Below are 57671 nucleotides of genomic sequence, written 5' to 3'. Positions count from 1 at the left end.
GAGGGCGAGGGCGAGGGCGGCGGCGGACAGGGTGGAGCGGAGCATGGCGGTCCTTCAGTGGGCGGGCGGCGCGGCGGGTGCGGTGTCGAGAAGCTCGATCTCGGCGAGCTGCAGCCGCGCGGGCCCGTCGAAACGGATCCGGAACTCGCGCATCGACGCCGGCGCGTCGATGCGGAACGGCCGGGTCTGCAGCGGCCAGCGGAAGTCCTCGCCATCGCGGCGGTCGAGTACGGTCCAGGCGCCGCTGGCGTCGCGGCCTTCGAGGACCCAGCCCAACCCGTGCAGCGGCCGCTCGCCCGAGGTCAGCGTGTAGAAGCGCGGCGCCGCGGCGCGGTCCAGGCGCAGGGCGACGACCGGCTCGCGGCCGCTCGCGTCGACGATGGTGCGGGCGTCGTCGTCCAGCAGCGTGGACGCGTCCTCGCCGTCGCGGTGCACGACCCGCGCGTCGCCGCCCCCGGCGAGGTCGCGCAGCGGCATCGGCATGCCGCCGGCCGCGGTGAGCGACGGCGGCATGTCCTCAGGCGCGCTGCCCCAGGCGGACGGCTCCGGCCCGAGCACGAAGTCCAGCGTCGCGCCCGCGGCGACGATCTCGTGCGGGATCCACGGCCGGGTCCAGGCCTGCCCATCCACCTGCAGCGACTGCACGTAGACATTGTCGCGGTCGTTGCCGGGCGCGTTGACCACCAGCTCGCGCCCGTTCGGCAGGTGCACCACCGCGCGTTCGAACGGCGGCGAGCCGCTCGCGTACTCCGGGGCGCCCATCCGCAGCGGGTACAGGCCGAGTGCGGCGAACAGGTACCAGGCCGACATCTCGCCGTTGTCCTCGTCGCCGGCGTAACCCTGGCCGATCTCGCTGCCGAGGTAGAGGCGGCCGAGGATCCCGCGCGTGATCGCCTGGGTCTTCCACGGCTGGCCCGCGTGGAGGTACATCCACGGGATGTGGTGCGAGGGCTGGTTGCTGTGCGCGTACATGCCCATGCGTACGTCGCGCGCCTCGGTCATCTCGTGGATGACGCCGCCGTAGCTGCCGACCAGGCGCTCGTCGGCGGTCTCCGGCGTGGCGAAGAAGGCGTCGAGCCTGGCGGCGAGCCCCGCGCGCCCACCGTACAGGGCGGCGAGGCCGGCGCCGTCGTGCGGGGCGGTGAAGGCGAAGGTCCAGCCGTTGGCCTCGGTGTAGTCGTGGCCCCAGACGCGCGGGTCGTAGTCCGCCGGCGACAGCCGCCATCCGCCGTCGGCGTCGCGGCCCTGGAAGAAGCCGACCGCGGGGTCGAAGAGCCTGGCGTAGCCGGCGGCGCGGGCGCGGAAGTAGGCGGCCTCGTCCGCATAGCGGCGGCGACGCTGCGGATCGGTGGCGTCCGCCGCCAGCCGCTCGGCCATGCCGGCGATGCCGAAGTCGTTGAGGGCGCCTTCCAGCGTCCACGACATGCCCTCGTGCACCGAGGTGTCGGCATAGCCGCGGAAGGTCGAGCGGGCCATGCCCTTGCGGCCGACGTGGCGGTCGGGCGCGACCACGGTGGCGTTCTTCAGCGCCGCCGCATAGGCCTCCTCGGGATCGAAGCCGCCCACGCCCTTGGCGAAGGCATCGGCGAATGCGACGTCGGAGCTGGTGCCGACCATCAGGTCGGCGTAGCCCGGCGACGACCAGCGCGCGATCCAGCCGCCGGCGCGGTACTGCTCGACGAAGCCCTGCACCAGCTCGCCGGCGAGCGTGGGCGCGAACAGGGCATAGGCCGGCCAGGTCGTGCGGAAGGTGTCCCAGAAGCCGTTGTTGACCGCCACCCGGCCGTCGCGCACCGGCGCGAAGGTACGCGTGGCGTTGCCTTCGGCGTTGTCGTCGGACCACGAGTTCTGGCTGGCGTAGCGCCAGTCGGGCGCCTCGGCGGTGCCCGCGTTCTCGTGGCCGGAGTTCGGGTACAGGAACAGGCGGTAGAGGTTGGAGTAGAGCGTGGCGAGCTGGTCGTCGCTCGCGCCCTCGACCTCGATCACGCCCAGCCGCGCGTCCCAGGCCGCCTGCGCCCGCGCGGCGACATCGGCGAACGACTCGTCCTCGCCGATCTCCAGCGCGAGGTTGTGCCAGGCCTGCTCGACCGAGATCAGCGAGGTGGCGATGCGCATCTCCACCGCGCGCCCGCGCCCGGCGTCGAACTTCACCCAGCCGGTCGGCCGCCCGGTGCCGTCGATCCGGCCGCTGTCGCGCCAGGGCCGGTCGAAACGGGCGACCACGAACATGCGCGTGGCGCCGGTCGACAGCCCGCTGCGCACGTCGGTCCAGCCGCTCAGGGTCTGCGCGGCGGGATCGAGCGTCAGCCCGGCGCGACCGTCGACGTTGTCGAACAGCAGGTTCGCGTCGCCTCCTTCCGGGAAGGCGAAGCGGAACACGGCGGCATGGTCGGTGGGTGCGATCTCGGCGGTGATGCCGGCATCGAAGGCCACCCGGTAGTGATGGGGCCGGGCCAGTTCGGCGTCATGGGAGAAGGCCAGCGCGCGCGCCTCGCGGTCGGCCTCGGGCGCGCCCGGCGTCGCCGAGGGCATCACCTGGAAGGTCTGGCGGTCGGCCATCCACGGGCTGGTCTGGTGGCTCAGGGCCAGCGCCTGCAGGCGCGGGCGGTTGTCGGCGCCGTTCTGCTCGCTCCAGCGGTAGAGCCAGTTGAGCGTCCCCGCGTCGGTGACCGGGGTCCAGAAGTTGAAGCCGTTCGGTACGGCCGTCGCCGGGAAGTTGTTCCCGCGCGAGAAGCGGCCGTTGGACTGGGTGCCGCGCGTGGTCGAGACCCACTCCGACGGCCGTTCGACCGCGCGCCGCGGCACCGCCCCGAGCGCGATGTCGTCGATCCAGCCGCGCGCCTCGCTTCCCTCCGGCGGCGCGACCTGCAGTTCGAGCGCGACCACCCGGCGCCCGCGCAGCGCCGGCACGTCGCCCAGGCGCACGGCCTTGCGCGCCCACTGCTGCGGATACAGGGTCTTCGAGTCGCCCTGCGCCGCGGCGCCGGGGGCCACGCCGTGCTGGTCGCGGACCGGCAGGTCGGAGATGCGGCGGCCGTCGTCGAGCACCGCATCGAGCGAGACGTAGGTGGAGGCGACGGTATCGCCGTCGACGATCTCCGGCAGCACCAGCCACGACAGCGTGGTATCGGCATCGATCCGCAGGTCGGTTTCGAACAGCCGTCGCGTGCCGGTGCCCCGGTAGCGCAGGGCATGCAGGCCGCTGTAGCCGACGCCGGCCCTGGCCGCGTAGGGATCCGCAGGCCCGCCGCCGACCACGAGCGCGGGACCGGCACCGTCGCCGGCGGGCACGGCTTCCCCGGGCTCGAAGGAGGTGCGGAAGGCCTCGGCGCCTGGGGCGGCCGGGGCGACGAGGAGCAGGGCGAGGGCGAGCCTGTGCCGGATCATCGTTCCGCCTCCGCGACGCTGGGAGCGCGCATGCCGTCGTCGCCGCGCAGCACGTTGAGCACTTCGTGGCAGGCGCCCATGGTGTGGTAGTCGGTCTTGCCGGCCGGGCTCTTCTCGTCGGAGTACCTGCGGTTGCGGCGGTCGAGGATGCGGTACCAGGCGCCGTGCTCGTGGTCGACGAAATGCGTCCAGGCGTAGGCCCAGAGCCGGTCGTACCAGTCGGCATAGGCCTGCTCGCCGGTGCGCGCGTGCAGCAGCATCGCCGCGGCCAGGCTCTCGGCCTGCACCCAGAAGTACTTGTCGTCGTCGCAGACCCGGCCTTCTGGATCGAAGCCGTAGGCGATGCCGCCGTGCCCGGCGTCCCAGGCGCGGGCGAGCGCGGTGTCGAACAGGTGCCGCGCGGTCGGCAGCAGCCAGTCGGCCTCGACGTGGCGGTCGAGGATCAGCAGCAGCTTGGCCCACTCGGTCTGGTGCCCGGGCTGGAAGCCCCAGGGCTTGAACAGGTGCTTCGGGTCGTCGCGGTTGTAGTCCCAGTCGACGTTCCAGTCGCGGTCGTAGTGCTCCCATACCAGGCCGCCGGCCCTCGCCGCCTGGCGGCGGGTCATGCCGTCGGCCAGCAGCAGGGCGCGGTCGAGGTAGCGGCGCTCTGCGGTCGCCTCGAAGGCAGCCAGCATCGCCTCGCACAGGTGCATGTTGGCGTTCTGGCCGCGGTAGCCGGAGAAGGTCCAGTCGGCGCTCGCCTCGTCGCGGTAGAGCCCGTGCCCGGGTTCGAAGAAGCGCGACTCGAGCAGGTCCCAGGTCTCGTCGATCCACGGTCGCGCGTCGTCGATGCCGGCCTTGAGCGCGCTGGCGTAGGCCAGCAGCACGAAGCCGGTGCCGTAGGCCATGTTGGTGCGGTCCTCCGGCACGCCGTCGCGGATCGTCCAGGCGTAGCCGCCGGTGGCGGGATTGCGGTGGACCACGCGCAGGTAGCGCAGGCCGTGGCGGGCGAGGTCGAGATCCTCGGGAGAGCCGAACTCGCGCGCGGCCATCGCGAAGTTGAAGACGAAGCGGGTGCTGCTGACCAGGTGCCGGTGCGAGGCGTCGTAGACGCTGCCGTCGTCGCGGAAGTACTGGCGGTAGCCGCCGTCGGGATCGATCACGTTGGGCCGGTAGAAGCCCATCGTGTCGGCGATGTGCTGGCGCAGGACGCCGGGATCGCGGAAGTCGGGAACGGGCGAGGCGGGCAGGGCGGGTCGGCTCACGGGTTCTGTTCCAGGAAGGCGAGGACGTCGGCGTGGGTGGGCATGGCGGCGAAGGCGCCGTGGCTCTGGGTGGCGCGCGCGCCGCAGGCCGATGCGAAGCGCAGGAGCGAGGTCATCGCCGCGGCGTCGGCGGCGAGCGCGACGAGATCGTCCGCGCCGGCGCCGCGCGCCAGGAGCTGTGCGAGCAGGCCGGCGACGAACGCGTCGCCGGCGCCGGTGGTGTCCACCGCGCGCACCGGCACGACCGGGTAGGCGCCATGGCTGCCGGCGGCATGCCAGGTCACCGGGCCACTGCCGCCGTCGGTGACCACGACCAGGCGCGCACGGTGCTGCAGGAGGCGTTCGAGTACGGCTGCATCGGAGCCTTCGCACTCGGCGAGCCAGTCCATCTCGCTGCGCGAGAGCTTCACCAGCGCGGCTTCCGCCAACGCCGGCCACACCTCGGCGTGGAGGTCGGCGCCGGCCTCCCAGAGGTTGGTGCGCAGGTTGAGGTCCATGCTCACCAGTGCGCCGGCCTCGCGGGCGCGGCGCATGCCGGCGACCGTGGCGCCGCGCGCCGGCTGCGCGGTGAGGCTGTTGGAGCACACGTGGAACACCGCGCAGCCGGCGAAATCGGCGGCGTCGAACTGCGCCGGCTCGAACAGCAGGTCGGCCGCGGGCGGGCGGTAGAAGCTGAAGCTGCGCTCGCCCTCGGCATCGAGGTCGACGAAGGCCAGCGCCGTCTTCGCCTCTGCGGTGCGGCGGACGCCGCGGGTGTCGACGCCGGCGGCGGCGAGTTCCGCGGCGAGGAAGTCGCCGAACAGGTCCGCGCCGAGCATGCCGACGAAGCGCGAGGCCACCCCCAGCCGGGCCAGCGCCACGGCCACGTTCGCGGGCGCGCCGCCGGCATTGCGCAGGTAGGCGCGCGGCGCATCCGGGGCGGACTCGGGCGCGGCGAGGAAGTCGATCAGGGCCTCGCCGAAGCAGACGACGGCGCTCATGCCTGCGCGTCGTCGACGCGCGCGTGGCCGCGGCTGCCGATGAACCCGTAGAACACGATGTAGAGGTAGCCGCAGGCCGGCAGCAGGAACGACCAGCGCAGGCCCACGGTGTCGGCGATCGCGCCCTGCGCCAGCGGGAACAGCGCGCCGCCGACGATGGCCATCACCAGCAGGCTCGACGCGGAACTGGTCGCCGCGCCCATGCCGCGGATGCCCAGCGAGAAGATGGTCGGGAACATCACCGAGTTGAACAGGCCGACCGCCACGATCGCCCACAGCGCGATCTCGCCGCCGGCGACCACCGACAGCAGCACCAGGGCGGCGGCGGCGAGTCCGGCCGCCCCCAGCACGCGGCCGGCATCCAGGGTGCGCAGCAGGGCGAAGCCGACGAAGCGGCCCACCATCGCCGTTCCCCAGTAGTAGGTGACGTAGGTCGCGCCGTCGGCGTGACTCAGGCCCGCGACCTCGGGAAGCGCGAGGTAGTTGATCAGCAGGCTGCCGATGGCGACCTCGGTGCCGACGTAGATGAAGATGCCGAGCACGGCCAGCAGCAGGCCGCGGTGCTGCAGCAGGACGCCGAGCCGAGGGCGGCGCTGGGCCGCGGCGGCGCCGGTGTCGGAGGTGCCGGCGAGGCGGATCCGGAACAGGAACACCGCGAGCCCGAACAGCACCAGGGCGAGGACCAGGTAGGGCATCTGCAGCGCACGCGCCTGCTCGTGCTGGTAGGCGAGCGCCTCGGCCGGCGGCAGCTGGGCCAGCTCGGCCGCGCCGAGCGCCGCTGCCGAGAAGATCAGGACGCCGCCGAGCTTGGGCCCGAGCGTCGCTCCCAGCGAGTTCATCGCCTGCGCCAGGTTGAGTCGGCTCGAGGCCAGCCGCTCCGGCCCGAGCAGGCCCACGTAGGGATTGGCGGCGACCTGCAGCGTGGTGATGCCCGAGGCCAGGACGAACAGCGCGCACAGGAACAGCGGGTAGGACGGCGCCGCGGCCGCGGGCCAGAACAGCAGCGCACCCAGGCCCGACACGACCAGGCCGATGGCCATGCCGCGCTGGTAGCCGACCCGCCCGACCAGCCGCCCGGCCGGCACCGACATCACGAAGTAGGCGCCGAAGAACGCCGACTGCACCAGCAGGGAGATCGTGTAGTTCAGGGCGAACACGGTCTGGAAGTGCGGGATCAGCACGTCGTTGAGGCTGGTCAGCAGCCCCCACATGAAGAACACGGTGGTGGCGACCGCGAGCGCGGTGCCGTGGGTGGAGCGGGGCTCGGTCATCGGAGGGTGGTCCGGTTGGTGGTGGCGTCGGGCGCCGTGAAGGCGGAACTCGCGCGTGCGACGAGCTGCACGGGCGCGATGAGCGTCCGGGGCGGAGTCTCCGGCGCGCGTACCCGCTCGAGCAGCAGCGTCGCGGCCTGGCGCCCGCGCGCCCGCGGTTCGGTTGCGACCGTACTCAGGGTGGGCACGCTGGCAGCGGCCTCGGGGATGTCGTCGAAGCCGGTCACCGCGAAATCGTGGCCGGGCAGGATCCCGCGCGCGGCCAGTCCCAGCATCAGGCCGAGCGCGACCGCGTCGTTGTAGGCCACCGCCGCGGTCGGCGCGGGATCGCGCACGAACAGCGCGCCGGTGCTCGCCGCCGCCTGCAGTCGGGTGGCCGTGCATTCGACCAGCCAGCGCGGCTCGGGCTCGATTCCGGCCTCGCGCAGCGCCTGCAGGTAGCCGCTGCGGCGCTGCCGGCAGGAACTCGATCCGGCATGCCCGCCGAAGAACGCGATCCGGCGATGGCCCTGCGCGAGCAGGTGCGCGGTCGCCTGGCGCGCGCCCTCGGCGTTGTCGGTGCCGAGGAAGTCCCAGTCGCCGCCCTCGACCTCGCGGTTGAACACCAGCACCGGCGTGTGCAGCCCGACCACCGCGCGCACGTCCTGCGCGCGGCTGCCCTCGGCGGGGGAGAGGATGACCCCGGCGGGGCCGTGCTCGACCAGCGAGGCGAGCACCGCCCGCTGGCGCTCCACCGATTCGCCGGTGCTGGCCAGCAGCATGACGTGGCCGACGTCGGCCAGCGCCTCGTCCACGCCCGCGGCGAACTCGGCGAAGAAGGGATTGGAGAGATCGTTGATGACCAGCGCGACGCTGGTCGACGCCTTGCGGCGCAGGTTGGCCGCGCCGCGGTTGTAGACATAGCCCTGGCGCCGGATCTCCGCCTCGACGCGCGCGCGCGTCGCCGCACCGACCAGGGGGCTGCCGCCGAGGACCAGCGAAACCGTGGCCCGGGACACGCCCGCCGCGGAGGCGATGTCGGCGACGGTGACGCGGCGGCGCTGCGGCGGAGAGGGAGGAGTCACGGCGTTGGATCGATCCAAATTGGGCCGCATCCTGAACGGAACTTCAGCATCCGGCAATCCTGCAACGCAGCAGCGACAGGCAAGGCCTGTGTGCTAGCGTCATCTGAATCGAGCCAAATCGAGGGAGCCGATCGTGCCCAAGCCGTCGCAGTGCCTGTCCGCCATCCCGCTCGCCGCCGCGCTGGTCATGGGCGTCGGCCAGGCCGCGCCCGCGGCGTCGTCGAGCGACGCCTACGGTCACGCCGACCCGATGATAGGCACCAGCGGCGACGGCCACACCTTTCCCGGGGCGACCGTGCCGTTCGGCATGATCCAGCTCAGCCCGGACACGCGCACGCGGCACTTCAAGGAAAGCTACGACTGGGCCGCGGGCTACCGCCATGACGACCGCAGCATCGCAGGCTTCTCCCACACCCACTTCTCCGGCAGCGGACATTCCGACCTCGGCGACGTGATGCTGATGCCGATCGCCGGCGACGTGCACCTGCGCCCCGGCGAGGTCGACGACGAGGGCCGCAAGGTCGGCGAAGGCTATCGCAGCGGCTTCCGCCACGACACCGAGACCGCCGAGCCCGGCTACTACGCGGTCACCCTGGACGACTACGGCGTGCGCGCCGAACTCACCGCCAACCGCCGCGTCGGCCTGCACCGCTACACCTTCCCCGCAGGACGCCCCGCGCACGTGCTGCTCGACCTCCGTCACAGCATCTACGACTACGAGGGCAAGGTGCTGTGGTCGCGGGTGCGCATCCGTCCGGACGGCACCGTCACCGGCATGCGCGAGACGCGCGGCTGGGCGCCGGGCCGGCAGCTGTACTTCGCGATGCGCTTCTCGGCGCCGCCGTCCGCGCACCGGCTCGAGAACCGCGAGACGCCCGAGTACAAGGGCTTCGCCACGCCGGCCGCGCGCGATCCGGCGGCGCGCGCGCAGATCGAGGGGCGCGACCTGGCTGCGGTGTTCGACTTCGCCGACCGCGGCGACGAGCCGCTGCTGGTCAAGGTCGCGATCTCGACCGTCAGCGAGGACGGCGCCGTCGGCAACCTCGACGCGGACATGCCCGGCTGGGACTTCGACGCCACCCGTGCCGCCGCCCGCACGGCCTGGAGCGAGGCGCTCGGCGCGGTGGAGATCGACGCTTCGGAGGCGATGAAGACCAACCTCTACACCGCGCTCTACCACACGATGCAGGCGCCGAGCCTGGCGATGGACGCCGACGGCCGCTACCGCGGGCCCGACAACGCGGTGCATCGCGCCGACGGCTTCGAATTCCATTCCACCTTCTCGCTGTGGGACACGTATCGCGCCCTGCATCCGCTGCTGACCCTGGTCCAGCCCGAGGAGCAGAACGCCGACTTCGTCAACTCGCTGATCGCCGCGCGCGAGCACAGCCCCTACGGAATCCTGCCGGTGTGGTCGTTCCACGGTCTGGAGACCTGGTGCATGATCGGCTATCACGCGGTGCCGGTGGTCGCCGACGCGATCATGAAGGGCATCGACGGCATCGACGCCGGGCGCGCGCTCGAGGCGATGACCGCCAGCGCCGAATACGCCCCCTACGGTGGGCTGGGCGACTACATGAAGCTCGGCTGGGTCGCGATCGACCGCGAACCCGAGGCCGCGTCCAAGACGCTGGAATACGCCTTCGACGACTGGACCATCAGCCGCGTCGCCCGCAGGCTGGGCGAGGACGCGATCGCCGCGCGCTACGAGCAGCGCGCGCAGAACTACCGCAACGTCTTCGACACCGCCACCGGCTTCGCCCGGGCGAAGAACAGCGACGGCAGCTTCCGCGAGCCCTTCGACCCGGACAAGGCGGGCTACGGCTCCGACTACACCGAGGGCAACGCCTGGCAGTACTCCTACTACATGCCGCAGGACGTCGCCGGCCTGATCGGGCTCATGGGCGGCGACCGGAAGCTCGTCGACCGGCTCGATGCGATCTTCGACGCCGAGGTCGATCCGGAGAGCTTCGCCCACGTCGAGGACATCTCCGGCCTGATCGGCAACTACGCGCACGGCAACGAGCCGAGCCACCACATGGCTTATCTGTACGTGTACGCCGGCCAGCCGTGGCGCACGCAGGAGCGGCTGAAGCAGATCGTCCAGAGCCAGTACCACCCGGGGCCCGAGGGCCTGGTCGGCAACGACGACCTCGGCCAGATGTCGGCGTGGCTTGTGTTCACCGCCCTGGGCTTCTACCCGGTCGCGCCGGGCAGCAACGAGTACGTGATCGGGCGGCCGTTCGTGGAGCGTGCGGTGCTGAACCTGCCCAACGGGCGGCGCTTCGCCATCGAGACCGAGAACCTCGACGAGGCCAATACCTACGTCGGCGCGGTCACCCTCGACGGCGAGCCGCTGGCGCGCAGCGTGCTGACCCACGCGCAGATCATGGCCGGCGGCACGCTCCGCTTCCGCATGCAGGCGGAGCCGAATACGGAGTGGGGCCGGGCGCCGGAGGCGCGTCCGTTCTCGATGTCGACCTATCCGGCACGCTGATTTTCACGCGGCGTTCGCACTTTCGCTCCTGACGCGCCGCATCATCGGGCGCCGGTCGCGATCGTCGCGACCGACCGCGGCGCAGGGGCGCCGCGTCCCACCCAGGTCGATCCGGCGCCGGCCATCGCGTCGGATCGTCACCCAGGCAAGGAGTGACACCATGCGTGATGCCCTCGATTCCGGGGCGCCCGGAGCCGTGGCCGCAGGCCGGGCCGACGACGCCCTGACCGACGACGAGGCCGCCATCGCGCGCCGCCTCGGCGTCACCGGCCTCAGCCGCCGTGAATTCCTCGCGCTGATGTCGGCCGCCGGCCTCGGCGCCACCGGCGCCGGCGCCCTGCTCGCGGGCGACGCCGCGGCGGCCGCGCCCACCGGCGCCGCGCCGGCCAACGCGGTGCCGGTCACGCTGCGCGTCAACGGCGCCAGCCATGCGCTCCAGCTCGACCCGCGCACGACGCTCCTCGATGCCCTGCGCGAGCACCTCGCGCTCACCGGCACCAAGAAGGGCTGCGACCACGGCCAGTGCGGCGCGTGCACGGTCATCGTCGACGGCGAGCGCAGGCTGTCGTGCCTGACCCTCGCCGCGCAGGTCGACGGCGAGGCGGTCACCACCATCGAAGGTCTCGCCGACGGCGACCGCCTGCATCCGATGCAGGCCGCCTTCGTCGAGCACGACGGTTTCCAGTGCGGCTACTGCACGCCGGGGCAGATCTGCTCGGCGGTGGCGCTGCTGTCGGAGATCGAGCGCGGCGACGCCAGCCACGTCACCGCCGACGTCAGCCGCAAGGTCACCGAACTCACCGACGCGGAAGTGCGCGAGCGCATGAGCGGCAACATCTGCCGCTGCGGCGCCTATCCGAAGATCGTCGCCGCGATCCAGGACGTGCACAGCGGCGGCGCGCCGCGTCCGCTGACCTGGCGCTACGTCGGCCAGGACGAGCTGCTGGCGCTGAACCTGCCGGCGACCGGAGGTGCCGCATGAATCCCTTCACCTATGCCCGCGCCGGCAGCGCCGAGGATGCGGTCCGCCGCGTCGCGGCCGAGCCCGGGGCCCGCTTCCTCGGCGGCGGCACCAACCTGATCGACCTGCTCAAGGAAGGAGTGATGAGCGCCGACGCCATCGTCGACGTGACCCGCCTCGAGCTGCGCGACATCGCCGAGACCGAGGACGGCGGGCTGCGCCTCGGCGCATTGGCGAAGAACACCGCCACCGCCAACCACGAGCTGGTGCGCACCCGCTACCCGCTGCTGAGCCAGGCCATCCTCGCCGGCGCCACCATGCAGCTGCGCAACATGGCCACCAACGGCGGCAACCTGATGCAGCGCACCCGCTGCAACTACTTCTACGACACCGCGCTTCCCTGCAACAAGCGCGAGCCTGGCAGCGGCTGCGGCGCGCTCGAGGGGCTCAACCGCACCCATGCGATATTCGGCCACAGCGAGCACTGCATCGCGGTGCATCCGTCCGACATGTGCATCGCGCTGGCGGCGCTGGACGCGACGGTGCACGTGCGCACGCCACAGGGCGGCATGCGCAGCATCGCCTTCGAGGACTTCCACGTCCTGCCGACCGCGCGCGCCGACATCGACAACCAGCTCGCCCACGGCGAGCTGATCGAGGCGATCACGCTGCCGGCGGCCGGCTTTGCCCGGCACCACCACTACCTCAAGGTGCGCGACCGCGCGAGCTACGCCTTCGCCCTGGTGTCGGTGGCTGCGGCGCTCGACCTCGACGCGGGTGGGCGCATCCGCGAGGCGCGGCTGGCCATGGGCGGCGTGGCGCACAAGCCCTGGCGCGCACGCGCCGCCGAGCGCGCGCTGCGCGGGCAGGCGCCGGGCGAGGCCGCCTTCGCCGCCGCGGCGCAGGCCGAGATGGCCGCCGCGCGCCCGCTGGAACACAACGCCTACAAGGTCGAGCTCGGCCGCCACGCCATCGTCCGCGCGCTGCACCGCGCGGCCGGCACCGCCTGATCAAGGACCACGCCATGAACTACATCGGCAAGGAAATGCGCCGTGTCGACGGCATCGCCAAGGTCACCGGCAGGGCCCGCTACGCGGCGGAGTTCCAGGTGCCCGACGTCGCCTACGGCTACATCGTCACCAGCACCATCGCCAGGGGCCGCATCACGGCGATGGACACCGCCGCGGCCGAGGCCGCCCCCGGCGTGATCAAGGTCCTCACCCACCACAACGCGGTCCAGCCCGCCGCCACCGAACGCGAGGACGCGCAGCCCGACCTCTCGTTCCACGCGCTCACCGGCGACCGCATCAGCTTCAACATGCAGCCGGTGGCGGTGGTCGTCGCCGAGACCTTCGAGCAGGCCCGCCATGCCGCGCGCCTGGTCCGGGTCGAGTACGCGGCGGAGACGCCGCACACCGACGTACTCGCGCTGCTCGACCAGGCCGCCGACCCGAGCCCGGAGGAGTCGCCGCCACCGCGCGGCAATCCGGCCGAGGCGCTGGCCGCCGCGCCCGTGCGGATCGAGGCGCGCTACACGCACCCGATCGAGCACCACAACCCGATGGAGCCGCACGGCGGCATCGGCTACTGGCAGGGCAACCGGCTCACCGTCATCAACAAGAGCCAGAACGTCCACCAGGACCGCGGCCTGCTCGCCGCCTACTTCGGCATCCCGGTCGAGAACGTCAACGTCATCTCGCTGTTCGTCGGCGGCGCGTTCGGTTCGTCGCTGCGCCCGAACTACTACACCTTCCTGCTCGGGATGGCCTCGAAGGCGGTGGGGCGGCCGGTCAAGATCGTCTACACCCGGCGGCAGATGTTCACCGGCCACGGGCACCGCCCGTTCTACCGCTTCGACATCGCGCTGGGCGCCGACGAGCGCGGCCGCCTGCAGGCGATCGACTACCGCCACGTCATCAACTCCTCGACCACCGAGGCCTACAACGAGACCTTCTTCCGCAACGCGCGGACGATGTACGCCTGCCCGAACGTCAACGACAGCTTCCAGGTCGTCGAGACCGACCTGCCGACGCCGCAGGCCATGCGCGCGCCGGGCACGGTCAGCCAGATGTTCGCGATCGAGTCGGCGATGGACGAGCTGGCCTACGCGCTGAAGATGGACCCGCTCGAACTGCGCCTGGTGAACTACGCCGAGACCGACCCCGAGACCGGCAAGCCGTTCTCGAGCAAGGCGCTGCGCGAGTGCTACGCGCTGGCGGCGGAGAAGTTCGGCTGGAAGGACCGCAACCCCGAGCCGCGCTCGATGCGCGACGGCCGGCTGCTGGTCGGCTGGGGCATGGCGACCGGCACCTGGGCCGCGATGCAGCAGGAGGCCACGGCGAGCATCGTGCTCAAGGACGACGGCACCGCGGTGGTCGGCAGCGCGACCTCCGACATCGGTCCCGGCACCTACACCACGATGACCCTGATCGCCGCCGACAGCCTCGGGATGGACGCATCGAAGGTGCGCTTCGAGCTCGGCGACACGCGCCTGCCCAGGGCGCCGTCGCAGGGTGGATCGTGGACCACCGCGAGCGTCGGCAGCGCCGTGCACGGTGCGGCGAAGGCGCTGCGCAAGCAACTGCTGGAACTCGCCCAGACCGACCGTGACTCGCCGTTGCGCGGCCTGGATGTCGAGGCGGTCGAGTTCGCGGGGGGCGCCGTCCGGCCGAAGGGCGGAGGCGAGGGCGTCGACATCGCCGGGCTGCTGCGCCGCCACCGCATGCCGCAGATCGAGACCCGCCATACCTCGACACCGCCGGCCGAGCGCGAGAACTACGCCACCGCCGCGCACGGCGCGCAGTTCATCGAGGTCAAGGTCGACCCCGACAGCGGCATGGTCGCGGTGACCCGCGTGATCGAGGCCACCGCCTGCGGTCGCATCATGAATCCGCTGACCTCGCACAGCCAGGAGATGGGCGCGGTGGTGATGGGCATCGGCATGGCGCTGAGCGAGGCCACCGAGGTCGACCACCGCTTCGGGCGCATGCTCAACCCGACGCTGGCCGACTACCACGTGCCGGTCAACGCCGACATCCAGCACATCGAGACGATGTTCGTCGAGGAGAACGACACCATCGTCAACGAGCTGGGCGTCAAGGGCATGGGCGAGCTCGGCATGGTCGGCATCCCGGCTGCGGTCGCCAACGCGGTGTTCCATGCCACCGGCAAGCGCATCCGCGACCTGCCGATCACGCCGGACAAGCTGATCGGCTGACGCAGGGAGATGCGACGGGCGGCGCCGGCGCGCCGCCCGCTCGTCGGATGCGGCACGGGCACGGTGCCGCGTCGACGTGGAGGCGACGCGCGCGCGGCCAAGGTCGGTGTTCGTCACGCCAACCGGACCCCGCCATGGCCGCCACCGCACCGCGCGCCGAGCCCGTCTCGTCGCACGCCACGCCGCCGCCTCGCTACCCCGTCACCCTGCGCATCAACGGGAAGATCCACGCGCTCGAGCTCGAGGCCTGGGTCTCGCTGCTGGACCTCCTGCGCGACCGCCTCGACCTCACCGGCACCAAGAAGGGCTGCGACCACGGCCAGTGCGGTGCCTGCACGGTCCTGGTCGACGGCCGCCGCATCAATGCCTGCCTGACCCTGGCCGTGATGCAGGACGGGCGCGAGATCACCACCATCGAGGGCCTCGCCGAAGGCGATGCGCTGCATCCGCTGCAGCAGGCCTTCATCCGCCACGACGCCTTCCAGTGCGGCTACTGCACCCCCGGACAGATCTGCTCGGCCGCCGGGCTCATCAACGAGGGCGAGGCCCGCAACGTCGACGACATCCGCGAACTCATGAGCGGCAACCTGTGCCGCTGCGGCGCCTATCCGCAGATCGTCGACGCGGTCAACGAGGTCATGGGCCTGCCGGGGCAGGGCGACGAGGACGACCGCGATGTGGTGATCGGGACGGTGCCGGCATGAACCCCATCACCTACGTCCGCAGCACCGAGGCGAGAGCCGCTGTCGCCGAGATCGGCGTCGCCGAAGGATCGAGCACCGCGGGAGGGCTGCCGAAGTTCATCGCCGGAGGCACCAACCTGGTCGACCTGATGAAGGAGAACGTGATGCGGCCGGGCAAGCTGGTCGACATCAACGGCCTCGGGCTCGACGCGGTGGAAGAGGCCGAGGACGGCGGCCTGCTGCTCGGGGCGCTCGGGCGCAACGCCGACACCGCCTACCACCCGCTGGTGCGCGAACGCTATCCGCTGCTGTCGAGCGCGATCCTCGCCGGGGCCTCGCCGCAGATCCGCAACATGGCCAGCAACGGCGGCAACCTGCTGCAGCGCACGCGCTGCTACTACTTCTACGACGCCGGCATGCCCTGCAACAAGCGCAACCCCGGGGCCGGCTGCTCGGCGATCGGCGGGCTGACCCGGCTGCACGCCATCCTCGGGGCGAGCGAGCACTGCATCGCCACCCATCCCTCCGACATGTGCGTGGCGCTGGCGGCGCTGGATGCGCGCGTGCGGGTCGTTTCGCAACGCGGCGAGCGCACGATCGACTTCGCCGAATTCCACCGCCTGCCCGGCGACCGCCCCGACCAGGACACCACGCTCGCCCACGACGAACTGATCACCCACATCGCGCTGCCGCCGGCGCCGCGGTTTGCGGCGCACTCGGCCTATCTCAAGCTGCGCGATCGCGCGTCCTACGCCTTCGCCCTGGTCTCGGTCGCGGCGGCGCTCGACCTCGGCGACGACGGCCGCATCCGCGAAGCGCGCGTCGCCCTCGGCGGCGTCGCGCACAAGCCGTGGCGCCTGCCCGCCGCCGAGGCGCTGCTGGCCGGCGCGGCGCCGTCGAGCGATGCCTTCGCGCGCGTGGCCGATGCGCTGCTCGAGGGGGCGCAGGGGCAGGGCGGCAACGAGTTCAAGATCCCGATGGCGCAGCGTGCGGTGGTGCGCGCGCTGGAGACCGCGGCGGCCGGCACGGTCCGCAACGACAGCGCGGGCGACCGCGCCGGCAGCACGGAGGACGCGACATGAATGCACTGGTTTCCGGCCTGAACGCGCCCGTTGCCGATCCCGGTACCGGCCGGGTCGAACGCGGCAGCGCAGTGCCGCGCATCGACGGCCGCGACAAGGTCGCCGGCCGGGCGCGCTATGCCGCCGAGCATCCGGTCGACGGCATGCTGTTCGGCGTCGTCGTCAACAGCACGATCGCCCGCGGGCGCATCGCCGGCTTCGACCTCGCCGCCGCGCTGGAGGTGCCGGGCGTGGTCGAGGTGATCACCCACGAGCATCGGCCGAAGATGCGTTCGCTCGGCGCCTTCTACAAGGACATGACCGCGCCCTGGGGTTCGCCGTTCCGGCCGCTGTACGACGACGAGATCCAGTACAACGGGCAGCCGGTGGCGCTGGTGGTGGCCGAGACCTTCGAGGCCGCGCGCTATGCCGCGTCGCTGGTCGGCGTGCGCTACGAGGAAGCCGCGCACGATACCAACCTGATGACCAACCTCGACCGCGGGCACCCGCCGAAGCGGCTCAAGGCCGGCTATTCGCCGCCGCCGGACGAGAAGGGCGATGCCGCGGCCGCCTTCGAGGCCGCGCCCGTGCGGATCGACGCCGAGTACTACAGCGGCGTCGAGCACCACAACCCGATGGAGCTGTTCGCCTCGACCGTGATCCACGGCGACGACGGGCACCTCACGATCTACGACAAGACCCAGGGTTCGCAGAACAGCCGCTGGTACGTCTCCCACGTGTTCGGCCTGGCCAAGGACAAGGTCACCGTGCGCAATCCCTACGTCGGCGGCGCCTTCGGCTCCGGGCTGCGGCCGCAGTACCAGCTGCCGCTGGCGGTGATGGCGAGCCTGATGCTGAAGCGCTCGGTGCGCGTGGTGATGACCCGGCAGCAGATGTTCACCTTCGGCCATCGCCCGGAGACCTGGCAGCGCGTGCGCCTGGCCGCCGAACGCGACGGCACGCTCGTCTCGATTCGCCACGAGGCGGTGGCCGAGACCTCGCGGTTCGAGGACTACTGCGAGGTGGTGGTGAACTGGTCCGGCCAGCTCTACGCCTGCGACAACGTCAAGCTCGACTACCGCGTGGTGCCGCTCGACCAGTACAGCCCGCTAGACATGCGCGCGCCCGGCGCCGCCCACGGCATGCACGCGCTGGAAGTGGCGATGGACGAACTGTCCTATGAACTCGGCATCGACCCGCTCGAGCTGCGCCTGAAGAACTACGCCGAACGCGATCCGATGAAGGACCTGCCGTTCTCGAGCAAGGAGCTGCGCGCCTGCTACGCGCAGGGCGCCGAGCGCTTCGGCTGGTCGAAGCGGCCGCCGGCACCGCGCTCCATGCGCCACGGCAGCGAACTGGTCGGCTGGGGCATGGCCACCGGGACCTGGGACGCGATGCAGATGTTCGCCCGCGCCAGCGCGGTGCTGCATGCCGACGGGCGCCTGGTGGTCAGCAGCGCCGCCACCGACATCGGCACCGGCACCTACACCACGATGGCGATGATCGCCGCCACCGCGCTCGGCCTGCCGCTGGAGAAGGTCACCTTCCAGCTCGGCGACTCGACCCTGCCGGTCGCGCCCATCGAGGGCGGCTCCTCGCACGTGGCCACGGTCGGCTCGGCGGTGGAGGGCGCCTGCGAGAAGCTCGGCCGGCGCCTGTTCAAGCTCGCCCGCGGGCGCGACGGCTCGCCACTGGCGGGCGCCGACTTCGAGGACGTCGAGTTCGTCGACGGCAGCATCCGCCGCCGTGGCGATGCCGCCAGCGCCATCGCCCTCACCGCGCTGCTGGAGGAGGCCGGCGAGGCCTGCATCGAGGAGAAGTACCTGCTCCTGCCCAAGATCCTCAAGCAGAAGAAGTTCGTGCGCGCCACGCACTCGGCGGTGTTCTGCGAGGTGCGCGTGGACGAGGCCTTCGGCACGGTGCGGGTGACGCGCGTGGTCAGCGCGGTCGCCGCCGGCCGCATCATCAACGCGCAGACCGCACGCAGCCAGGTCAGCGGCGCGGTGGTGTGGGGCATCGGCCAGGCGCTGCACGAGGAGACCCATGCCGACCACCGCTTCGGCCGCTTCATGAACCACAACATCGCCGAGTACCACGTCTCGGTGAACGCTGACATCCACGACATCGACGTGATCTTCGTCGACGAGGACGACCGCATCGTCAGCCGCCTCGGCGCCAAGGGCGTGGGCGAGATCGGCATCGTCGGCGTGGCCGCCGCAGTGTGCAACGCGATCTACCACGCCACCGGTCGCCGCGTACGCAGCACGCCGATGACGCCGGAGAAGGTGATGGCGCCCGATCCGGCGGCGTGAGGCGGTGCCGCGACGCCACGCGCCGCGTGGCCTAGACTGCGCGGACGCACCAGGAGCCTTTCCCCCGACATGTGATCGAGCGATTCCTTCCGTAGACCCGCCGCGGACCGGAGAGGCCGTGCGCCGCGATGGCGCGCCGGCACCGGCCGCGGCGCCTTCGCCGCCGGCATGCGTCCGGCGGCATCGACGGAGCATCCTCGCATGTCCGATCCGCGCATCCGCGTGTCGCATCTTCGTTTCGCCTGGGCCGACGGCACGCCGGTCTTCGAGGGCCTCAGCTTCGCCCTGGGCGCGCAGCGCACCGGCTTGGTCGCGCCCAACGGCGCCGGCAAGAGCACCCTGCTGCGTCTGATCGCCGGCGAGCTGGCGCCGCTCGCGGGGCAGGTCGAGGTCGCCGGGCGGCTCGCCTACCTGCCGCAGCATCGCCGCCTGGCCGGCCAGGCGAGCGTGGCCGAGGTGCTCGGCATCGCGCCGACGCTGGCCGCGCTCGCGGCGATCGCCGCCGGCGATGCGCGGCAGGCGCTGTTCAATGCGGTGGGCGAGGACTGGGACATCGCCGAGCGCAGCCGGTCCGCGCTCGCGCGCCTCGGCCTCGGCGACGTCGACCTGCACCGCCGCATGGCCACCTTCAGCGGCGGTGAGGCGATGGCACTGGAACTGGCCGCGCAGCTGCTGCGCAGGCCCGGGGTGCTGGTGCTCGACGAGCCTTCCAACGATCTCGACCGGAACGCGCGGCAGCGCCTGTACCGCGTGCTCGAGGCGTGGGAGGGCTGCCTGCTGGTGGCCAGCCACGACCGCGCGCTGCTCGCGCGGATGACGCAGATCGCCGAACTCGACGACGGTGCCCTGCGCATCCACGGCGGCGACTTCGACGCCTGGCAGCGCAGCGTCCGCGCGGAGCAGGCCGCCACCGAGCAGGACGTCCGCGGGCTCCGGCAGGCGCTGCGCCGCGAGCAGCGCCAGAAGCAGGAGGCGCGCGAGCGTGCGGAGCGTCGGGCCGGTGTCGCCCGGCGCCGGCTGCCCGACGCCGGCCTGCCGCGCATCGTCGCCGGCGGCCGCGCCCGCAGTGCGCAGGTGTCGGTGGCGAAGTCGGACGAGCGTCACGGCGCGAGCGTGGCCCAGGTCCGCGCGCGCCTGGACGCGGCGGTGCGCACCCTGCGCGAGACGCCCGACCTGGATTTCGCGTTGCCGGAGACGCGGGTGCCTGCCGGGCAGCTGCTGTTCGCCGGCGAGGGCCTGCGCGTGCAGCGCGGCGGGCGTGCGCTGTACGCGGCGCCGGGCCTGACGCTGGCAATCCGCGGACCGGAACGCATCGCCCTCGGTGGCCGCAACGGCGCCGGCAAGAGCACCCTGCTGCGCCTGCTCGCCGGCGAGCTCGCGCCGGACGCCGGCACGATCCGGCGCGGTGCGGGCCGCATCGCCTTCCTCCCGCAGCACCTGGACGTGCTCGACCCGGCGCGGAGCGTGCTCGCGAACCTCGGCCTGTCCGCGCCGCAGATGCCCGCGGCCGGGCGCAGCAACCTGCTGGCGCGGCTGCGCTTCCGCGGCGAGCGCATGCATCTGCCGGTCGCCGCGCTTTCGGGCGGCGAGCGCCTGCGCGCGGTGCTGGCCTGCGTGCTGCATGCCGAACCGCCGCCGCGCCTGCTGCTGCTCGACGAGCCGAGCAACAACCTCGACCTGGCGAGCGTGGCGGAGCTCGAGGCGGCGCTGCGCGCCTACGGGGGCGCGCTGGTGGTGGTCAGCCACGACCCGGCCTTCGTCGACGCCCTCGCCCCGACCCGGCGCCTGGTGCTCGAGGACGGCCGGCTCGTGGAGCGCGTCTGAGGCCGGGCCCGGCCATCGGCATCGCCTGCACGCGCGCCACCGGAGCATCGTCCGCGCACACGGCACCAGGAGACGACATGGGCGCATCGATCCACCGCACGGGCTCCGACCCCTGGCGTATGCAGCGCCTGGTGGTGGCGGCCGCGCTGGCACTCGGGCTGGCCGCCTGTTCGAGGGAGCCGGAATCGGTGGCGCCGGCCGCCGCGTCCATGGACACAGCGGACCGCGGCTCGGCATCGGCCGCAGGCGAGGGCCCCGGAGCCGCAGCGACACGACACGCACCGGCGGAGCCCGAACCTGCCGCGGGCGCGACCACCGGCGGCGACGGTTCCGGGATCCGCCTGGACCCGCTGCAGGCCGACGACATCCGCGCGGCCGCGCTGCCCGGCGAACTCGGCTGCAGCTTTGCCGACGAGGACGGCGCGGTGCTCCTGATCGCGATGGGCGACGCGGCCTCCGACGCCGCGGCCCGCGGCGCGATCAAGCCCGGGGGCGAAATCGCGCCGATCGCCGCTCCCGGCGGCTTCGACGCGCTGGTCGACGGCGGCTCGTTCGAGGGGCAGGGCAGCAACGTCCGCATCGAGCCCACCGGCCCGGCCACCGGAGGCGGCGAATCCCCGCCGCGGCCGGCGACGCTGACCTACGACCGGGCCGACGGCGCCCGTCGCACCATCGCCGGGCGCTGGACCTGCGGCCCCTGAGCCGACCTGTCCGTCCGCGCGCGCGCCCGGCTGCGGGATCGCGCGGACACGGCCGGCCCGCTGTGGGCGGAAGCCCCGGTTCCCGGCGGGCCTGGCGCGGGTTCATTCCCGGGATGCGGGGTGCGCCGGTCCGTCCGACAACAACTGGCGGATCCTCGCCTCGGTCTCCGCGTAGCCGCCTTCGCCGACACGGCGGTAGACGATGTGCCCGTCCTGGTCGATGAGGTAGAGCGCCGGCCAGAAGCGGTTGCCATAGGCGTGCCAGGTCCGGTAGTCGTTGTCCTGCGCGACGGGGTAGGCAACGCCGAAGCGCTCGACCGCCGCCTGCAGCGCGCTGGCGCTCCTCTCGGAGTCGTACTCGGGCGTGTGCACGCCGACGACGACCAGGCCATGCCCGGCATAGGTCTCGTGCCAGCGGGCGACGTGCGGCAGGACGTGGATGCAGTTGATGCAGGAGGAGGTCCAGAACTCGACCAGCACGACCCTGCCGCGCAGCCCGCGCAGGGTGAGCGGCGCGCTGTTGATCCACCGCTCGATCCCGACGAACTCCGGCGCGACCGGCGCGGACGAGGCAGGTGTCGGTTCGGCGGGGTCGGCCTGCGCGGCGGGCGAGCAGGCGGCTGCGCAGAGGCAGGCCGCCAGCAGGGTGACGATCGCTCGGATCATGGTCGTTGCATCCTGGGATGGGCGAAGGCCGGCCTCGCGTGGCGCCCGTACGGCGGCCGCATCCAGGGGCGATGGCCCGGGGCGTGGCGCGTGCCGGTCGCACGGGGAGGGCGCGCGCCGCCGGGTCACGGCGCCAGCCGGGTGAATACGTAGTCGCGGTCGGCGACGCGTGCCGCATGGCAGGCATGGCAAGTGCGGTGCTGCGCCTCGTCGACCGGACGACCGGCGACGAAGCGGCCATAGCCCCAGCCGCCGGTGTCGCCATAGCGCCGGGAGTCCTTGACCATGACCTGCACGGTGGTCGCCGCACCCGGGACGGAGGCGGGTTCGAAGTCCGGCGATGGCACATGCGTCCAGGCCAGCTTCACCAGCACCGTGCCGTCGGGGAACGGGCGGGTGCCGTCGCCATAGGCGCGGAGCGCGACCGGGTTGCCGAGCACCACGCGCAGTTCGTCCAGGGGCGCGGCTTCCTGCGCCGGTGCGACCAGCGGCCACTGGCGGTAGCCCTCGGGCAGTTCGACGCCATAGACGGGCGCGGCGCGCCCGCGCCCGGCGTCCGCGCGCACGGCGGCGGCGCCGGCGACCAGGCAGGGCACCAACGCCGCCAGCGAAAGGGCGGCAAGGATCGGCTTCATGGCCCGTGCTCCCGTGTGGGTCCGGCCAGCCGGCTGGCATCGACGACCGCCTCGACGAATGCCGCGGGATCCTCCTGCGGCGGATTGTGTCCGACGCCGCCGGAAAACAGCCGGTGCTCGTACCTGCCGGTGAACTTGCCGGCGTAGCTCTCCGGCAGCGGGTGCGGCGCGCCGTTGGCGTCGCCTTCGATGGTGATCGTCGGCACGTGGATCGTCGGCGCCTGGGCCAGCCGCGCCTCCAGCGCCGCGTACTTCGCCTCGCCGTCGGCGAGGCCGAGGCGCCAGCGGTAGTTGTGGACGACGACCGCGACATGGTCGGGGTTCTCCAGTGCCGCGGCGCTGCGCGCGAAGGTGGCGTCGTCGAAGGCCCACCGCGGCGAGGCGAGCTGCCAGATCTGGCGGGCGAAGTCGTGGGTGTAGCGCGCATAGCCGTCGCGGCCGCGGTCGGTCGCGAAGTAGTACTGGTACCACCACTGCAGCTCGGCCGCGGGCGGCAGCGGCCTGCGTCCGGCCGCCTGGCTGCCGATCAGGTAGCCGCTGACCGAGACCAGGGCATCGACCCGCTCCGGCCACAGTGCCGCGACGATGTCCGCCGAACGTGCGCCCCAGTCGTAGCCGGCGAGGGTGGCATGCTCGATCCCCAGGGCGTCCATCAGCGCGACCAGGTCCGTGGCCAGCGCCGCCTGCTCGCCGTTGCGCGGCGTGTCCGGCGAGAGGAAGCGCGTGGAGCCGTGGCCGCGGAGGTAGGGCACGATCACCCGGTAGCCGCGCGCAGCCAGGGCGGGCGCGACCTCCGCATAGCTGTCGATGTCGTACGGCCAGCTTTGCAGCAGGATCACGACCCGGCCCTCGGCCGGGCCGAGGTCCGCATAGCCGACGCTGAGGTCGCCGGCCTCGACCCGCCTGTCCGCAATCAGCGGGCCATGCGGCGCGGCCGTTGCGGGCGCGACGGCGGCCGCGCAGGCGATGAGCAGGGGGGCGGCGAGCAGCCAGGGCGCGGAGCGCCGGGCGTGGGGCGGGCCGCTGCGGTTCGAGGCGGGGGGCGTGCGCATGATCGGTCTCCTGGAATCGGCCGGGGTGGCATGAGGGAAGGGTGCGCGGGCGCGAGGACGGGCTGGAGGGCAAGGCGGCCGGCCGCGCTGCGGCGCTAGATCGAGAAGCCGCCGTCGAGGGTGAGGCTGACGCCGGTCATGTAGGCGGCGTCGTCGCTGGCGAGGTAGGCCGCCAGCGCGGCCACCTCGTCCGGCCGGCCGACCCGCTGCAACGGGCTGCGGGCGGCCAGCATCTCCAGCCTGCCGGCAGTGATGTCGGTCTCGACCGGGCCGGGCTGGATGTTGTTGATGGTGATCCCGCGCGGGGCCAGTTCCGGGGCCAGCTCGCGGACGAGGGTGGCGACCGCGGCCTTGGTCATCGCATACACGCTGCTGCCGGAGCCGCCGCCGCGCACCGCCACGTTGCTGCCGATGGTGATGATCCGGCCTCCGTCGCGCAGCCGGCGCGAGGCGGCCTGCACCGCCACGAACACGCCGCGCACGTTGACCGCCAGCATCCGGTCGAGCGTCTCCAGCCGGACATCCTGCAGTGGCGCGGCGTGATAGATGCCGGCGTTGACCACCGCGACCTGCAACGGGCCGATGCCCGCCACCGTCGCGTCGACGGCGCCCTCGATGGCGCCGGCGTCGGCGCTGTCGGCGCGGATCGTCATGGCATGGCCACCGCCGGCGCGGATGGCGGCGGCGACCGCCTCCGCCTGGTCGGGTCTCGACACATAGGTGAGCGCGACGCCGAGGCCGTCGCGCGCCAGGCGCGTGGCGATGGCGGCACCGATGCCGCGGGAGCCGCCGAGGACGAGTGCGGCGGGTGATGTGGGGGAACCGTGCATCGCGTGGACTCCGTGGACGGCAGGGGCCGGCGACGGCGCTGCCGGACCGGGCCATTCCGCCTCCGCCAGGTATCCGGGAGATGTCCCGGCAGGCCCGGATTCGTCATCTAAATCGCGCTGGCCGGCGCCGGACACGTTGGGATACGCGGCCGGCCGATTGGTAACGAAACGTCGTCATCGCACCGCGGCAGCACGCGCCGATACAGCGCGGGCGGCCTGCGGACATGCCGGCGATACGCGGCGCGGCTGCAATGGCGCTCCCGAACCCGAGGAACTTTCCCATGCTGCGCACCACCACCCTGGCCCTGCTGCTGGCCGTCTCGCCGCTCCCCTCCATCGCCCACGCCCGCAGCCATCCGGTCGACCCCGACGCTCCGACCGTGGTTCTGGTCCACGGCGCCTTCGCCGACGCCTCCAGCTGGGACCAGATCGTCCCGCGCCTGCAGGCCTGGGGCGTGCCCACCGTCGCCGTGCACAATCCGCTGACCGCGCTCGCCGACGATGTCCAGGCCACGCGCGAGGCGATCGCCGCCGCGCCCGGCAAGGTGGTGCTGGTCGGCCACTCCTGGGGCGGCACCGTGATCACCCAGGCGGGCGACGACCCGAAGGTGAGCGCGCTGGTCTACGTGGCCGCGTTCGCCCCGGACGTCGGCCAGACCTCGGCGCAGCAGGGAGCGGGATTCCCCACGGCGCCGGGCCTGCTGGCGCTGCAGGATCACGATGGCTTCCTGTCGCTGTCGCCGGCGACCGTGGCCGAGGACTTCGCCCAGGACCAGACGCCCGCCGTCGCGCGCGACCTGTACGAGATGCAGGTGCCGCTCGCGGCATCGGCGCTGGACGAGCCGGTCACCGCGGCGGCCTGGCGGACGCATCCCAGCTGGTACGTGATCTCGCGCCACGACCGCATGCTGGCGCCGCAGCTGCAGGCCGCGACCGCGCGACGCATCGGTGCCCGCGTGACGTCGCTGCCGTCCAGCCACGTCTCGCCCCTGTCCGCGCCGCGCGAGGTCGCCGAGGCGATCCTGGAGGCGGCGGGGCTGGACGCGCCCGCCGCCTCGCCAGCGGACCTGGGCGGCTGAGGGATCCGAAACGGCACCCCGGTGCAGGCCGCACCGCACCGGGGCGACTACCATCGCCCCGGCAACGCGGGCTGCGGCCCTTCGACGGAGCCAGGCAAGATGTCCCATATCGACCACGTCCTCGTCGTGGACGACGACCGCGACATCCGCCAGATGGTCGGCGCCTACCTGCAGCGCAACGGGCTGCGGACGACGCTGGCCGCGGACGGACGCGAGATGCGCGCGGCGCTGGAGACCAGCGACGTCGACCTGGTCGTGCTCGACGTGATGATGCCGGGCGAGGACGGCCTGTCGCTGTGCCGCAACCTGCGCGCCGGCAGGCACCGCAGCGTGCCGGTTGTGATGCTGACCGCGCGCGACGACGAGACCGACCGCATCATCGGCCTGGAGATGGGCGCCGACGACTACGTGGTCAAGCCGTTCTCGTCGCGCGAGCTGCTGGCCCGCATCAACGCGGTGATCCGGCGCACGCGGATGCTGCCGCCCAACCTCCAGGTCAGCGAGGCGGCACGCCTGATCGGCTTCGGCCGCTGGCGCCTGGACACCACCGCGCGGCACCTGGTCGATGCCCAGGACACCGTGCATCCGCTGAGCGGCGCCGAGTTCCGGCTGCTGCGCGTGTTCGTCGACCATCCGCAGCGGGTCCTGAGCCGCGACCAGCTGCTCAACCTGACGCAGGGCCGCGACGCCGCGCTGTTCGACCGCTCCATCGACCTGCTGGTGAGCCGCCTCCGCCAGCGCCTGGGCGACGACGCCCGCGAGCAGGCCTACATCAGGACCGTCCGCAGCGAGGGCTACGTGTTCTGCCAGCCGGTGGTGCTGCTCGGCGAGACGCCATGAACGCGGCGACAAGCGCGGCGCGCCTGCGCATCCTGCCCCGTACCCTGGCGGTGCGCCTGGGGCTGATCCTGCTGGCGGGGCTGCTGCTGGCGCAGGCGCTGAGCGTCGCGCTGCTGTTCCACGAGCGCAGGGTGACGACCAGCGCCATGATGCTGACCAACCTCGAGGAGGACGCGGCGGTGAGCGTCGCGCTGCTGGAGCGCCTGTCGCCGTCCGAGCGTGCGCAGTGGCTGCCGCGGCTCCAGCGCAGGACCTACCGCTACCTCCTGCGATCCGCGCAGCCGGGCCGACCGCTGGACAACGAACGCGCGCGCCGGGTCACCGCGCTCATCGGCGATGCGCTGGGCCGGCGCTATGCGCTGCGCCCGCGCGCCGTGTCCGCGTCGCCGGAGCGGTACGAGGTGGAACTCACGCTCGCCGACGGCCAGCCGCTGACCATGGAGGTGACCCCCGCGCCGCTGCCCCTGGCGCAGTGGCTGCCGTGGATGCTGCTCGCGCAGGCGACGCTGCTGCTGGGGTGTGCCTGGCTTGCGGTGCGGCTCGCCACCCGCCCGCTGGCCCGGCTTGCGGATGCGGCCGAACGGCTGGACCTCGGCGGCACGCGCAGCGTCCCGGTGCCCCACGCGCCGCGCGAGGTCGCGGCCGCGGCGCGCGCGCTGAACGCGCTGCAGGCGCGCATCGCGGCCCACGTCGCCGAGCGCACGCGGATCCTCGCCGCCATCTCGCACGACCTGCAGACGCCGATCACCCGCATGCGGCTGCGCCTGGAAGCGCTGGACGCCAGCGATGCGCAGGCGCGGCTGCTCGAGGACGTGACCCGGCTCGGGCAACTGGTGAAGGAGGGCGTCGACTACGCGCGCAGCGGCAGCGCGACGAACTCGCCGATGCTGCGCGTGGACCTGCAGGCTTTCCTCGCCAGCGTGGCCGGCGACTATCAGGACGGGGGCAGGGCGGTGCACACGGGCGAGCGCCTGGATGCCCGTGTGCGAACCCGGCCGCAGGTGTTGCGCCGAATCGTGCAGAACCTCGTCGACAATGCACTGCTCTACGGCGGCGGCAGCGCGAGCCTGCATCTCCGGCAGGCCCGCGACGGCGCGATCCGCATCGATGTCGAGGACCGCGGGCCGGGCATCCCCGAGGATGCGCTGGAGGACGTGTTGCAACCATTCCACCGGCTCGAGACATCCCGCGGCCGCACCACCGGCGGCACCGGACTCGGTCTGGCCATCGCCCAGCAGCTCGCCGGCACCCTCGGCGCGACCCTCGCCCTGACAAACCGAAGCGGCGGCGGCCTGCGGGCGACGCTGATCCTGCTGCCGCGGGACGACTCGGAGGTGTGATCCCTGGCAGCGCCGACGGATCCGCATCGGCGGGCTCGACGCCGGGAGCGGCGTCCGCTCCCGCGGCGGACCGGATGAGGGAATCGACGGGATGCGTTGCGAAGTGAAGGACAGGTGATAGTATGAGTTACGTTATAACCTAACTATCACTTATGACGCTGCAGCAAACGCTCACCCTTCCCCCTGGAATCCTCGCAGCCGCTCTTTCCGCCGTCTTCACTGCACCCGCCACGGCGGTCGCCGACGAGAGCGCCGTCGTCCTCCCGCAGACCGTCGTCACCGCCACGGCGACGCCGCGTGCGCTCGCCAACGTTCCGGCTTCGGTGACGGTGATCGACCGCGAGGAACTCGAACGTCGGCCCGTCGCCGACCTGGCCGACGCGCTCCGCGGTACGCCTGGGGTGACGCTGACCGGCGTCGGCTTCGGTCGACGTGGCATCCGCATCCGCGGGATGTCGTCCGACTACACGCTCACGCTGATCGACGGGCGCCGCATCACGCCGTCGGCGGGCGCAGTCGCACATTCGGATTTCGACCTCGGCTGGGTGCCGGTCGAAGCGATCGAGCGGATCGAGGTCGTGCGCGGGCCGATGTCGTCGCTTTACGGCTCCGAGGCCCTCGGCGGCGTGGTGAACATCGTCACCCGCAGCTCGACCGACGCCTGGAAGGGCAGCGTTCTGCTCAACGGCGGCGTGCGCGACGACGGCCGTGGCGGCGAGAACCACCAGGCGGCGTTCTACGCCGGTGGCCCACTGCTGCCGGGCGTACTCGGGATCAGCGTGTACGGCGAGGAGCGGCGCCGCGAGGACATGCCGTCGGCCGCCAATTCCGCGGTTTCCGACCAGGAAGGCCGCGACGGCCGCAGCGGCCGGGTGACGCTGTCCTGGACTCCGGACGAGGCCCAGCGCATCGATCTCGACGTGCTGCGCGGGCGGGAGTCGCGCTGGCGCGGGGCGGAGCAGGCGGGTGCGAGGCCGTACACCTACCTGTGGGGCGACGACATCCAGCGGCGCCAGGACTCGCTCACGCACCGCGGCACCTGGGGCTGGGGCGACACCCAGGTCCGCGCCTACCGGACCGTGCTGGACCGCCAGAACCGCCGCTCGCAGGGCACGGTCTCTGCGCCGCAGACGCTGCGCGAGGACACCTTCGATGCGCGCGCCACTGCCGACCTCGGTGCCCGCCACCGTGTCAGCGTCGGCGGCGAATGGCGCGACGAGCGCCTCACCGACCAGAGTGTCGACGCTGACGGCTTCGCGCGCATGCAGCACCGCGCGGTCTTCGCCCAGGACGAGGTGACGCTCGGGCGCGCGTGGTCGCTGGTGGTCGGCGACCGCCTCGACGACCACGAGGTGTTCGGCACCCACCACAGCCCCCGCGCCTACGTCGTCGCCACGCCCTCGGCGGACTGGACGATCAAGGGTGGCGTCGGCCGCGGCTTCAAGGCGCCGACCCTGAAGCAGCTCTCGCCGGAGTACAGCGCGGTCGCCGGCGGCGGCATGTTCACCATCCTGGGCAATCCGGATCTCCAGCCCGAGGTCGGCACCACGTTCGAACTGGGCACGGAACACACGCAAGGCCCGTGGACGCTGCAGGCCACGGCGTTCCACAACGATCTTCGCGACCTCATCCAGACGATCTGCATCGCGGCCTGCGGGATCCGCGGCAGCGACACGCGCACCTACGTCAACGTGGAGGAGGCGGAGATCCGCGGTGTCGAGCTGACCGCCGGGCTGGACCTGTCCGCGCAGTGGCGCTTCGACGCCAACTACACCTGGCTCGACGGCCGCGACGTCAGCAACGACCGCGAGCTGGCCGAGCGCGCGCGCCACAGCGGCTACGCGGCGCTCGAATGGCGCCCGGTCGACGCCTTCGATGCGCGGGTGCGCGGCGAGTACGTCGGCAGCCAGGTGCAGTACAGCGGCGACACCGCCGTCGGCCTCGACCCCTACCTGCTGTGGTCGCTCGACCTGCGCTACCGGGCGACCGATGCGCTGACGCTGCGCGGCGGGGTCGAGAACCTGACCGACGAGCTGCGCGAGGACACCGCCGCGCTCTACCCGTACCCCGAAACCGGGCGGGCCTACAGCGTCGGCCTGATCTACAGCTTCTAGAACCGTGCGGCGAACTCTGTCCAGGGGCATCGCGATCCTGTGGCTGCTGCTCGCCTGCCTGCTGCCGCAGGTGGGCGCGGCCGCCGACGGGGCGCGCATGGCAATCGTCGCCACCGACTTCGTCCTGCCGGAAAAGAGCGAACGACTCGCCGCGTGGGGCGAACCGCTCGGCGTCGAGGTGCTGCGCTGGTCGCCCGCCGACGCGGCGGCGGCCGACTGGGACACGATCGACCTGCTGCTGCTGGACGTACCGCGTCCGTCGGACGCACGCCGCGTGGATGCGGCGATCGGCGACAGGTTGCGGGCCGGCGGCACGCCCTGGTTCCGCGTCGGCGGCGGCCCGCCGGCCGCGGGCGGTCTGCCGGCGCCGGTCTGGCGGCGCTTCGCCGGCTATTACGCCGGCGGCGGGCGCGACAACTACACGCACCTGCTCCAGGCGGTGGCGCGCTGGCGCCGCCGCGAGGCGATCCTCGACCTCCCGCCGCCGCGCGCGATGCCCCGGACCGGTTACTACCATCCCGCCGCCGGCGCTCCGTTCGGCGAAGCCGGCGCCTATCGTGCATGGATGCAGGCGCACGGAGGCGGCACGCGCCCGCGCATCGGCCTCATCGTCTCCGCCGGAAGCGTCGCCGGCATGCAGACCGCGGCGGTGGATGCCGTGGCCGCGGCGCTCGAGGCGCGCGGCCTGGCGCCGGTGCCGTTCTGGTTCGAGGCCGGCGATCCACGCGGACTGCAGGCGGCACTCGACGGCTTCGAGATCGAGGCGCTGGTCAACATGACCCACCTCCAGGGCGGCCGCGCCCGCGCCGACGAGCTGCGCGCGCTCGACGTGCCGGTGCTGCAGACCATGGGTACGCGCATGGCACCGGAGGACTTCGCCAGCGCCGAGTCGGGCATCGCCCAGGCGATGGTGGCGCCGTTCCTGACCCAGCCCGAGTCGTGGGGGCTGGTCGATCCCATCGTGATCTCGGCGGTCGAGGAGGGGCGCGAGGTGCCGATGCCCGCCCAGGTCGGCGCGCTGGCCGACAAGCTCGCCGCGCTGCTCCGCCTGCGCCACGCCGCGCCCGCGGAGCGGCGCCTCGCGCTGATGGTCTGGAACTACCCCGGCGGCGAACGCAATTTCTCCGCGTCCAACCTCAACGTGCCGCGCAGCATCCTGCGTGTGGCCGCGGGTCTCGCCGGCGCCGGCTACGACGTGCCGCCGCTCGAGGAGCACGCGTTGATTGCCGACGCCCAGGCGATGCTGGCGCCCTTCCATCGGCCGGAGACGCTCGATGCGCTGCTCGCCGGGGGCCGCGCCGCGCTGCTGCCGGTGGCGCGCTACCGCGCCTGGCTCGATGCGCTGCCGGCGGCGCGGCGCGAGGCGCTGCTGGCGGAGTGGGGTACGCCGGAGGACGCGCCGGAGGTGCGAATGGTCGAGGGCGAGCCGCAGTTCGTCGTCCCGCGCGTCGCCTACGGCAACCTGCTGCTGCTGCCGCAGCCGCCGCGCAGCCGGGTGGTCGGCGCCGACACCCACGACACCGCGCGCATGCCCGACCACGCTTACCTGGCGACCTACCTGTGGCTGCGCGAGGAAGGCATCCACGCGTTGCTGCACTTCGGCACGCACGGCACCCAGGAATGGACGCCGGGCAAGGACCGCGGGCTCGCCGCGGACGACGTGCCCTGGCTCGCGGTCGGCGACCTGCCGGTGTTCTATCCCTACATCCAGGACAACGTCGGCGAGGCGATGCAGGCGCGCCGTCGCGGCCGCGCGACCGTCATCAGCCACCAGACGCCGGCGTTCGCACCGTCCGGGCTCTACGACGAGCTCCGCGACCTGCATGCGCTGGTGCACGAGTGGATGCAGGCCGAGCCCGGGCCCGCGCGCGGGCGCACGGCGCAGGCGATCGTCGACGCCGCGCAGGCCGCCCACCTCGACGCCGACATCGGCTGGGATGCGCCCGGCATCGAGGGCGACTTCGACGGCTTCATGGCCGCGCTGCACGACCACCTGCACGTGCTCGCGCGGTCGGTGGTGCCACTCGGGCTGCACGAGTTCGGCAGTCCGGCCACGCCCGAACATCGCCTGGTCACGGTGATGCAGCAGCTCGGGAACGACTTCTACACCGCCGCCGGCGCCGATCCGGAGGAAGTGCTGGCAACCGAATCCGAACGGCTGGTCGACAGTGCGCCGTATCGACTGCTGGAGCGCCACCTGCGCGACGGCGCACCGCTGCCCGGCGACCCCGGCCTGCGTGGCTTCCTCGAGCGGGCGCGCGAGCTGGACCGGCACCTGGCCGAGCCGGGCGAGATGGAGGCGCTGCTGGCGGCCTTGGATGGCCGCTTCGTGCCGCCAGGCTCCGGCGGCGACCCGGTCCGCAACCCGGATGTGCCCAGCGGCCGCAACCTCTACGCCTTCGAAGCCGACAAGCTGCCGACCCGCGCCGCCTACGAGGCCGGCGGAGCCGCGCTCGAGGACCTCCTCGCGACCTATCGTGCGGAACACGGCGGCACGCAACCGCGCAAGCTCGCGGTGAGCCTGTGGTCGTCGGAGGCGATGCGTCACCTGGGCGTGCTGGAAAGCCAGGTGCTGCACGCGATGGGCCTGCGTCCACGCTGGGACGAGGGCGGCCGGGTCGTCGGCCTGGACATCGTCCCGCAGGCGGAGCTCGGCCGGCCACGCATCGACGTCGTGGTGCAGGTGACGAGCGTCTACCGCGACCAGTTCGACGCCTTCATGCGGATGCTGGCCGCGGCGGTCGACGAGCTCGCGGCACTGGACGAGGCCGGGAACCCGATCCATCGCAACGTCCTTGCGGTGGCGCAGACGCTGGAGGCCGGAGGCATGGACCGCAGGGCCGCGCACCGGCTGGCGCGCCTGCGCCTGTTCGGCAGCGCCCCGGGCAGCTACGGCAGCGGCCTGTCGGCGGCGGTGAAGGATTCGACCGCGTGGGACGAGGAGTCGGCGCTGGCCGAGGGCTTCCTCGACAGTCAGCAGTACGCCTTCGGCACCGAGGACTGGGGCGTGACGCCGGCGGACGCCGGCGGCAGCGGCAACCTGCTCGCTCAGCAGCTGCGCGGCGTGGAGGCGGCGCTGCTGTCGCGCTCGTCGAACACGCACGGACTGCTCTCCACCGACCATCCCTTCGAGTACCTCGGCGGCCTGTCGCTGGCGGTGCGCAGCCTCGACGGCGCCAGCCCCGCGCTGTACGTGGCCGACCTGCGCAGCAGCACGCCGCGCACCCTGGGCACGGCGCGCTTCCTCGGCGAGGAACTGCGCACGCGTGCGCTCAATCCGCAGTGGATCCGGGCGATGCAGGCCGAAGGCTACGCCGGCACGCTGCAGGTGGTGGACGCGGTGGACAACCTGTTCGGCTGGCAGGTGACCGATCCCGCCAGCGTCCGTGCCGACCAGTGGCAGGCGATGCACGACACCTTCGTGCGCGACACGCGCGGGCTCGACATCGACGCCTGGTTCGAGGAGAGCAATCCGGCGGCGCAGGCGCAGGTGGTCGACCGCCTGCTGGAAGCGGTCCGCAAGGAGTACTGGACTGCCGACGCGCAGACCCTGCGCGAACTCGTGGCGCGGCGCCAGGCGCTGGATCGGATGCCCGGCGTGCCCGCCGCCGCGGATGCGACCCGGGCCTTCGCCGAGGCGGCCGCCCGCGGCTTCGGCCTGGATGCGGCAGCGTCGCCTCCGCCGCCCGCGGCAGCCGGCGCCGCCACGGACGCCGTTCGCGGCCAGGTGCTCGAGGAGGTCGGTGCCGCGCCCGCAGCACCCGCGCCGTGGCCGCTGGCCTTGGTCGCCTTGCTGGCGCTGCTCGCCGGCGGCGGCGTGGCGCAGCACCGCACCAACGCCCGCTCCCCCCCACCAACTTCGCTGGAACGCTCCGCATGAATGGCCTGGAAGCATTGCTCTATCAGCTCGCGCACGTCTTCCTCGTGCCCGTGCTGATCCTGATCCTGGCCGCCCTGGCCTACGCCTTCGTCGTCCTCGGCGCCTTCCTCGTCGAAGCCTGGCAGCGTCACCGCGGCACCCACCGCTCGCGGCTCGCGGCGTTCGCGGAGGAGGGCGCGTGGGCCAGCGACGACCTGGAGCTGTGGATCATGCGCAGGCTCGAATGGCTGCGCGTGGTGTCGCGCTCGGCGCCGATGCTGGGCCTGGTCGCGACCATGATCCCGATGGGCCCGGCGCTGCTGGCGCTGACCCGGAGCGATGCCGCCGGCGTCGGCGAGAACCTCGTCGTCGCCTTCTCGTCCGTGATCCTGGCGCTGATCGCGGCGAGCATCACCTTCGTCGTGCAGACGGTGCGGCGGCGCTGGCTGCTGCAGGAGCTGCGTGCGGTCGAGCACAAGCGCGGAGCGCTCTGATGCGCTTCCTGGACAACGACGAGAGCGACGACCCGATCCTGTCGGTGGTGAACCTGATCGACCTGTTCCTGGTGGTGATCGGGATCCTGATGATCGTCATCGTGCGCAACCCGCTGAATCCGTTCACCAGCGACCAGGTGACGGTGATCGAGAACCCGGGCGAGGCCGACATGCGCATCACCATCAAGGACGGCGAGACGCTGACCCGCTACGAAGCCAACAGCCAGATCGGCGAAGGGCAGGGCGCGCGCATGGGCGTGACCTACCGCCTCGCCGACGGACGCATGGTCTACGTGCCGGAAGAAGGCGACGAGCAGCCGTCGCCGCAGTAGCGCCCTTGGAAGCACCGGCGTGTGCGGATGCCGCCAGCGCCGCCACCTGGCGCAGCCTCCGCTCACCGGCTCAGTGCCGATGCCGCCTCGACCAGTTCCACACGTGGGCGCTGGCGAGCATCAGGCTGCCGGCGACGGTCAGGGGCGTCTCCCACTCGTGCGCAGGCCAGCCGAGCGCACCGAGCACCAGTCCCAGCAGCCCGGCCGCGGCCAGCGCGCGCAGTGCGGCCGGCAGCCGATGCTGCCGGTGCGAGCGCCAGAGGGCGGAGCTGGTCAACGGCACCGCGATGGCGACGAACAGGATGTGCACCCACTCCGCCTCCGCCCAGGCTCCGAACAGCGGCAGCGCCGCCGCGAGCAGGGGCAGCGCCAGGCAGTGCACCAGGCACAGGCCCGACAGGGCGACGGCGGAAGCGTCGAAGAGGGCGATGCGATGACGTGTCATTTTCGGTTCCGGAAGCGGGCCCTGCGCCGGCCGCGCGCTGTGCGGCCGGCGCGGACGGTGGATCGGATCAGGAGCGGGCTTCGTCGAAGCGACGGTTGACCTCGTTCCAGTTGACGACCTCCCACCACGCACCGACGTAGTCCGGGCGGCGGTTCTGGTACTGCAGGTAGTAGGCGTGCTCCCAGACGTCGAGCCCGAGCAGCGGCTGGCCCCGCTGCGCGGCCACGTCCATCAGCGGGTTGTCCTGGTTGGCGGTGGTGGTCACCGCGAGCGTCCCGTCCGGCTGCAGGATCAGCCATGCCCAGCCCGAGCCGAACACGCTGCCGGCAGCCTTGTCGAAGGCCTCGACGAAGGCCTGGTGCGGGCCGAAGTCGCGCTCGATGCGTGCCTGCAGCTCGGCCGACGGCTCGCCGCCCTCACCGGCCGGGGCGAGGTTCCGCCAGAACAGGCTGTGGTTGTAGTGGCCGCCGGCGTTGTTGCGGATGGTCGCGTCGTGCTTCGACACGTTCGCCAGCAGCGTGTGCAGCTCGACGCCGGCGAGATCCGGCAGGTCGACGATGCGCGCGTTGAGCTTGTCGACGTAGCCCTGGTGATGGCGACCGTGGTGCAGGCGCATGGTGTCGGCGTCGATGGCCGGGGCGAGTGCGTCCTCGGCGTAGGGCAGCGGGGGCAGGGCGAACGGCGCGGTCTCCGCCGGATCGGCGGCGTGGGCGAGCGGCAGGGACGCGAGCAGCGCGAGGGCAAGGGGGCGGGCAGTGTGGAACAGGGTGCGCAACATGGGATGGCCTCTCTTGGGTCAGGGGCGTGCGGCGGATTCGGCCAGCGCGCGCCGGAACCAGCCGACGACGCGCTGCCGATGCGGATCTCCCCACCGCTGCACGAGCTGCTGGGTGTGGAAGTCGCGCGGGTCCTCCAGCGCCGCAATGCGTCGCTGGACGTAGTCGCCGTCCAGGCGAAGCCCGCAGTCGACCTGGACGCAGTGGCGCCAGGCTTCGTAGCTGTCGGGGACGATGCTGTCTCTCATCGACGCGTCTCCTGGAGTGGGACTGGGAGTGGGGGTGAGGGCGGGGATGCGACATCCGGCGCGGACGTCCCGAGCGCATCGATCCAGGTCCGCAGCACAGGTTCGAGCCCGAGATAGCGACGGCCCTGCCAGCCGCTGGCGAGGACCCGGCCGTCGCGATCGAGCACGACGAGGTTCGGCGGCGCCGGTCCCGCCAGCCTGGTCACCGCAGGCAGGACGCGCAGCCTGCGGAAGTCGACCGCCGGCCAGGGCATGCGCTGCAGGCGCATGTAACGGCGCATCTCCGGCTCCGATTCGTCCAGGCTCACGTACACCACCTCGGTGTCGGCGCCGGCGTCGCGCAGCGCCGCGCGGATCCGCCGGAGCTCGGGCACGAAGGCATGGCAGGGCCCGCACCAGTCGGCCCCGAAGTACAGCGCCACGATCTCCGGCTCCTGCTCCCAGGCGAACGCTTCGAACCCGTGCTCGGTGGGGACCACCAGAGCGTTCGCGATCGCGTCGCGGAGGCCGGGCTGCTGCGCATGGATCGCCGCGCAGGGCAGCGCCAGCACGAATGCCAGCCCGCGGGCCAGGCGCCGGCGCGCACGGTGCGGGCGCTCAGAAGCTGTAGCGCAGGCTGGCATAGAACGAGCGCGCGAAGCGCGGCCCATAGACGTAGTCGCTGTCGCGGCCGGCGCCGCGTTCGAGGTCCTCCTGGCGCTCGTCGAACAGGTTGCGCACGCCCATCGACAGGTCGAGGCCGGCGCCGTCGTCGTCGTGGAAATGCCGGGTCGCGCCGAGGTCGGTGACCCAGAACTCGGGCGTGCGGTTGAGCGTGCCGGTGTTGTTGTTCAAGGCGAGCATCGTCCCCGTGTACTTGAGGCCGAGATAGGCGTCCCAGTCGGCATTCGGCGACCACGTCGCCTGCGCCACGCCGCTCCAGCGGGGCGTCTTGAGGTAGTCGCGGGTCGCGATGACGACGCCGCCATCCCCGCCTTCGTCGTAGATCACCTGGGGTGCATCGAAGCGCGAGCGGTACCACGCCGCACCCGCGGTCAGGCGCAGCGTGGGGCTGGCCTGCCAGCCGAGGTTGGTCTCGACGCCGGCGACCTGCGAACCGGACGCGTTGCTGCGCACCTGGTACAGCGAACCGTCCGCGCCGGTCTGGACTTCGCCGAGCACGAAGGCGTCGCGCAGCTCGGTCAGCGACACCGTGGCGTCCCACATCCAGCGCGGATCCGCGGGGTCCGAGCGCCAGTCCAGGCTGAGCATGCCGGTCACCGCACGCTCCTCGGAGAGGTCGTCCGCATTGCGGATGCGGATGGGCTCCGCACCGAGCGTGTCGACGTGCAGGTCCTCGCTGAACACCTCGGGCGCGCGGAAGCCGGTGGAGATGCCTGCCCGCAGCTTGAGGTTGGGGTTGGCCTGGAAGGCCAGGGCGACGCGTGGCGAGACCACCGGATCGTCCAGGGTCGAGCTGCGGTCGCCGCGCAGGCCGAGGACCAGGTCCACCGCCTCCGACACCGTCCATTCGTCCTGCACGTAGAGGCCGAGGTTGGAGAAGCTGTCGTCGGTGGCGACGCGCAGGGTGATTCCGGTCGCGTCGCGGTTCTCGTCCTCGACCGCCTCGTGCCTGTACTGCAGGCCGAAGGCGAGCGCGTGTGCGCCGCGGCGCCAGTTGAACTGGCTGTCGACGTAGTGCAGCGGGTTCTCCGTGTACCCGTACTGGTCGAAGGCGGTCGCCGCGGCGCTGCCGGGGACCGCCGGGTCGAGCTGGGACGGGTCGTAGCCCGCTTCGTCCGGATCGGTCACGACCTCGCCCAGGCCGCCATAGAAGCTGTCGCGCTCGATGTAGGCGAAGGCATAGCCCAAGCTGAAGTCGAAGTCGTCGCTGACGATCTGGTCCCACCGCAGTCCGCCGCGGTGGTAGCGGGTCTCGATCGCCTCGGCGATGTTGGCCAGCCACTCCGGCTGGTCGAGGCGATTGCCGCCGCGCCGGTCCTCGTGGGTGAACTGGTAGTTGACGCGCAGCGTGCCGGTGTCGGTCGGGCTGTACCAGCTCTGGAACCCGAGCACCTGCTGCTCCTTCTCGGCGATCTCGCTGTAGCCGTCGCCGTTGAAGTCGATCGCGTCGTTGCTGGAGGCCTGTCCCACCACCGCCAGGCCGAAGCGCCCGTCCCCGGAGACGAGGTCGGCGCGGCCGTCCAGGTTGTGCTGGGCCACGTCCTTCTGGGACTCGATGCCGTAGCGCACGAACCCGCCATTCTCCCGCGGCTGCTGCGGCACCAGGTTGATGACGCCCGCCACCGCGCCCGGCCCGTAGAGCGAGGAGCCGCCGCCCTTGACCACCTCGACGGTGTTGATGAAGGCCGCCGGGATCTGCTCGAGGCCATAGACGCTCCCCAGCGTCGACAGCAGCGGCGTACCGTCGAAGAGAAGCTGGTTGTAGGCACCCGGCAGGCCGAGCAGCTGCGCCTCGGAGGTGTTGCAGTTCTGGCAGTTGCTCTCCACGCGCAGGCCGTTGATCAGGTCGGCGGCCTTGGAGAAATCGAGCGCCGCGCGCAGCTCGATGTCCTGCGCACGCAGGACTTCCGTGCGCACGGGGACGTCCGAGAGCAGCCGCTCGGTGCGGGTGGCCGTGGTGACGCTGACTTCCACCGCATCGAGACGCGCCGGCGGATCGTCCGCGGCGTAGGCAGGAACGCCCAGCAGCGATGCCGCCGCGGCGGTCATGGAGACGGCGACGCTGCGATGGAGGACGGGTGGGGTGGGGACATGCGCATGCGGTGGTGCGGGTTCCGGATGAGAACTGAAGAACTGCTATGTTATATCAATAACTATTCAGGCGGCACCACCTTCCATGCGGTGCCGCCACGCCCGCCAGCCCGTCAAGGAGTTCCCATGCTGCAGTCCGCATCCGCGCCGGCCCCCGGGCCGCTCCCGGTCACCGTCCTCTCCGGATTCCTGGGGGCGGGCAAGACGACGCTGCTCAACCACGTCCTGCGCAACCGCGAGGGGCGCAAGGTCGCGGTGATCGTCAACGACATGAGCGAGATCAACATCGACGCGGCGTTGCTGCGCGAGGGCGGGGCGGCGCTGAGCCGTACGGAGGAGGCGCTGGTCGAGTTCAGCAACGGCTGCATCTGCTGCACGCTGCGCGACGACCTCATGACCGAGGTCCGCCGGCTGGCGGGGGAGGGCCGGTTCGACTATCTGCTGATCGAATCCACCGGCATCTCCGAGCCCATGCCGGTGGCGGCCACCTTCGCGGTGCGCGACGAGCACGGCTTCAGCCTCTCCGACATCGCGCGCCTGGACACCATGGTGACGGTGGTCGACGGCGTCCGCTTCGTCGACGACTTCTGCTCGGCCGAGCGCCTGGCCGACCGCGGGCAGCAGGCCGGGCCCGAGGACGCGCGCGCGATCGTCGACCTGCTCGGCGACCAGGTCGAGTTCGCCGACGTCATCGTCGTGAGCAAGTGCGACCTGCTCGCGCCGGAGAAGCTCGCGCTGACCAAAGCCATGCTGCGCGGCCTCAACCGCGACGCGCGGATCGTCGAGGCGCGCAACGGCGACGTCCCGCTCGGCGAGATCCTCGACACCCGCCGCTTCGACTTCGTCCGCGCGCAGTTGGCGCCGGGCTGGATGAAGGAGCTGCGCGGCGAGCACACCCCGGAGACGGAGGAGTACGGTATTTCGAGCTTCGTCTTCCGCGCGCGGCGGCCGTTCCACCCGCAGCGGTTCGGCGAGCTGCTGCAACGCGGGTTCGAGAGCGTGATCCGCAGCAAGGGCTTCTTCTGGCTGGCCTCGCGCATGGACTGGGTCGGCGAGCTCGCCATCGTCGGTGGTTCCATCCAGACCCAGGCCGCGGGCTTCTGGTTCGCGGCCCGTCACCGCGTCGATGCCGGCGACCTCGACGAAGCTCCCGAACCGCTGCCGCGCACGCTCGCGCCGCTCACGGAGCTGGGCTGGCGCCGCCGCGACGCCGCCCGCTGGACCGCGCCGCCGCCCGGCCCGGACGACGTCCGCGACGCCGGTGAGTACGCCGCGATCCGCAGCCTCTGGCACCCGCTGTGAGGCGACCGCCGGCAGGAGTTCGCGGTCATCGGCATCGGCCTGGACGAGACGTCCGTCCGCGCCCACTTGCAGGACTGCCTGCTCACCGATGACGAGATGCTGGCCGGCCCCGACGCCTGGCGCGAACTGCCCGACCCGTTCCCGGCGTGGCGGCGGTGAGGCGCGGGCAGGGCGCTCAGGGCCTCCTGAGGAGGGGGCGTTCGGGAGGGGACGCGCCGCAAGGACGGCGCCACGGCTCATCGACCCTGCCGGAGCCCCGGTGGCAGCGGCGGGTCCGCCCATCGCGTCATTCCGCCACCGGCAACACCACGGCGCTGGCCCTGTCGCCTCCGAACCAGATGCTCTGCGTCGCCGCGCGGTAGTCGCCCGGCTTCGCATACATGATGTTCTCGACATAGGACTGCGGGTTGCGGTCGTACAGCGGGAACAGCGTCGACTGCACCTGCACCATGATCCGGTGGCCGGGCAGGAACACGTGGTCGACGTTGGGCAGCGTCCAGCTGTAGCGCTCGACCTTGCCGGGCTCCAGCGGCGCAGGCTGCGCGAAGCTCTGGCGGTAGCGTCCGCGGAAGATCTCGATGCCGATGGGCAGCTCGAATCCCGCCATCGAGGGCTTCGCCCCCTGCGAGGCATCCTCGGGAACGTCGTTGGGGTAGACGTCGATGAGCTTGACCACCCAGTCGCTGTCGGTCCCCGTGGTGGCCGCGAACAGCTGCACCTCGGGCGCGCCCATGATGTGCACGGCCTCGTCGAGCGGCGCACTCGTCCACACGGCCACGTCGGGGCGTCCGCTCGCGAACCGCTGGTCGTGCACCAGCCACGGCTTCCATTGCGTCGGGTCGCCCATGTCGATCGGCCGCGGCAGGAACGGGACCGGCTTTGCCGGGTCGCTGATGTAGTCCTCGTGTCCGCGGGTCTGCGGCTTCGCGAACGTGGCCACGCCCCCGTCGGCCAGGTAGAGCGGCCTCGGCGATCCGACCGGCCAGCGCTGCGAGATGTTCCACCGGTTGGCGCCGGTGGCGTAGGTGAGCACCGGCGGCGTCTCCGGATCAGGACCGCTCCTGAGCCAGTGATCGAAGAACGGCTTGGCGTACTTCACCCGCCATTCGTGCGCGGTGTCGCCGGTGAAGGTGAGCGCACCGAGATCGTAGCCGTAGTGGTTGAAGCCGGAATGGCGCCATGGGCCGATCACCAGGGACACGCGGTCGTTGTTGGTGTCCTTCGGCTCCAGCGCGCGATACACCGCCGGCGCGCCGTAGCTGTCTTCCTGGTCCCACTGCCCGACCACCAGCATCGTCGGCACCGTATGCGGCCGCGCCGCCAGCCACCTGTCGACCGCCTGCAGGGACCAGAACTCGGTGTAGGCCGGATTCTCCAGGAACTTGCGGATGCCCGGCACATGCCCGGCGCCGACCTGCGCCACGAAATCGCCGACCGATCCGGCTTCCAGGTAGCGCGTGTAGTCGTCGCCGCCGCCGACCGGGAACTCGCCGCCTCCGTTGCCCTTGTTGAACCCCTGGCTCAGCGGGAAACCGAGCGAGCTGATGCGGAAGGCGCCGTTGTGGAACCAGTCGTCGCCCATCCAGCCATCGACCATCGGGCTCTGCGCGATCACCGCCTTCAGCGCGGGATGCGGATCGATCAGCGTCATCAGGGCGGTGAAGCCGAGGTAGCTCGAGCCGATCACGCCGACGTTGCCGTTGGCTTCCGGCGTGTTCCGCACGAGCCACTCGATGGTGTCGTACGCATCCGTCGACTCGTCGATCCCGGTGTCGTTCAAGGGCCCGGCGAGCGGGCGGTTGAGGATCCACTCGCCCTCCGACCGGTGCATGCCGCGGATGTCCTGGTAGACGCGGATGTAGCCGTCCTCGACGAACTCCGCATCCATGACCTCGAGCACGTCGACCAGGTGCTGGCTGTGCTCGCGTCCGGTCTGGCCGCTCGCGTTGTAGGGCGTGCGCGAGAGCAGGATCGGGGCATCGGCCGTGCCCTTCTTCATCAGCACGACCGTGAACAGCTTCGTGCCGTCGCGCATCGGCACCATGCTCTCGCGCCGGATGTAGTCGGCGGAGGGCAGGATCTGCTCGTAGCTGTCGACCACGTCCGGCGTCATCGGCGTGACGCGGGCGGGCCCCTGCGCCGCAACCGATGCTGCAAGGCCTGCCGCGACGGCAGCGACGACGATCCGAAGACATCTCATTGTGGTGACCCCTGTGGCTGGCGATGCATGGCGGTGGACGAGCGGCTCGTGCGCGGGCCGGGCGCCCGGCAATCCAGCGCGAGGGGTCATGGATCGCCCCAGGAGCCCGTGGTGGCCCCGCCTGCGTCGACAGCCGACACGCCCGGGTAGGGTGCCGGCAGCTACGTTACTATGTAACGTCATTCTTTGCTGGCGACTTTAGATCGCACGCGATGCAGCCAGCTTCCACTAGTTCGCATAATGTATATTATGTAAAGATGCTGGCGACATCCTCCACAATGGCCTAGAAATCAGCGCGTTGGCACGTCGTTGAGAGGTCTCCTAGTGACAGAGACCCGTGATAACACACGCTTATGGTGTTGCCGGGCACGGCAGCGGTCGGCTCCCGGCGCCGCACGACGAGTGCTGGGCACTTCGTCCACGACCTGGTGACGCGGCGCATGTCGGCGGACACGCCCTGGACGGCGTCGACATCAGCGAGCTGAAGGTGCCGCCGACTCGCCGGGCCGTTCGCGCCGGCTGCGGGCGCGCGTCTCCTTTGCGCTGTTTCGTGCCGCAGCGGCCCGCGCGCCTGGGGCACCCGCTCGCCGGCAGACCCGCTGCAGCATTGCCGCGTGGCGCGCCTCTGAAACATCGGTAAATCCACCAAAAATCATCCAACTACGTTCATCGTGCCGGTCCGGATTTGGGTGACAGGCGTCGATTTGCTAGGATGTGCAGCCTCCGGAGCCGACCTGCGACTTCCGCTCCCGCCTCAGAGCAGGTCCTCGGCCCCCAAAAACCAGGCGCGCGATCGAGCCTGCTCTCGCGCCGCACTGCGCTGCTGATCTGCTTCCCCTTTCGCCGATCGTTTGCGTACCGGACTCCTCCGGGCACCGCAGGCCGGTCCGCGTCCGCACGTTCCGTGCGCGCTCGTCTCCGCAACAAAAGGAACCAGTCGATGTCCGCTTCTGCCGTCCCCACCGCGCCCCACCCGTTCCCGGCCCAGACGCTGGCGCCCTGGCGGCGGGCCGTGATCAAGGTGGGCAGCAGCCTGCTGACCGATGGCCGCGGCGCGCTGGGCACGCACAATGCCGCTGCGCTGGCGGCGTTGATCGCGCGGTTCCGGGCGCAGGGCCGCGAGGTGCTGCTGGTGTCCTCGGGCGCGGTGGCGGCCGGACGCGGGCTCATGGCGCGCCGGCGCGGCAGCCTGGTCCAGCGGCAGGCGCTGGCCTCGCTGGGACAGACGCCGATGCTGGCGCTCTGGCAGGGCCTGGTCGAACAGCCGGTCGCGCAGGTCCTGCTGAGCCACGACGACATGCGCAACCGCCGTCGCTACCTCAACGCCCAGGCCACCCTGCAGGAACTGCTGCGCAGCGGTGCGCTGCCCATCGTCAACGAGAACGACACCGTGGCCGTCGACGAGCTCAAGCTGGGCGACAACGACAACCTGGCGGCGGCGGTGGCCGCGCTGGTCGATGCCGACATGCTGTTCATCGCCACCGACACCCACGGTCTCTACACCGGCCATCCCACGCGCGACCCGTCGGCACGTCCGCTGCCGCGCGTGGAGGCGATCACCCCGGAGATCATGCGCATGACTGCCGGCGGTGCCGGCCGCCTGGGCACCGGCGGCATGGCCACCAAGCTGGAGGCGGCGGGCAAGGCGGCCTCGGCCGGCATCGACACCGCGCTCTTCTGCGGCCACGACGCACGTGCGCTCGAGGCCCTCGGCGCCGACCGCCTGCACGGTACGCTGATCCCCGCCCACGGCGAGCGCCTGCTGGCGCGCAAGCTGTGGCTGCAGCACCAGCCCGGCTGCCGCGGCCGCCTGCGCATCGACGAGGGCGCCTGCCGTGCGATCCGCGAGCGCGGCGCTTCGCTGCTGCCGGGCGGCGTGGTCGCGGTGGAGGGCGATTTCAGCAGCCGCGCCGTGGTCGACCTGGTGGGGCTGGACGACCGCCGCGTCGGCCGGGGCCTCGTGCAGTACCACGCCAGCGACCTGCAGCGCATCGCCGGCCGGCACAGCCAGGAGATCGAGACCGTGCTCGGCTTCCACAATGGCCATGCGGTGGTCCGCCGCGACGACCTGGTGCTGATGCACCGCGCCGCCTGACCGCACCGATCCAGGAGTTCCCATGTCCGCAGACACCCCCAGCTACATCCGCGGCCTCGCCACCCGCGCCCGCGCCGCCTCGCTCGCCATCGCCGCGCTCGATGCCGGGCGCCGCGCGGCGCTGCTCGAGGCCATGGCGGAATCCGTCGCTGCCGGCCGCGCCGGCATCCTCGAGGCCAATGCGCGCGACATGCAGCGCGCACGTGAGGCCGGCACCACCGGGGCCATGCTCGACCGCCTGGCGCTGGACGACGCGCGCCTGGACGGCATCGTGCAGGCGATCGGCGAGATCGCCGCCCTGCCCGACCCGGTCGGCCAGGTCACCCGCAGCGAGACCCATCCCAACGGCATGACCGTGGAGAAGGTGCGCATCCCGCTGGGCCTGATCGCGATGATCTACGAGGCGCGGCCCAACGTGACCGCGGATGCGGCCGCGCTGTGCCTGCGCGCCGGCAACGCCGTGCTGCTGCGCGGCGGCTCCGAGGCGCGCGAGAGCAACATCGCCATCGCCCGCTGCCTGCATTCCGCGCTGGCGCGGTTCGGCCTGCCGGCCGAGGCCGTGGCGCTGGTCGAGGACACCGCGCGCGAACACGTGCTGGAACTGCTGCAGCTCACCGACCTGGTGGACCTGGCCATCCCGCGCGGCGGCGAGCGCCTGATCCGCTTCGTCGCGGAGAACGCGCGCGTGCCGGTGATCAAGCACTACAAGGGCGTGTGCCACCTGTACGTGGATGCGGCCGCGGATCCGCTCCTGGCGACGCGGCTGGCGGTGGACGGCAAGCTGTCGCGGCCGGGCGTGTGCAACGCGCTGGAGACGCTGCTGGTGCATGCCGACATCGCGCCCGACTGGTTGCCCGGCGCGCTGCAGGTGCTGGTCGAGCGCGGCGCGGAGATCCGCGGCTGCGAGCGTACGCGAGCCCTGTTCCCCCAGGCGAAGGCGGCCACCGACGACGACTACGACGCCGAGTACCTCGCGCCGATCCTCGCCGTGCGCGTGGTCGATTCGCTGGACGCGGCCGTCGCCCACATCCAGCGGCACACCTCCGACCACACCGAAGTCATCTGCACGCGCGACGACGCCGCGGCCGCAGGCTTCGTCGCCGCGGTGCGGAGTTCCGCGGTGATGGTCAACGCCTCCTCGCGCTTCAACGACGGCGGCCAGCTCGGCCTCGGCGCGGAGATCGGCATCTCCACCACGCGCCTGCACGCCTATGGCCCGATGGGCCTGGAATCGCTGACCATCGAGCGTTGGGTGGTGCGCGGCAACGGCCAGGTCCGGCATCCGGAGTCCGGCCAGGCGGCGTGAGCCGCGCGCCGCACCACTCGGGTCAGACCAGGTCCTTGAGCGCCATCGCCGGGTCGCCCAGCTTCTGCGGATCGGGGCGGGCGCCCTCGGTGACCATGCGCCGCGCCAGCGCGAACTCCTGCGGGCGGTTCACCGCGTCGGCGGCGACGACGACGCCGTCGCGCAGGTGGAACTGCACGAAGGCGCGCTCGCCCATGTCGCCGCGCAGGACGATGCGGTCGTGGCCCTCGGCGAGACCCACCATCTGCAGCTTGAGCTCGTACTGGTCGGACCAGAACCAAGGCACCGCGCGGTATTCGGCCGGCTTGCCGCAGATCAGCGCAGCGGCCACGCGGGCCTGCTCCATCGCGTTGGGGACCGATTCCAGGCGCATGCGGCGGTCGTAGCGCGCGTTGTGGTGATGGCTGCAGTCGCCGATGGCGAGGATGGCGGGATCGGAGGTCCGGGTCGCGCTGTCGACGACGATGCCGTCGGCGACCTCGAGCCCGGCCGTCTCCGCGAGTTCGGTATTCGGGACGATGCCGATGCCGACCACCACCAGGTCGGCATCGATGCGGCTGCCGTCGGCCAGCACCACCGTCTCGACCCGCTCCGCACCCTCGAAGGCATGGACTCCGAGCCCGAGCCGCACGTCGACGCCACGCTCGCGGTGCAGGTCGAGGTAGAACTGCGACAGCGCCGGCGAGGCCACCCGCGGCAGCACGCGCGGCGCGGCTTCGACGACCGTCACCGAGAGGCCGTGCTGCACGGCCACGGCGGCGGTCTCCAGGCCGATGTAGCCACCGCCCACCACCACCAGCCGGCGGCCCGGGACGAAGTCGGCGCGCAGGCGCAGCACATCGTCGATGCCGCGGATGCCGTGCACGTTGGGGCGGTCGGCGCCGGCGATCGCCAGCCGCCGGGCATGGCCGCCGGTGGCCAGAACCAGTGTCGAGTACGGCAGCGCGCGACCGTCGTACAGCCGCACGCTGCGGGCCTCGCGGTCGATGGTCTCGACGCCGACGCCGGTCTGCACCTCGATGTCCAGCTTCGCGTACAGCGCCGCCGGCTTGATCTCCAGCGACTCCGGCGCCGCGTCGCCGGCGAGGAAGGTCTTGGACAGCGGCGGGCGCCGGTACGGCAGCCAGCGCTCGTCGCCGACCACGACGATGCCGCCGGCATGGCCCTGGGTGCGCAGCGAGGTGGCGAGCTCGCTTCCCGCCTGCCCTGCCCCGACGATCACCACGCCCGGTTCGTTCGCTGCGCCCATGCCCTGCCTGCTCCTCGCCGTCATGCCGGCGCCCATGGTCGCATGCCGCAATGAAGTCGCGGTCGAGCTGCGCCGCGCCGGCGGGCGGCGTCGCCGGCCGCCTGGAATGCGGAGGCCGCTGCGACATCCGGTCGCAGCATGACCGTGGCGCCGCGCCCTATCCTTGTCCGATGTCCGCCCGCCCGCTGACCTTCCTGCACGTGCTCTGCGACCTGCGCTGGATCGCGGTGGCCGGGCAGTCGGCGACGGTGCTCGCGGTGGTGCACCTGCTCGGGGTGCCGCTCGACGAGGCGCCCTTGTGGGGCGGCATCGCCGTGCTCGCAGCCTTCAACCTGTACGCGCGCTGGCGCGCCGCGCGGGTGACCGAGGCCACATCACTGGAGATCCTCGGCCACGTCGCCGTCGACGTGCTGGTCCTTGCCTGGCTGGTGGCCTGGAGCGGCGGCGTCGGCAACCCCTTCAGTTCGCTGTTCCTGTTGCCGCTGGCGCTGGTCACGCTCGCCCTGCCCCCACCCTGGGCGTGGGCGACCGCGGTCCTGTGCATCGGCGGCTATGTCGCGTCGGCGCTGCTGGGACGGCCGCTGCCGCATGTGCACGGCGTCGACGGAACCACCTACGACCTGCATCTGTGGGGCATGGCGGCGAACTTCGGCGTGTCGGCGGGATTGATGCTGTACTTCTTCACCCAGCTCGCCGACGCGCTGCGCCGGCGCGAGCAGGAACTGGCCCGCCTGCGCGAGCAGTTCGCGCGCAACGAGGGCATCGTCGCGCTCGCCACGCACGCGGCCTCCGTCGCGCACGAGCTCAACACGCCCCTGGGCACCCTGACCCTGATGCTCGACGAACACCTCGAGCGTGCGCTGCCCGAGGACGTGCTCGAGGACACGCGGGCGATGCGCGGCCTCGTCGACGTCTGCCGCGACCGCGTCCGCGATCTCGTGCGGGCGTCCGACCCGGACCGCGCCGACGTCGACCTCGAACAGCTGATCGCGCGCTGGCAGCTGGTGCGGCCGACGATCGAGCTGCATCGGGAGGGCCCGCAGGCCGCGGCCACGACGGTCGATGCCGGCATCGGCCACCTGCTGCAGGCGCTGCTCAACAACGCCGCCGACGCCAGCGAGCGCGCCGGTGCGACGCGCGTCGACCTCCTCCTCCAACTCGACGACCGCGGCCTGCGCGGCGAGGTCCGCGACTACGGCAGCGGCTTCGCGCTGGCCGAGCCATTCCTGCCCGGGCGCCTGTTCCGCAGCACCAAGCCGCACGGCATGGGCGTGGGGCTGGCGCTCTCGCACGCCACCGTCGAGCGGCTCGGCGGCGAACTCGCGATGGAGCCCGCCGACGGCCGCGGCGTGCGCGTGCGCTTCTCGATCCCCGCCGGCGTGCGGCCGGTGGCGCCATGAATCCCGCCCCCCGCAGGCAGGGCCTGCTGGTCGACGACGACCCGCTGTACGCGCGCACGCTGCAGCGTGCGCTGGAGCGGCGCGGGCTGCAGATCGCGGTGGCCCACGATGTGGTGCAGGCCACCGCGCTGGCCGAGGCGCTGCGGCCGGACTTCGCCCTGGTCGACCTGAAGCTCGGCGCGGAGTCCGGATTGAGCCTGGTCGCGCCGCTGCGCGCGCTGCGCGCCGACATGCGCATCCTGCTGGTCACCGGCTACGCGAGCGTGGCGACGGCAGTGGAGGCGATCAAGCGCGGCGCCGACAACTACCTGCCCAAGCCCACCACGGTCGAGACGATCCTGCGCGCGCTCGCCGATGACGAGGGCGAGGCCGACGGCGAGACCGGCGTGGAGGTCGAGGAGACGATGACGCCCCTGAGCCGCCTGGAGTGGGAGCACATCCAGCAGGCGCTGCAGGACAGCGGCGGCAACATCTCCGCCGCGGCGCGCCTGCTCGGCATGCACCGGCGCTCGCTGCAGCGCAAGCTGGCCAAGCGTCCCGGCCGTGAACGGCCGCTGGCGCCGGACGCGCACGGCTGATCCCGAGCTCGCGGCGCCACGCCGTCTGCTGGCAACGGACGGCTTCGACCACTCCGGACGACCCGGGAGACCGGAAACCGGGCAAACGAAAAGGCCCGCGTCGAGCGGGCCTTTTCGTCACTTCTGATGGCGTCCCCACGGGGATTCGAACCCCGGTCGCAACCGTGAAAGGGTTGTGTCCTAGGCCTCTAGACGATGGGGACGGATCCGGATTCCAGTTTGAAGTGGTGGAGCCAGGCGGGATCGAACCGCCGACCTCTACAATGCCATTGTAGCGCTCTCCCAGCTGAGCTATGGCCCCACGTGCTGGAAAGACGATCATCTTAGGCTGGGCCTGCCGATCCGTCAACAGATTTTCGCGAGATTGGCGATGTTGCCTGCATGGCGAATCGATGCGGATCCGCGTCGACCGCAGCACCGGGACTGCGCACCGGTCGCGGCCCGCGATGCGATCGATGCGCGTCGCTCTCGGGCGGTGGAGCCGCGGAGGCATGCGGCCCTGGTTGGATCCGCCGCAGCGTGCCTAGGCGGCATCCAGCCCGCTGTCTTCGGCGACCGTCTGCTCGGCGGCGGTCTCGCAGGCTTCGGCCTCGAACACGCGCGGCAGGTAGAGGTGCACGGTGGTACCGACGCCGACCCTGCTGTCGAGCTCCACGCGACCGCCGGCTTCCTCGACGAAGGCCTTGACCTGGGCGAGGCCGAGCCCGCTGCCCTTGCCGATCATCTTCGTCGTGAAGTACGGCTCGAACAGCCGCGGCCGGATCTCGTCCGGGATGCCGGTCCCGGTATCGGCGACGCTGACCTGCACGTAGCCGGCCGGCGTCGTCTCGCAGCGGCCGCAGACCCGCGTGCGGATGGTGATCGTGCCGCCGGCTTCCATGGCGTCGCGCGCATTGATCGCCAGGTTGAGCAGGGCCCGCTGCAGCAGGTGGACGTCGATGCAGGCGATCGCCTGCTCGTCGCAGCAGTCGATCCGCAGTTCGTGGGTGCGCGGCAGGGCGAGCTTGAGCAGCTCCGATGCATCGGTGACGCAGGTGCGCACGTCGATGCCCTCCACCGCGTGGACCTGCTCGCGCGCGAACCCGAGCAGGCGCTTGGTCATCAGCGCACCCTGCTCGCCCGCGGCGAGCGCCATGCGGATGAGGTCGCGGCTGCGCTCGTCGCCCTCGGCGACGCGCTTTTCCAGGATCCACAGCCCGTTGAGCATGAGCTGCAGGATGTTGTTGAAGTCGTGGGCGAGGCCGTTGGTGAGCTGACCGATGATCCGCTCCTTCTCGACCTGCTCGTCGAGGCGCGCGGTCACCCGGCGGACGGACTCGCTCAGCGATGCGTCCGCCGGCGCAGCATCGCCCTGCCCCGCCGCGGCGGTCTCCGGAAGCGGGCCTGCCGACCAGGCCGGGCGCGATTCGGCCAGGCGCAGATGCAGCTCCGAGCCGTCGCTGCGGTGCAGCGCCTCGTTGAGCCGGGCCAAGGCCTCGGTGGCCTGCACCTCGGCGGTGACGTCGTGGGCGATGCCCAGCAGGCGCTGGCCCTCCCCGGTCGGGAACGGCGCGATGACGACGTCCCACCAGCGCGGCGTGCCGCGGCAGGTCGGACCGAACGCGCGGAAGCTGGCGGTGACGCCGTCGGCTGCCTTCGCCACCGCCTCGCGCGCCTGCGCGCGTCCGCCCTCCGGCCACAGGTCGATCCACGACCGGCCGCACAGCACGTCGCCGTCGCCGGCTTCGAGCGCCTTGCGTCCGTTCTCGCTGATGAACAGGATCCGGCCGTCGAGGTCGAGCTCCTTGACGCAATCCTGGCTCGCCGCCAGCAGGCTGAAATAACGGCCGTCCGGGGCCGGATGATCGGCGTTCTGCGACACCATGGTGGCCCCTCCCGGGGCACTTGGGGAGGACGCGATCATTGCGCCCTCACGCTGCGGATCATCGCAGATGGGCGACGCCCTTGCATCCAGGAGATCCACCGCGCGGGCGGCCGTCAAGCGGCTGCAGCGGCGCGGATCGCGGGCCCGGGCCTCAGACCGCGATCGCGGGCGCGTCTTCCTCGTCGGCCGGGGCCAGGTTGAGCGTGTAGGCGCCATGCCCGCGCTCGGCCAGATAGGCCAGCCACTTGCCGAGGAAGGTGTTCATGCGCAAGCGGTGGTCGAACACCACGCGGTTGGGCGGGTGCAGGCCGATGACGTCCTGCCAGCGGCGGCCCACGTAGCAGTGCGTGGCCTCGGTCTGACGCGCGTCCAGGTAGTGCCGGAGATGCGCGGAGGGATCCGGCGCCCCGGTGACCGGGTCGGCAAGGGCGTAGCTCAGGGTCAGCTCGAGCGTGTACGGATGCCGCTCGAGCACGTCCAGGCGCAGGTCGAGCCCGTCGCCGACGCGCGAGAGGTAGCGCCCCGGCGCGAGCGAGGACGGATCGAACATGCGGGTCAGGCGCTGGTGGTTCTCCGCGTACAGGCCCATGAGCCAGGCGAACTTGCCGTGGCGGGCGGGTAGCGGTGGGCGTGCGGCAACGAGCATGGAAGGATGCTATCGGCTGCCGTTGCGCACGCGCAATGCGCGCAGGCGCGTCGCGTCCCGGCAGGTTCAGCCGCGGCGTGGACCGCTGCCGCCTCAGAACAGATGGCGGTGGATGCCGAGGCTCGACAGCACCTTGCTCGCGATCTCCTCGATCGAGGTATGCGTGGTATTGAGGCTCGACAGCCCGGCATTGCGGAACAGCAGTTCCGCCGCCGCGACCTCGCGCCGGCACTGGTCGGGCTCGGCGTAGCGGCTGTTCGGGCGGCGCTGCTGGCGGATCTGCGCCAGGCGCACCGGATCGATGGTCAGGCCGAAGAGCTTGCGCCGGTGCGCACGCAGGCGCTTGGGCAGCATGGTCGATTCGAGGTCGTCGTCGGTGAGCGGATAGTTCGCCGCGGCCACGCCGTAGTGCAGCGCCATGTACAGGCAGGTCGGCGTCTTCCCCGAACGCGACACGCCGACCAGGATGAGGTCGGCCTCGTCGTAGTTCACGTCGACGCCGTCGTCGTGGCTCAGCGCATAGTTGGTGGCCTCGATGCGGCGCTCGTAGGCGGCGAAGTCGACCAGGCCGTGGGCCTGGCCGACCCGCGGCTGCGACTTGACCCCCAGCTCCTGCTCCAGCGGCGACAGGAACGGCGCGAACACGTCCAGCATCAGCGCACCGCTCTCGGCCAGCAGCGCGCTGAGATGGCCGTCGAGCACCGTGTTGACGACGATCGGGCGCTGCCCCGAGGCCTCGCCGGCCTGGCGGATGCGGATCGAGGCCTGGCGGGCGCGGGCCTCGGCGTCGATGAAGGCGATGCGGTGGCTCTCGAAGGCGACGTCGCCGAACTGGGTCAGCAGGCTGTGGCCGATGGTCTCGGCGGTGATGCCTGTGCCGTCGGAGCAGTAGAACACCTGGCGCGGTCTGGTCATGGATCGGACTTTCCGGGACGTGGCGTGACGGCGTCTTGACCGCACCGCGGCAAGACTTGGGACCGGTCGCGCCGGACCCGTCTGCTATGCTGTGAAGGCGCGCCGCATCATACGGTGTCGCGACTGCCGCAGAGCGTTCGGGAACCCACTCCACCCATCAGGCCCTGCCTTTCGTTCGGAACTCCGGTCGGAAAACGGCAGCGCCTTCGCCCGGGTCGGTCGGGGTCGCCAGCGCCTGCATGCGGTCGGTGCGGCGCTGGATTTCCCCTCGACTCAGGAGCGTCATGAACGCGCACGTCCTCTGGCTGCACGAACTCCGTCTCTCCGACCTGGCCCAGGTCGGCGGCAAGAACTCCTCGCTCGGCGAGATGATCGGCGAGCTGGCCAACCTCGGGGTGTCGGTCCCCGGCGGCTTCGCGACCACGGCCGATGCCTTCCGCGAGTTCATCGAATTCGAGGGCCTGTCCGGGCGCATCTTCGACCGCCTCGGCACGCTCGACACCGAGGACGTCGATGCGCTCGCCCGCGCCGGCGAGGAAATCCGCGGCTGGGTCATCGACGCGCCGCTGCCGCAGGGCCTGGAGACCGCGATCCGCAACGGCTACGCCCGCCTCTGCGAGGAGGCCGGCGGCAACGAGGTCTCGGTCGCGGTGCGCTCCTCGGCCACCGCCGAGGACCTGCCCGACGCCAGCTTCGCCGGCCAGCAGGAGACCTTCCTCAACGTGCGCGGCGCCGACGACGTCCTGCGCCAGGTCAAGGAGGTGTTCGCCTCGCTCTACAACGACCGCGCCATCGCCTACCGCGTGCACCACGGCTTCAAGCACGAGGACGTGTTTCTCTCGGCCGGCGTGCAGCTGATGGTGCGCTCCGACGTCGGCGCCTCCGGCGTGCTGTTCACCCTCGACACCGAGTCGGGTTTCCGCGACGCGGTCTTCGTCACCGCCAGCTACGGCCTCGGCGAGAACGTGGTCCAGGGCGCGGTGAACCCGGACGAGTTCTACGTCTACAAGCCCACGCTGCGCGAGGGCAAGCCGGCGATCCTGCGCCGCCAGCTCGGCTCCAAGCAGATCCGCATGGTGTATTCGGACAAGCCGGGCGAGCGCGTGCGCAACGAGGACACGCCGGCCGAGCTGCGGCAGAAGTTCGCGATCTCCGACGAGGACGTCCACGAACTCGCGCGCCAGGCGCTGACCATCGAGCAGCACTACGGCCGGCCGATGGACATCGAATGGGCCAAGGACGGCGAGACCGGCCGCATCTACATCGTGCAGGCGCGCCCGGAGACGGTGAAGTCGCGCTCGAACGCACAGAAGATCGAGCGCTTCCGCATGAAGCAGCGCGGCGAGGTGGTGGTCGAGGGCCGCGCCATCGGCCAGAAGATCGGCGCCGGCGCCGCCAAGGTGATCCGCAGCCTCAAGGACATGAACCGCGTGCAGCCGGGCGACGTGCTGGTCGCCGACATGACCGATCCCGACTGGGAGCCGGTGATGAAGCGCGCCTCGGCGATCGTCACCAACCGTGGCGGCCGCACCTGCCACGCGGCGATCATCGCGCGCGAGCTCGGCGTGCCGGCGGTGGTCGGCTGCGGCAACGCGCTGGACCTGATCGAGGACGGCGCCGAGGTCACGGTGAGCTGCGCCGAGGGCGACACCGGCTTCATCTACAAGGGGCGCCAGGACTTCGAGGTGGTCACCGCCGACCTCACCGACATGCCGCCGGCGCCGCTCAAGATCATGATGAACGTGGCGAACCCGGAGCGCGCCTTCGACTTCGCCATGCTGCCGAACAAGGGCGTGGGCCTGGCGCGCCTGGAGATGATCATCGCCAGCCACATCGGCGTGCACCCGCGCGCGCTGATGGAGTACGACCGCCAGGACGCCGAGACCCGCCGTCGCATCGACGAGCGCATGGCCGGCTACTCCGACCCGGTGGGCTTCTACGTCGACCGCCTCGCCGAGGGCATCGCCACCATCACCGCGGCCTTCGCGCCGGAGCCGGTGATCGTGCGCCTGTCGGACTTCAAGTCCAACGAATACGCCAACCTCATCGGCGGCGAGAAGTACGAGCCCGAGGAGGAGAACCCGATGATCGGCTTCCGTGGCGCCAGCCGCTACGTGAGCCCGTCGTTCGAGGCCGCCTTCGAGCTCGAGTGCCGCGCGATGCGCAAGGTCCGCGAGACCATGGGCCTGGCCAACGCCTGGGTGATGATCCCGTTCGTGCGCACCCTCGACGAGGGCCGTCGCGTGGTCGAGGTGCTGAAGAAGTACGGCCTCGAGCAGGGCAAGGACGGCCTGAAGGTCATCATGATGTGCGAGGTGCCCTCCAACGCGCTGCTGGCCGAGGAGTTCCTGGAGATCTTCGACGGCTTCTCGATCGGCTCCAACGACATGACCCAGCTGACCCTGGGCCTGGACCGCGACTCCAGCATCGTCGCCGAGCTCTTCGACGAGCGCGACCCGGCGGTCAAGAAGATGCTGGCGATGGCGATCGCCGCGGCGAAGAGGAAGGGCAAGTACGTCGGCATCTGCGGCCAGGGCCCGAGCGACCATCCAGATCTCGCCGAGTGGCTGCTCGAGCAGGGCATCGAGTCGATGTCGCTCAATCCCGACACCGTCGTCGACACCTGGCTGCGCCTGGCCAAGCTGCAGGCGGCCGGCGCCGGGACCTGATCCCGCCCGCCCACCACCACCCTGCCTCCGCGAGCGCCCCGTCCGACGGGGCGTTCGCACGTCTGCCCTACCCGATCGAGAGAGCGCCATGACCACCTTCACCACCCGCCTGCCCGCCGGCTGGGAAAGCCGCCTGATGGACTTCGGCCTGCACCTCCTCGCCGCGCTCGCGATCCTGCTGGTCGGCATCTGGCTGGCGCGCGTGCTCGCGAACTCGGTGCTGCCGCGGGTGATGGAGCGCGCCGGCTTCGACGTGATGCTGAGCTCGTTCCTGCGCAACGTCGCCTACGTGGTCGCAGTGATCCTGGTGATCGTGACCGCGCTGACCGCGATCAAGGTGCCGATGACCTCGCTGGTCGCGGTGCTGGGCGCCGCCGGCCTCGCAATCGGCCTGGCGCTCAAGGACTCGCTGTCCAACATCGCCGCGGGCGTGATGCTGGTGACCCTGCGCCCGTTCCGCAGCGGCGACGTGGTCACCGTCGCCGGCCAGACCGGCAGCGTGCAGCAGGTGCGCATCTTCCAGACCGTGCTGAGCGGGCCGGACATGCAGACCTTCACCATCCCCAACAACCTGATCACCGCATCGCCGATCGTGAACCTGACCGCCAACCCGACGCGGCGCATCGAGCTTGTGATCGGCATCGGCTACAAGGACGACATCGAGACCGCGCGCCGCGTCGCGCTCGACATCATCGCCGCCGACGAACGCGTGCTGGCCGAGCCGCCCGCGGACGTCGTGGTCTACGCGCTCAACACCAACAGCGTCGACCTCGGCATCCGCTGCTTCGTCAACAAGGCGGACTGGTTCCCGACCAAGGTCGCGCTGACCGAGCGCATCAAGGTCGCCTTCGATGCGGCGGGCGTGAGCATCCCGTTCCCGCAGCGCGACACGCACCTGTACCTGCACAACGCCGACGGCGGCCCGGTCACGCTGGAGAACTTCATGGCGCAGTCCGGCGACGCCGGTCCGTCGCCGGCGCCGCAACAGCCGCGCCTCCCGCCCGAGGCGGGCTGACGACGCCGCATCCGCGCGGGGGGCTCAGGCCCCCGGCAGGCCCCCGATCCGACCCATGAACGGGCGGTAGTGCCGCAGTTCGGCGATGGAGTCGTGGACGTCGCTCAGCGCGGTGTGCGCCGAATCCTTGGAATAGCCCTTGGCGATGTCCGGGGCCCAGCGCCGCGCCAGTTCCTTGATCGTGGACACGTCCAGGTTGCGGTAGTGGAACCAGCGCTCCAGGCGCGGCATCAGCCGGTAGAGGAAGCGGCGGTCCTGGCAGATGGAGTTGCCGCACATCGGCGACCGGCGCTCCGGCACCCACTGCGCGAGGAAGTCGAGCGTCCGCGTCTCCGCCTCGATCATCGACACCTCGGACTCGAGCACCCGCTGCCACAGGCCGGAACGGCCGTGCTGGTTGCGGTTCCACTCGTCCATCGCCTCCAGCCGCTCCAGGGGATGCCGGATGGCCAGCTCCGGACCCTCGGCGACGACGTCGAGGTCGCGGTCGGTGACGACGGTGGCGATCTCGAGGATCGAATCGGTATCCGGATCCAGCCCGGTCATTTCCAGGTCGATCCAGATCAGATGGGTGTCGCTCGAGATGATGGGATTGCTCATGCGGTCGCGGTGGGAGGCGTGGTCACGCATCATACGGCCTCCTTCCCCGCCGAGTGCCCCGGTGCCCCTTCCCAGCGCGATGGATGCCTCCCACTACTCGGTCGTCTCGGCGATGATCACGCCGGCGTTCTTCCTCACCGCGACCGCGGGCCTGCTCGCCTCCTGCAACTCGCGGCTCGCGCGCGTGGTCGACCGCGCCCGCCTCGAACTGGCGCGCCTGGTCGAGGAACCGCAGGGGCCGCGCCGGGTCGAGCTGGAGACGCGCATGGCGGTGAGCCGGCGCCGCTGCACCCTGGTGCTGAGCGCGCTGCGCCTGCTCTACGGCGCGCTGAGCGCCTTCGTCGGCACCAGCCTCGCCATCGCCGTCGATGCCCTGCTCGGCTACCGGATCGCGTTCATGCCGACGGTGCTCGCGGTCGTCGGCGGCCTGCTGATGCTGGCCGCCTCGGTCTACCTCGGCCGCGAGGCGCATCTGGGCCTGCGCATGCTCGACCGCGAGATGGACGAGGAGATCGCGCGCGATCGACAGCCGCAGGCCGAGGCGCGCGCCGACTGAGCGCCGGGTGTCAGCCTGGCGTGCGTGCGCCGCGCTTGCGGCGGAAGTAGCTGCGCAGACGCTCCCCCGCCTCGTCGCCGAGCACCCCGCCGCTGACCGAGGGCCGGTGGTTGTGGCGCGGGTCGGCGAGCAGGTCGAAGACACTGCCGGCCGCGCCGGTCTTGGGATCGGCCGCGCCGTACACGACGCGGGCCACGCGCGCGTGGATCATCGCCATCGCGCACATGGCGCAGGGCTCGAGGGTGACGTAGAGGGTGCAGCCGACCAGCCGGTGGTTGCCCAGGCGCATGCCGGCCTGGCGCATCGCCACGATCTCCGCATGCGCGGTCGGGTCGTGCTCGGTGATGTTGCGGTTCCAGCCTTCGCCCAGCAGCCGCCCGCCCGCGTCGACGACGAGCGCGCCGACCGGGATCTCGTCGTCCTCGCGCTCGGCGCGCGCGGCCAGCGCCAGTGCATGGCGCATCCAGCGCTGGTCGTCGGGATCGGGATGCACGGCGCGGTCCGGCACGAAGGGCGCGCATTCTAGCGCGGCATCGCCGTGGGGTACCCCCGAAACGGGCTGCGTCAACGACGCCACAGCCGCGGCAGCGCGCCGTCGCGTCCTGCGACC

46 protein-coding genes, 2 tRNA genes and 1 pseudogene (2 of these 49 only partly in view) are annotated in these 57671 nt (G+C 71.9%); 24 read left to right on the top strand and 25 right to left on the bottom strand.

Translation table 11 applies throughout. The features are described 5' to 3' along the window. From KB893_RS01435 to KB893_RS01410, 6 genes are all read right to left on the bottom strand, one after another. Nucleotides 1-45: the start of a basic secretory protein-like protein gene (locus tag KB893_RS01435; protein WP_211925540.1), read on the bottom strand. Its footprint begins 648 nt before the window's first position; only the first 45 of its 693 coding nucleotides appear in the window; its start codon is at nt 43-45; its stop codon lies off the left edge, out of view. Nucleotides 46-54: 9 nt separating this feature from the next. Further along, nucleotides 55-3387, bottom strand: coding sequence for a GH92 family glycosyl hydrolase (locus tag KB893_RS01430; RefSeq protein ID WP_211925539.1), 3333 nt, complete (start codon nt 3385-3387; stop codon nt 55-57). Then, nucleotides 3384-4550 (bottom strand): AGE family epimerase/isomerase, encoded by a 1167-nt coding sequence (locus KB893_RS01425; protein WP_246505222.1) that lies wholly within the window; start codon nt 4548-4550, stop codon nt 3384-3386. Before KB893_RS01425 ends, KB893_RS01430 begins: the two co-directional genes overlap by 4 nt. Nucleotides 4551-4627: 77 nt before the next feature. After that, on the bottom strand, nt 4628-5611 hold the full coding sequence (locus KB893_RS01420) for a carbohydrate kinase family protein (protein WP_211925537.1): 984 nt from the start codon (nt 5609-5611) through the stop codon (nt 4628-4630). Next, complete coding sequence (locus tag KB893_RS01415) at nt 5608-6882, bottom strand: sugar MFS transporter (RefSeq protein ID WP_211925536.1); 1275 nt, start codon at nt 6880-6882, stop codon at nt 5608-5610. The genes KB893_RS01420 and KB893_RS01415 overlap by 4 nt, the downstream gene beginning before the upstream one ends. Then, nucleotides 6879-7976, bottom strand: a complete 1098-nt coding sequence (locus KB893_RS01410) for a LacI family DNA-binding transcriptional regulator (protein WP_213173338.1) — start codon at nt 7974-7976, stop codon at nt 6879-6881. The genes KB893_RS01415 and KB893_RS01410 overlap by 4 nt, the downstream gene beginning before the upstream one ends. 157 nt (nt 7977-8133) lie before the next feature. Between KB893_RS01410 and KB893_RS01405 the strand changes: the two genes are divergently transcribed. The 9 genes from KB893_RS01405 to KB893_RS01365 all read left to right on the top strand — a co-directional run bounded on the left by KB893_RS01405 (nt 8134) and on the right by KB893_RS01365 (nt 21202). After that, entirely contained in the window at nt 8134-10443 is a 2310-nt protein-coding gene (locus KB893_RS01405) for a GH92 family glycosyl hydrolase (protein WP_211927873.1), read from the top strand. Nucleotides 10444-10741: 298 nt separating this feature from the next. Then, nucleotides 10742-11425: a 2Fe-2S iron-sulfur cluster-binding protein gene (locus tag KB893_RS01400; RefSeq protein WP_246505218.1), complete on the top strand. Its 684-nt coding sequence runs from the start codon at nt 10742-10744 to the stop codon at nt 11423-11425. Continuing rightward, on the top strand, nt 11422-12414 hold the full coding sequence (locus KB893_RS01395) for an FAD binding domain-containing protein (protein WP_211927871.1): 993 nt from the start codon (nt 11422-11424) through the stop codon (nt 12412-12414). Before KB893_RS01400 ends, KB893_RS01395 begins: the two co-directional genes overlap by 4 nt. A gap of 14 nt (nt 12415-12428) precedes the next feature. Further along, complete coding sequence (locus KB893_RS01390; RefSeq protein ID WP_213173337.1) at nt 12429-14621, top strand: xanthine dehydrogenase family protein molybdopterin-binding subunit; 2193 nt, start codon at nt 12429-12431, stop codon at nt 14619-14621. Nucleotides 14622-14755: 134 nt separating this feature from the next. Next, complete coding sequence (locus KB893_RS01385) at nt 14756-15325, top strand: (2Fe-2S)-binding protein (RefSeq protein ID WP_213173336.1); 570 nt, start codon at nt 14756-14758, stop codon at nt 15323-15325. Continuing rightward, a complete protein-coding gene (locus KB893_RS01380) occupies nt 15322-16386 on the top strand; it encodes an FAD binding domain-containing protein (protein WP_213173335.1) in 1065 nt (354 codons plus the stop codon). The genes KB893_RS01385 and KB893_RS01380 overlap by 4 nt, the downstream gene beginning before the upstream one ends. Beyond that, a complete protein-coding gene (locus KB893_RS01375) occupies nt 16383-18677 on the top strand; it encodes a xanthine dehydrogenase family protein molybdopterin-binding subunit (protein WP_213173334.1) in 2295 nt (764 codons plus the stop codon). The genes KB893_RS01380 and KB893_RS01375 overlap by 4 nt, the downstream gene beginning before the upstream one ends. Nucleotides 18678-18878: 201 nt before the next feature. Continuing rightward, the gene (locus KB893_RS01370) at nt 18879-20501 is read left to right on the top strand and encodes an ABC-F family ATP-binding cassette domain-containing protein (RefSeq protein WP_211925848.1); all 1623 of its coding nucleotides are present in this window, start codon (nt 18879-18881) and stop codon (nt 20499-20501) included. 77 nt (nt 20502-20578) lie between these two features. Then, the gene (locus KB893_RS01365; RefSeq protein ID WP_211925847.1) at nt 20579-21202 is read left to right on the top strand and encodes a hypothetical protein; all 624 of its coding nucleotides are present in this window, start codon (nt 20579-20581) and stop codon (nt 21200-21202) included. 102 nt (nt 21203-21304) lie between these two features. On the opposite strand, the gene KB893_RS01360 is transcribed toward KB893_RS01365, so the two are convergent. The 4 genes from KB893_RS01360 to KB893_RS01345 form a co-directional block, all read right to left on the bottom strand. Continuing rightward, the gene (locus KB893_RS01360) at nt 21305-21868 is read right to left on the bottom strand and encodes a redoxin domain-containing protein (RefSeq protein ID WP_211925846.1); all 564 of its coding nucleotides are present in this window, start codon (nt 21866-21868) and stop codon (nt 21305-21307) included. Between the two features lie 125 nt (nt 21869-21993). Further along, the gene (locus tag KB893_RS01355) at nt 21994-22503 is read right to left on the bottom strand and encodes a cytochrome P460 family protein (protein ID WP_211925845.1); all 510 of its coding nucleotides are present in this window, start codon (nt 22501-22503) and stop codon (nt 21994-21996) included. After that, on the bottom strand, nt 22500-23555 hold the full coding sequence (locus KB893_RS01350; protein ID WP_211925844.1) for an alpha/beta fold hydrolase: 1056 nt from the start codon (nt 23553-23555) through the stop codon (nt 22500-22502). The genes KB893_RS01355 and KB893_RS01350 overlap by 4 nt, the downstream gene beginning before the upstream one ends. A 95-nt stretch (nt 23556-23650) precedes the next feature. Next, entirely contained in the window at nt 23651-24385 is a 735-nt protein-coding gene (locus KB893_RS01345) for an SDR family NAD(P)-dependent oxidoreductase (RefSeq protein ID WP_211925843.1), read from the bottom strand. A gap of 281 nt (nt 24386-24666) precedes the next feature. Here KB893_RS01345 and KB893_RS01340 point away from each other — a divergent pair, with 281 nt between their 5' ends. The 7 genes from KB893_RS01340 to KB893_RS01310 all read left to right on the top strand — a co-directional run bounded on the left by KB893_RS01340 (nt 24667) and on the right by KB893_RS01310 (nt 34443). Beyond that, nucleotides 24667-25464 carry an alpha/beta fold hydrolase gene (locus tag KB893_RS01340; protein ID WP_211925842.1) on the top strand — a complete coding sequence of 266 codons (798 nt, stop codon included), beginning with the start codon at nt 24667-24669 and terminating at the stop codon, nt 25462-25464. A gap of 99 nt (nt 25465-25563) precedes the next feature. Next, complete coding sequence (locus tag KB893_RS01335) at nt 25564-26304, top strand: response regulator (RefSeq protein ID WP_211925841.1); 741 nt, start codon at nt 25564-25566, stop codon at nt 26302-26304. Next, nucleotides 26301-27644, top strand: a complete 1344-nt coding sequence (locus KB893_RS01330) for a sensor histidine kinase (protein ID WP_211925840.1) — start codon at nt 26301-26303, stop codon at nt 27642-27644. Before KB893_RS01335 ends, KB893_RS01330 begins: the two co-directional genes overlap by 4 nt. A 152-nt stretch (nt 27645-27796) precedes the next feature. Continuing rightward, on the top strand, nt 27797-29758 hold the full coding sequence (locus tag KB893_RS01325) for a TonB-dependent receptor domain-containing protein (protein WP_211925839.1): 1962 nt from the start codon (nt 27797-27799) through the stop codon (nt 29756-29758). Nucleotides 29759-29762: 4 nt separating this feature from the next. Continuing rightward, on the top strand, nt 29763-33638 hold the full coding sequence (cobN, locus tag KB893_RS01320) for a cobaltochelatase subunit CobN (protein ID WP_338026829.1): 3876 nt from the start codon (nt 29763-29765) through the stop codon (nt 33636-33638). Then, the gene (locus tag KB893_RS01315) at nt 33635-34111 is read left to right on the top strand and encodes a MotA/TolQ/ExbB proton channel family protein (protein ID WP_211925838.1); all 477 of its coding nucleotides are present in this window, start codon (nt 33635-33637) and stop codon (nt 34109-34111) included. Before cobN ends, KB893_RS01315 begins: the two co-directional genes overlap by 4 nt. Then, nucleotides 34111-34443: a DUF2149 domain-containing protein gene (locus tag KB893_RS01310; RefSeq protein ID WP_211925837.1), complete on the top strand. Its 333-nt coding sequence runs from the start codon at nt 34111-34113 to the stop codon at nt 34441-34443. The genes KB893_RS01315 and KB893_RS01310 overlap by 1 nt, the downstream gene beginning before the upstream one ends. 70 nt (nt 34444-34513) lie before the next feature. Here KB893_RS01310 and KB893_RS01305 read toward each other — a convergent pair whose 3' ends face one another. From KB893_RS01305 to KB893_RS01285, 5 genes are all read right to left on the bottom strand, one after another. Beyond that, a complete protein-coding gene (locus KB893_RS01305) occupies nt 34514-34888 on the bottom strand; it encodes a MerC domain-containing protein (protein WP_211925836.1) in 375 nt (124 codons plus the stop codon). A gap of 67 nt (nt 34889-34955) precedes the next feature. Continuing rightward, on the bottom strand, nt 34956-35666 hold the full coding sequence (locus KB893_RS01300; protein ID WP_211925835.1) for a superoxide dismutase: 711 nt from the start codon (nt 35664-35666) through the stop codon (nt 34956-34958). Between the two features lie 18 nt (nt 35667-35684). Then, complete coding sequence (locus KB893_RS01295) at nt 35685-35912, bottom strand: hypothetical protein (protein ID WP_211925834.1); 228 nt, start codon at nt 35910-35912, stop codon at nt 35685-35687. After that, nucleotides 35909-36535, bottom strand: a complete 627-nt coding sequence (locus tag KB893_RS01290; protein ID WP_211925833.1) for a thioredoxin-like domain-containing protein — start codon at nt 36533-36535, stop codon at nt 35909-35911. The genes KB893_RS01295 and KB893_RS01290 overlap by 4 nt, the downstream gene beginning before the upstream one ends. Beyond that, on the bottom strand, nt 36510-38624 hold the full coding sequence (locus KB893_RS01285) for a TonB-dependent receptor plug domain-containing protein (protein WP_213173333.1): 2115 nt from the start codon (nt 38622-38624) through the stop codon (nt 36510-36512). Before KB893_RS01285 ends, KB893_RS01290 begins: the two co-directional genes overlap by 26 nt. Nucleotides 38625-38792: 168 nt before the next feature. On the opposite strand from KB893_RS01285, the pseudogene KB893_RS01280 reads away from it, so the two are divergent. Then, nucleotides 38793-40127: pseudogene (locus KB893_RS01280) on the top strand (GTP-binding protein). Between the two features lie 127 nt (nt 40128-40254). Here KB893_RS01280 and KB893_RS01275 read toward each other — a convergent pair. Beyond that, a complete protein-coding gene (locus tag KB893_RS01275) occupies nt 40255-42168 on the bottom strand; it encodes a CocE/NonD family hydrolase (protein ID WP_211925831.1) in 1914 nt (637 codons plus the stop codon). 940 nt (nt 42169-43108) lie between these two features. Here KB893_RS01275 and proB point away from each other — a divergent pair. Together proB and KB893_RS01265 are read left to right on the top strand one after the other, a co-directional pair. After that, nucleotides 43109-44263 carry a glutamate 5-kinase gene (gene proB / locus KB893_RS01270; RefSeq protein WP_211927859.1) on the top strand — a complete coding sequence of 385 codons (1155 nt, stop codon included), beginning with the start codon at nt 43109-43111 and terminating at the stop codon, nt 44261-44263. A gap of 22 nt (nt 44264-44285) precedes the next feature. Beyond that, nucleotides 44286-45569, top strand: a complete 1284-nt coding sequence (locus KB893_RS01265) for a glutamate-5-semialdehyde dehydrogenase (protein ID WP_211927858.1) — start codon at nt 44286-44288, stop codon at nt 45567-45569. A 22-nt stretch (nt 45570-45591) separates the two neighbouring features. Here the strand turns inward: KB893_RS01265 and KB893_RS01260 are convergent, their stop codons facing one another. After that, on the bottom strand, nt 45592-46818 hold the full coding sequence (locus tag KB893_RS01260) for an NAD(P)/FAD-dependent oxidoreductase (protein WP_213173332.1): 1227 nt from the start codon (nt 46816-46818) through the stop codon (nt 45592-45594). Nucleotides 46819-46988: 170 nt separating this feature from the next. On the opposite strand from KB893_RS01260, the gene KB893_RS01255 reads away from it, so the two are divergent. After that, nucleotides 46989-48218, top strand: a complete 1230-nt coding sequence (locus KB893_RS01255) for an ATP-binding protein (protein ID WP_213173331.1) — start codon at nt 46989-46991, stop codon at nt 48216-48218. Beyond that, nucleotides 48215-48796 (top strand): response regulator transcription factor, encoded by a 582-nt coding sequence (locus tag KB893_RS01250; RefSeq protein WP_213173330.1) that lies wholly within the window; start codon nt 48215-48217, stop codon nt 48794-48796. Before KB893_RS01255 ends, KB893_RS01250 begins: the two co-directional genes overlap by 4 nt. A gap of 127 nt (nt 48797-48923) precedes the next feature. Here the strand turns inward: KB893_RS01250 and KB893_RS01245 are convergent. The 5 genes from KB893_RS01245 to ppsR form a co-directional block, all read right to left on the bottom strand. Next, a tRNA-Glu gene (locus KB893_RS01245) sits at nt 48924-48999 on the bottom strand. Between the two features lie 22 nt (nt 49000-49021). After that, nucleotides 49022-49097, bottom strand: a tRNA-Ala gene (locus KB893_RS01240). Nucleotides 49098-49319: 222 nt separating this feature from the next. Further along, complete coding sequence (locus KB893_RS01235; RefSeq protein WP_213173329.1) at nt 49320-50660, bottom strand: two-component system sensor histidine kinase NtrB; 1341 nt, start codon at nt 50658-50660, stop codon at nt 49320-49322. A gap of 151 nt (nt 50661-50811) precedes the next feature. Then, entirely contained in the window at nt 50812-51306 is a 495-nt protein-coding gene (locus tag KB893_RS01230; RefSeq protein WP_211928001.1) for a DUF1249 domain-containing protein, read from the bottom strand. A 93-nt stretch (nt 51307-51399) separates the two neighbouring features. After that, a complete protein-coding gene (gene ppsR, locus KB893_RS01225; RefSeq protein WP_211928002.1) occupies nt 51400-52221 on the bottom strand; it encodes a posphoenolpyruvate synthetase regulatory kinase/phosphorylase PpsR in 822 nt (273 codons plus the stop codon). Between the two features lie 284 nt (nt 52222-52505). On the opposite strand from ppsR, the gene ppsA reads away from it, so the two are divergent. Next, nucleotides 52506-54890 carry a phosphoenolpyruvate synthase gene (gene ppsA / locus KB893_RS01220; RefSeq protein ID WP_213173328.1) on the top strand — a complete coding sequence of 795 codons (2385 nt, stop codon included), beginning with the start codon at nt 52506-52508 and terminating at the stop codon, nt 54888-54890. Between the two features lie 88 nt (nt 54891-54978). Continuing rightward, nucleotides 54979-55905: a mechanosensitive ion channel family protein gene (locus KB893_RS01215; RefSeq protein ID WP_211925880.1), complete on the top strand. Its 927-nt coding sequence runs from the start codon at nt 54979-54981 to the stop codon at nt 55903-55905. A gap of 24 nt (nt 55906-55929) precedes the next feature. On the opposite strand, the gene orn is transcribed toward KB893_RS01215, so the two are convergent. Then, the gene (gene orn / locus KB893_RS01210) at nt 55930-56505 is read right to left on the bottom strand and encodes an oligoribonuclease (protein ID WP_211925881.1); all 576 of its coding nucleotides are present in this window, start codon (nt 56503-56505) and stop codon (nt 55930-55932) included. Between the two features lie 61 nt (nt 56506-56566). Here orn and KB893_RS01205 point away from each other — a divergent pair, with 61 nt between their 5' ends. Beyond that, entirely contained in the window at nt 56567-57061 is a 495-nt protein-coding gene (locus tag KB893_RS01205) for a DUF2721 domain-containing protein (protein ID WP_211925882.1), read from the top strand. A 10-nt stretch (nt 57062-57071) separates the two neighbouring features. Here the strand turns inward: KB893_RS01205 and tadA are convergent, their stop codons facing one another. Continuing rightward, nucleotides 57072-57554 carry a tRNA adenosine(34) deaminase TadA gene (gene tadA / locus KB893_RS01200; protein WP_338026827.1) on the bottom strand — a complete coding sequence of 161 codons (483 nt, stop codon included), beginning with the start codon at nt 57552-57554 and terminating at the stop codon, nt 57072-57074. 71 nt (nt 57555-57625) lie between these two features. After that, nucleotides 57626-57671, bottom strand: the final stretch of a protein-coding gene (locus KB893_RS01195) for a cupin domain-containing protein (protein ID WP_211925883.1). Its footprint extends 464 nt past the window's final position; the window shows 46 of its 510 coding nt (coding positions 465-510); the start codon falls outside the window, past its right edge; the stop codon is at nt 57626-57628.

The organism is Coralloluteibacterium stylophorae (assembly GCF_018122625.2).
GTDB lineage: Bacteria > Pseudomonadota > Gammaproteobacteria > Xanthomonadales > Xanthomonadaceae > Coralloluteibacterium > Coralloluteibacterium stylophorae.
Note: the sequence above shows the minus strand (reverse complement) of the source record. Positions and strands in the feature narration are given on the sequence as shown.

Excerpts from the sequence above, each read along its gene's own strand:
- KB893_RS01265 (WP_211927858.1), top strand. The coding sequence starts at position 44,286 with ATGTCCGCAGACACCCCCAGCTACATCCGCGGCCTCGCCACCCGCGCC.
- ppsA (WP_213173328.1), top strand. The coding sequence starts at position 52,506 with ATGAACGCGCACGTCCTCTGGCTGCACGAACTCCGTCTCTCCGACCTG.
- orn (WP_211925881.1), bottom strand. The coding sequence starts at position 56,505 with ATGAGCAATCCCATCATCTCGAGCGACACCCATCTGATCTGGATCGAC.
- KB893_RS01345 (WP_211925843.1), bottom strand. The coding sequence starts at position 24,385 with ATGCACGGTTCCCCCACATCACCCGCCGCACTCGTCCTCGGCGGCTCC.
- proB (WP_211927859.1), top strand. The coding sequence starts at position 43,109 with ATGTCCGCTTCTGCCGTCCCCACCGCGCCCCACCCGTTCCCGGCCCAG.
- KB893_RS01390 (WP_213173337.1), top strand. The coding sequence starts at position 12,429 with ATGAACTACATCGGCAAGGAAATGCGCCGTGTCGACGGCATCGCCAAG.
- KB893_RS01420 (WP_211925537.1), bottom strand. The coding sequence starts at position 5,611 with ATGAGCGCCGTCGTCTGCTTCGGCGAGGCCCTGATCGACTTCCTCGCC.
- KB893_RS01285 (WP_213173333.1), bottom strand. The coding sequence starts at position 38,624 with ATGACCGCCGCGGCGGCATCGCTGCTGGGCGTTCCTGCCTACGCCGCG.
- KB893_RS01230 (WP_211928001.1), bottom strand. The coding sequence starts at position 51,306 with ATGCTCGTTGCCGCACGCCCACCGCTACCCGCCCGCCACGGCAAGTTC.
- KB893_RS01395 (WP_211927871.1), top strand. The coding sequence starts at position 11,422 with ATGAATCCCTTCACCTATGCCCGCGCCGGCAGCGCCGAGGATGCGGTC.
- KB893_RS01215 (WP_211925880.1), top strand. The coding sequence starts at position 54,979 with ATGACCACCTTCACCACCCGCCTGCCCGCCGGCTGGGAAAGCCGCCTG.
- KB893_RS01310 (WP_211925837.1), top strand. The coding sequence starts at position 34,111 with ATGCGCTTCCTGGACAACGACGAGAGCGACGACCCGATCCTGTCGGTG.
- KB893_RS01300 (WP_211925835.1), bottom strand. The coding sequence starts at position 35,666 with ATGTTGCGCACCCTGTTCCACACTGCCCGCCCCCTTGCCCTCGCGCTG.
- KB893_RS01425 (WP_246505222.1), bottom strand. The coding sequence starts at position 4,550 with ATGGGCTTCTACCGGCCCAACGTGATCGATCCCGACGGCGGCTACCGC.
- KB893_RS01375 (WP_213173334.1), top strand. The coding sequence starts at position 16,383 with ATGAATGCACTGGTTTCCGGCCTGAACGCGCCCGTTGCCGATCCCGGT.
- KB893_RS01355 (WP_211925845.1), bottom strand. The coding sequence starts at position 22,503 with ATGAAGCCGATCCTTGCCGCCCTTTCGCTGGCGGCGTTGGTGCCCTGC.
- KB893_RS01290 (WP_211925833.1), bottom strand. The coding sequence starts at position 36,535 with ATGCCAGCCTGCGCTACAGCTTCTGAGCGCCCGCACCGTGCGCGCCGG.
- KB893_RS01235 (WP_213173329.1), bottom strand. The coding sequence starts at position 50,660 with ATGGTGTCGCAGAACGCCGATCATCCGGCCCCGGACGGCCGTTATTTC.
- KB893_RS01295 (WP_211925834.1), bottom strand. The coding sequence starts at position 35,912 with ATGAGAGACAGCATCGTCCCCGACAGCTACGAAGCCTGGCGCCACTGC.
- KB893_RS01430 (WP_211925539.1), bottom strand. The coding sequence starts at position 3,387 with ATGATCCGGCACAGGCTCGCCCTCGCCCTGCTCCTCGTCGCCCCGGCC.
- KB893_RS01305 (WP_211925836.1), bottom strand. The coding sequence starts at position 34,888 with ATGACACGTCATCGCATCGCCCTCTTCGACGCTTCCGCCGTCGCCCTG.
- KB893_RS01360 (WP_211925846.1), bottom strand. The coding sequence starts at position 21,868 with ATGATCCGAGCGATCGTCACCCTGCTGGCGGCCTGCCTCTGCGCAGCC.
- ppsR (WP_211928002.1), bottom strand. The coding sequence starts at position 52,221 with ATGACCAGACCGCGCCAGGTGTTCTACTGCTCCGACGGCACAGGCATC.
- KB893_RS01315 (WP_211925838.1), top strand. The coding sequence starts at position 33,635 with ATGAATGGCCTGGAAGCATTGCTCTATCAGCTCGCGCACGTCTTCCTC.
- KB893_RS01260 (WP_213173332.1), bottom strand. The coding sequence starts at position 46,818 with ATGGGCGCAGCGAACGAACCGGGCGTGGTGATCGTCGGGGCAGGGCAG.
- KB893_RS01385 (WP_213173336.1), top strand. The coding sequence starts at position 14,756 with ATGGCCGCCACCGCACCGCGCGCCGAGCCCGTCTCGTCGCACGCCACG.
- KB893_RS01250 (WP_213173330.1), top strand. The coding sequence starts at position 48,215 with ATGAATCCCGCCCCCCGCAGGCAGGGCCTGCTGGTCGACGACGACCCG.
- KB893_RS01335 (WP_211925841.1), top strand. The coding sequence starts at position 25,564 with ATGTCCCATATCGACCACGTCCTCGTCGTGGACGACGACCGCGACATC.
- KB893_RS01350 (WP_211925844.1), bottom strand. The coding sequence starts at position 23,555 with ATGCGCACGCCCCCCGCCTCGAACCGCAGCGGCCCGCCCCACGCCCGG.
- KB893_RS01415 (WP_211925536.1), bottom strand. The coding sequence starts at position 6,882 with ATGACCGAGCCCCGCTCCACCCACGGCACCGCGCTCGCGGTCGCCACC.
- KB893_RS01365 (WP_211925847.1), top strand. The coding sequence starts at position 20,579 with ATGGGCGCATCGATCCACCGCACGGGCTCCGACCCCTGGCGTATGCAG.
- KB893_RS01370 (WP_211925848.1), top strand. The coding sequence starts at position 18,879 with ATGTCCGATCCGCGCATCCGCGTGTCGCATCTTCGTTTCGCCTGGGCC.
- KB893_RS01405 (WP_211927873.1), top strand. The coding sequence starts at position 8,134 with ATGGGCGTCGGCCAGGCCGCGCCCGCGGCGTCGTCGAGCGACGCCTAC.
- KB893_RS01325 (WP_211925839.1), top strand. The coding sequence starts at position 27,797 with ATGACGCTGCAGCAAACGCTCACCCTTCCCCCTGGAATCCTCGCAGCC.
- KB893_RS01380 (WP_213173335.1), top strand. The coding sequence starts at position 15,322 with ATGAACCCCATCACCTACGTCCGCAGCACCGAGGCGAGAGCCGCTGTC.
- KB893_RS01410 (WP_213173338.1), bottom strand. The coding sequence starts at position 7,976 with ATGCGGCCCAATTTGGATCGATCCAACGCCGTGACTCCTCCCTCTCCG.
- KB893_RS01400 (WP_246505218.1), top strand. The coding sequence starts at position 10,742 with ATGTCGGCCGCCGGCCTCGGCGCCACCGGCGCCGGCGCCCTGCTCGCG.
- KB893_RS01255 (WP_213173331.1), top strand. The coding sequence starts at position 46,989 with ATGTCCGCCCGCCCGCTGACCTTCCTGCACGTGCTCTGCGACCTGCGC.
- KB893_RS01340 (WP_211925842.1), top strand. The coding sequence starts at position 24,667 with ATGCTGCGCACCACCACCCTGGCCCTGCTGCTGGCCGTCTCGCCGCTC.
- KB893_RS01275 (WP_211925831.1), bottom strand. The coding sequence starts at position 42,168 with ATGAGATGTCTTCGGATCGTCGTCGCTGCCGTCGCGGCAGGCCTTGCA.
- KB893_RS01330 (WP_211925840.1), top strand. The coding sequence starts at position 26,301 with ATGAACGCGGCGACAAGCGCGGCGCGCCTGCGCATCCTGCCCCGTACC.